The sequence below is a fragment of the Mesorhizobium norvegicum genome (assembly GCF_004919685.1).
In the GTDB taxonomy this organism is placed as follows: domain Bacteria; phylum Pseudomonadota; class Alphaproteobacteria; order Rhizobiales; family Rhizobiaceae; genus Mesorhizobium; species Mesorhizobium norvegicum.
Genome location: NZ_SMYZ01000036.1, coordinates 57672 through 113088, shown reverse-complemented (window position 1 = coordinate 113088; position 55417 = coordinate 57672). Strand labels below are relative to the sequence as shown.

Genomic DNA, 55417 nt, shown 5'->3' with positions numbered 1-55417 from the left:
CTGCGCATCACCGTGCCGCCGGGCCTGCGCCGGGGCGAGGTGGAAAAATTCCTCGACCGCCATCAGGACTGGCTGGAACAGCGGCTGGCCAAGGTGCCCGCCCGACCGCAGGTGCGGCCCGGCATCAAGATTCCGGTGCGCGGCGTGGCGCACCGCATCGTCCATGAGCCTTCGAAACGCGGCACCGTCACCGTGTCGCGCGACGAGCGCGGTCCGCTGCTGATCGTGCATGGCGATCGCATCCACCTGCCGCGTCGCATCGCCGATTTCCTCAAGCGCGAGGCCAAGCGCGAGATCGAGAAGCTGGTGGTCAAGCACACCGAGGCGCTGGGCAAGCGCGCCAAGGCGATCCGCTTCAAGGACACCTCAAGCCGCTGGGGCTCCTGCACTTCCGACGGCAATCTGTCGTTTTCCTGGCGCATTATGATGGCGCCGGCGCCGGTCATCAATTATCTCGTCGCGCATGAGGTGGCGCATCTCAAGGAGATGAACCACGGCCCGAAATTCTGGAAGCTGTGCGAGCAGCTTTGCCCCGACACCGAGCGCTGCAAGGCATGGCTGAAGCGCAATGGCGGCGCGCTGCAGGCGATCGCGTTCGAGTAGAGGCAGCCGGGCGGCACGTCGAGCGCAGTAGGCTACTCGCGCGACCCTTGGAGATTGGCGAAGCCATCTCCAACGTCGTCATCCTAGGGTTTGCGCTCCGCTTCGCATCGCTCCGCCCTAGGATGACGAAATTCAATCGTCATTCGCCGCGTTGAGATCCTCCGGACGCAGCCCCTCATCGCCATGATGCGGCCACGGCAAAAAATTGCCGTCAAACGCATCGCTGCCAAAATAATCCAGTGCGCGGTGCGCCTCGGCGCCATTGAAGGCGGCCTTGTCCATCAGGTGCGCAATGACCTCGCGCGCCTGCGTGATCTTCTGCCTGAGTTCGGCAACGGTTCTGTCGGCCATGATCGTGCTCCCGCCTTGCATCCTGTCCATCCATAGGTAGCGCCTTTGGCGTTGCCGGCAAACAGCATGCTTTTTCTCGACTCTTTTCGCTTTTCATGCCAATTCCCGCGCCATGGCACTCGACATCAAGATCTGCGGCTTGAAGACCGACGGGGCAATGGCCGCGGCGCTGGCCGGCGGCGCCAGCCATGTCGGGTTTATTTTCTTCGCCAAAAGCCCACGCTATGTCGACCCTGCCGAGGCTGGCCGTCTGCGCGAGGCTGCGCGCGGCAAGGCTTTGGCGGTTGCCGTCACCGTCGATGCCAGCGACGCCTTCCTGGATGAAATCGTTGCCAAAATGCAGCCTGACATGCTGCAGCTGCACGGCGCGGAAACGCCCGAGCGCGTGGCCGAGGTCAAAGCCCGCTATGGCCTGCCGGTGATGAAGGCGCTGCCGCTCAGCGAGACTGCCGATCTCGAGCGGATAAAGCCGTTCATCGGCATATCAGACCGGTTCCTGTTCGACGCCAAGCCGCCGAAAGGCTCGGAACTGCCGGGTGGCAATGGTGTTGCCTTCGACTGGCGCATTCTTGTCGGCCTTGACGGCGGCGTCGATTACATGCTTTCCGGTGGGCTCAACGCCGCCAATATCGGCGATGCCCTTCGGCTTGCCAACCCGCCCGGAATAGACATTTCCTCAGGCGTGGAAAGCGCGCCGGGCGTCAAGGATCCGGCGCTGATCGAACAGTTTTTCCGGGCCGTCCGGGCAGCACGCGACGACCGCGCCGCCTAAAGCCCTAAACGACAAGCCAGGAGATCGGCGATGAACAAGCCGGCGACGCCCAATTCCTTCCGCACCGGACCCGACGAACAGGGTATGTTCGGCATTTTCGGCGGTCGTTTCGTTGCCGAAACGCTGATGCCGCTGATCCTCGACCTGGAGCGGAACTGGAACGAGGTCAAGAACGATGCGGATTTCAGGGCTGAACTGACTGACCTGTCGACCCACTATGCCGGGCGGCCCTCGAAACTCTATTTCGCCGAAGGGCTGACCAAGCATCTTCGTGAGGTTTCCTCGGCGAAGGGCCTCGGGGGCGGCGCAAAGGTCTATTTCAAGCGCGAGGACCTGAACCACACCGGGTCGCACAAGATCAACAACTGCCTCGGCCAGATCCTGCTGGCCAAGCGCATGGGCAAGAAGCGCATCATCGCCGAAACCGGTGCTGGCCAGCACGGCGTGGCCTCGGCCACGGTCGCGGCCCGCTTCGGCTTTCCCTGCGTTGTCTATATGGGCGCCACCGACGTTGCCCGGCAAAGCCCAAATGTCTTCCGCATGAAGCTGCTCGGCGCCGAAGTGCGGCCGGTGACCGCCGGCCACGGTACGCTGAAGGACGCCATGAACGAGGCGTTGCGCGACTGGGTGACCAATGTCGAGGACACGTATTACCTGATCGGCACCGCCGCCGGCCCGCATCCCTATCCGGAGCTGGTGCGCGACTTCCAGTCGGTGATCGGCATCGAGGCGCGGGCGCAGATCCTCGAACAGGAAGGCCGGCTGCCGGACACCATCATCGCCGCTGTCGGCGGCGGTTCGAATGCCATCGGCCTGTTCCATCCCTTCCTGGACGACAAGGAGGTGCGCATCATCGGCATCGAAGCCGGCGGGCGCGGCCTCGACGGCATCGAGCATTGCGCCTCGATGAATGCCGGAAAACCCGGCGTGCTGCACGGCAACCGCACCTACCTCCTGCAGAATGCCGACGGCCAGATCATGGACGGCCATTCGATCTCGGCCGGCCTCGATTATCCCGGCGTTGGCCCGGAGCATTCCTGGCTGCGCGATTCAGGCCGCGTCGAATATGTACCCATTCTCGACGACGAGGCGCTGGAAGCCTTCAAGCTGACGACGCGCGTCGAAGGCATCATTCCGGCGCTGGAATCGGCGCATGCCATCGCGCATGCGGTGAAGATCGTGCCCGCCATGGACAAGGACCAGATCGTCATCGTCAATCTGTCCGGCCGTGGCGACAAGGACGTGCACACGGTGGCCTCGATGCTGGGCATGGAGATCTGATCATGACCACCCGCATCGACCGCCGCATGGCAAAGCTGAAGACCGAGGGCCGCCCGGCGCTCGTCACCTATTTCATGGGCGGCGACCCGGACTACGACACCTCGCTGTCGATCATGAAGGCACTGCCGGGCGCAGGCGCCGACATCATCGAGCTCGGCATGCCGTTTTCCGATCCAATGGCCGACGGCCCAGCGATCCAGGCGGCGGGCCTCAGGGCGCTGAAAGGCGGCCAGACGCTGGTCAAGACGCTGAAGATGGCGTCGGAGTTCCGGACCGGTGACAATGAAACGCCGATCGTGCTGATGGGCTACTACAATCCGATCTACATCTATGGCGTCGACCGCTTCCTCAAGGACGCGATCGCCAGCGGCATAGACGGGCTGATCGTCGTCGACCTGCCGCCGGAGATGGACGAGGAACTCTGCATTCCGGCGCTGAAAGCCGGCATCAACTTCATCCGGCTGGCGACGCCGACCACCGACGACAAGCGCCTGCCCAAGGTGCTGCAGAACACGTCGGGCTTCGTCTACTACGTCTCGATGACCGGCATCACCGGCTCGGCGCTGGCCGACACCGGCAAGGTGGCGGCGGCGGTCAAGCGCATCAAGGGCCATACCGACCTGCCGGTCTGCGTAGGCTTCGGTGTCAAGACCGCCGAGCAGGCTCGCGTCATCGGCGCCAATGCCGATGGCGTCGTCGTCGGCACCGCGATCGTCAATGCGGTGGCCAATGTGCTGGGGCCGAAGGGCGAGAAGACCGCCGACCCGGCCGAAGCCGTCGCCACGCTGGTCAGCGGCCTTGCGCAAGGTGTGCGCTCGGCCCGCCTTGCTGCTGCCGAATAGTTCTCCTACCTCAGCTTTTGCGCATGTCGTTATCCCAAAACCGGTTTCCACTTTTGGGCGACATGCACTAGATCGGTTCACCGTTTCAAGGAACGCCGAACCGCTCTATCTTTCAGTTTACCGCAATTCCGGACGGAAAACCGCTTCACACTTTTCCTGGAATTGCTCTAACTCTTCGTCAGGACAGGAGCCGAAGCGATGAACTGGATCACCAATTACGTTCGCCCGAAGATCAATTCGATGCTCGGCCGGCGCACCGACATGCCCGAGAATCTCTGGATCAAGGATCCGGAGACCGGCGAGATGGTGTTCCACAAGGATCTGGAATCCAACCAGTTCGTCATTCCCTCATCAGGCCATCACATGAAGATCTCGGCCAAGGAGCGGCTGAGGTTCTTCTTCGACGACGGCAAATACGAGACCCTGGACAACCCCAAGGTCATGCAGGATCCGCTGAAATTTCGCGATGAGAAGCGCTATGTCGACCGGCTGAAGGACGCCAAGGCCAAGACCGGCCTGGAAGACGCGATCATCAATGCGCTGGGAACCGTCGAGGGCCTGCCAGTTGTGGTCACGGTGCAGGATTTTGCCTTCATGGGCGGCTCGCTCGGCATGGCCGCTGGCGACGCCATCGTGCATGGCTTTGAGGCTGCGCTGCAGCGCAAACGGCCGCTGATCCTGTTTGCCGCTTCCGGCGGCGCCCGCATGCAGGAAGGCATTTTGTCCCTCATGCAATTGCCGCGTACCACGGTCGGTGTCGACCGGCTGAAGGAAGCCAGCCTTCCCTACATCGTCGTTTTGACCAACCCGACCACCGGCGGCGTCACCGCCTCCTACGCCATGCTGGGCGACGTGCACATAGCCGAGCCCGGTGCGCTGATCGGCTTTGCCGGACCGCGCGTCATCGAGCAGACCATCCGCGAGAAATTGCCGGACGGCTTCCAGCGCTCCGAATATCTGATGGAGCACGGCATGGTCGACATGGTGGTGTCGCGGCTGGAGCTGCGCGAAACCATCGCGCGCCTGCTCAAGATGCTGCTCAAGCTGCCGGAAGAACAAAAGCCGCTGGAGCCGGAAATCCTGCCGCCGGCAACAATTCCGGCCGAGGCACGTCCACAGGCCTGACGCGACAAGAAGCGCCGCGAACAGCGATTGCGCCATGTCCCTGGCGCGCTGTAGCTTTTTGAATTGGCATGGCCCTTTGTGAAGCCGATTCTGGTTTTCGGGGTCATGCGCCAGGATTGCGCCATGACAACGCTTGCCGCCGACCGCGAAATCGAAGCCCTGATGGCGCTTCACCCGAAAGGCTTCGACCTTTCGCTCGACCGCATTTCGCGGCTCCTGGAGCGGCTTGATAATCCGCAGGACCGGCTGCCGCCGGTCATCCACATCGCCGGCACCAATGGTAAGGGTTCGTGCGCGGCCTTTTCACGCGCGCTGCTCGAGGCGGCGGACTACCGCGTCCATGTCCACACCTCGCCGCATCTGGTCAACTGGCACGAGCGCTACCGACTGGCCGCCGATGGCGGCGGCAGGCTGGTCGAGGACAGGGTTTTCGCCGACGCCATCGCGCGCGTCGCCAGGGCCAATGAAGGCGAGACAATCACCGTCTTCGAAATCCTCACCGCCGTCACATTCCTCTTGTTTTCCGAACACCAGGCCGACGCCGCCATCATCGAGGTCGGGCTCGGCGGCCGGCTCGACGCCACAAATGTCATCAAGGAGCCGGCGGTGTCGGTAATCATGCCGGTCTCGCTCGACCACGAAGCCTATCTCGGCGATCGTGTCGAGCTGATCGCTGTCGAAAAAGCCGGCATCATGAAGCGCGGTTGCCCGGTGGTGATTGGTGCGCAGGAAAGCGAGACGGCACTGCAAGCGCTCATCGAAACCGCCGAGCGGCTGGAGTGTCCGACCTTCGTCTATGGGCAGGATTACCTCGCCTATGAGGAAAACGGCCGCATGGTCTACCAGGACGAAGACGGTTTGATGGACCTGCCGCCGCCCCGGTTGCCAGGGCGCCACCAGTTCGCCAACGCGGCCGCAGCGATCGCCGCGGTCAAGGCAGCCGGTTTCGAGATCAGCCATCGCGCCGCCGAAAAGGCGATGATCAATGTCGCCTGGCCCGGCCGCATGCAGAAGCTGGCGCAGGGCCGGTTGGCGGAGCTGGCGCCGAAGGGCGCCGACATCTGGCTCGACGGCGGCCACAATCCGGGTGCCGGTGTGGTGATTGCCGAAGCGCTGGCCGAGCAGGAAGAAAAGAACCCGCGTCCGCTCTTCCTTATCTCCGGCATGATCAACACCAAGGACCAGAGCGGCTATTTCCGTGCCTTCAAGGGCCTCGCCCGGCATGTCTACACGGTGCCGGTGAGCATGAGCGATGCCGGCGTGCCGAATGACGAACTGGCGATCCGCGCGACGGAGGCCGGGCTGACGGCCGAGCCGGTGAGTTCCGTCGCCAATGCGCTAATGCTGCTGCGCGACACCTGGGACGGACCGCCGCCGCGCATCCTGATCGGCGGGTCGCTTTATTTCGTCGGCGCCGTCCTGGCTGAGAACGGCACGCCGCCCACGTGAGGCACCGATTACGCCTAGCGTGGCTAGCGGCGGCTGCAGCCGGAATGTATCCTACCTTGGCTTTCGACCTGCTTCAAAAATCCCACGGTGAGATCAGGTCAAGGCTGGTGGTGTCAAAGTCGCTGAGATTGCGCGTTGCCAGCCGGCCTCCATTCACGCGCGCTATCGCCGCAATCATACCATCGGGAGCTGACATGCCGCGACCTTGGCGCGTCGCGGCCCCCATGATCTCGCCGTAAGCCAAGGCAGCCTCTTCCGTCAGTCCAAAAATCCGGCCGGCAAATCGATGGCGCCATCGGGAAAGTCCCTGTTCCAGCCGATCGGCACGCTCGTCAGGTCGTATTTTTTGAATGCCGAAGGCGATTTCAGCAATCGTCACTGTGGGAAGGGCCAGTTCAGCGTCATTGCGGACAAGCCACGCCCGGACAGCTGGGTCCGGCGCCTTCTTCAGAGTCTCCGAAATCACGTTGGTATCGACGAAAATCAAAGCTCAAGTCCCGAATGAACTCGGCGGCCTTCGCGAATAATTTTCTCCAGATCGATGTCTGCGCCGTTGCTTGCAGTCAGGCTGGCATAGAAAGTGGAAGCGGGTTCACGGCCCGCTTCACGAATCTCGTATGATTCAAGCGCACGTTCCACCACATCGGCTATCGAACGATTTTCACGACGCGCAAGTCTATGAGCCAGGTCGCGTGCTTTCGCGCTACGGACTGAGAGCTGTGGTTCGGCCATTTCAAACTCCCTTTTGGAAGGGATATAGGCCGATCCACCTTTGCCATCAAGATGGCAGTTGATGGCGTGCCATCACAGTGATGGATTCCCAGCGCGCCGATCAGCGGTCAAAGGCGTGTTACTTCAGCTCGATCTCGATAAAAGCGTATTCGCCTTCATTGGCGTTGATGACATCGTGCTCGACGCCCTCCTTGCGGAAATAGGGCGCGCCCTTCTTCATCTCGGCAAAGGATTCGCCGTCCTTGGTCAGCAGCTTCACCTTGCCGTCCATCAGCGGCACGACGACATAGTCGTGGCCGTGGCGGTGCCAGCCGGTGTTCTCACCCGGCGCGAAGCGGTACTCGGTGACGATGACGCGCTCATTGTCGATGAAGACGGTGGCCTTGGCGGATCCGGTCATGGTGTTCTCCTGTCTCCCTCAAGCAGATGACATGGAGTGGCCGGACGCGAGGGCCAGAGCGTGGCAGCGCATGACCCAGAAAATCGGAATCGATTTTCTGAAAGGATCATGCGCCAATCAAACTGCTACAGCGTCCTTTGCGCGTCCAAAGAACGGCGGCGCTGCAGGTGACGCCAACAAAAAAGCCCGGCGCGAGGCCGGGCTTGATGGTCAGGAATTCAGATGGATCAGGCGAGGTTGCCATTGATCCAGTGCGACAGCGCGGTCTTCGGCGCGGCACCCACCTTCATGTCAGCCATTTCGCCGCCCTTGAAGATCATAAGCGTCGGGATCGAGCGCACGCCGAACTGGGCGGCAAGCTCCGGATTCTCGTCGATGTTGAGCTTGGCGATCTTGACCTTGGCGCCAAGTTCGGTGGCGATGTCTTCGAGCGCCGGCGCGATCATCTTGCAGGGGCCGCACCATTCCGCCCAGAAATCGACGACGACCGGTACACTGGCGTCAAGCACGTCGGTCTGGAAGTTGCTCTTGTCGACCTTGACGGTTGCCATATGGGAAAAATCCTTTCGAAAGTTTTTGTCCCACCAAATGTGGTGGTGATCGCGCCCTTCTTCAAGCAGGTGTTGTGTCACGCTCCCGTGAGTCGAGCAAGGGCGTCATCCATGGCACTGGCCGGCAGCTCGATCAGCCGCGGCGCCTCGGTGAACAGCAAGGCCGCCTTGACCGTGCGGCCGGGATAGAGCGGTTGCAGCAAGGCGCGATAGAGCGCGAGCTGGAGCAGGTAGGCCGGCGGCACCTCGGCCAGGGTGGCGGGCGCCGGCCGGTTGGTCTTGTAGTCGACGATCGAGACCGTGTCCGATGTCACCGCCAACCGGTCGATCTTGCCGGAAATCGAGCGTTTTTTGCCCTTTACCTCCAGGCTGCCCATGATCGCGACCTCGGCACGTGACGATGGCGCAAACAACTGACCGAAGCCGGGGTCCGCAAGGATTGATGTGACCGACGTCAGTGCCTTCTCACGCTCCGATGGAGGCCAGTCCGCACCCGTCCGTGCGAGATAGCGTTCCGCCGCACCCTGGCGTTCGGGCTCCGCAATGCCGGGCAACATCTGCAGCAGTTTGTGCAGGGCAAGCCCACGCAGCACCGCAAAGCCCGGCTCGGCATCGGCGTCCAGCACCGGTGACGCTTTGTCGACCACAGCTTCCTTGCCCTCGTCGATCAGCGCCGAGGCACCGGATGGCGACAGCGGGCGCGGTAAATCCTCGAAAGGCGGCAGGGGGCGGAATAAGGTCGCCGGCAATGGCCCGAAAGCATCGGCTTGCCGTACCTGCTCAGCGGAGCTTGGCGCGACCGGCGGCAGCTTCGTGACATGGAAGCGATGCACCGGTTCGCCACCGGCGGGATGCGGACGCTGCTCGCTTTCAGGAGCGCCGATCAGCGCACGGCTGACGATCGAGTGCCAGGTGCCGGCGTTCGGCGCCCGCTTGCCGTGATAGCCGCAGACAATCAGCCGGTCCTCGGCACGGGTCATGCCGACATAGAGCAGCCGGCGGTATTCGTCGTCGGCGAGTTCTCGGGCCCGCGCTGCCGCTGCTTTGGAAAAGCCGTTGGCAACATCGCTGGCCGAGCGCCAGAGATAGCCCTTGCCGTCCCAATTTGCACCGGAGCCATCGAAGGGCATCAGGCGCGGCAGATGCTGGTCGCTGAACGGGGCGGAACCGCCATCGACCAGGAACACGACCGGCGCTTCCAGGCCCTTGGCGGCGTGCACGGTCATGACCCGAACCTCGTCGCGGGTCTGGTCCATCTCGCGCTTGATCTCGGGACCGGCGTTTTCCAGCGTCGATAGGAAGGCTTCCAGCCCCGGCAGGCCGGTCCGCTCCTCGGCAAGGCAGAAACTGAGGAACTCGTCGAGAATGTCACCGGCTTCAGGCCCGAGCCGCGCGATCATCTTGCGGCGCACGCCGTCGCGCGCCAGCAGCCCGGCATAGAATTCAAACACCGGCTTGAACGCGGCCTCATCAGTCCAGGTGTCAAGCCGAGCAACGACCGCCGCCAGTCGCTCGCTGTCGCCGGCGTGGGTGCGCAGCGACGCGATCAACGACAGTCCAGTCGGCCTCTCCGCGGCGAGCGTGAAAAGTGTCTCTTCAGGCAGATCGAAGATCGGGCTGCGCAGCACGGCGGCGAGCGACAGATCGTCCTGCGGCTGGATGAGGAGATGGCCGAGCGCAATCAGGTCCTTGACGGCGATGTGTCCGGGCAGGCTCAGCCGGTCGGCGCCGGCGACCGGAATGTCGCGGCGTTTGAGCGCCCGGGTCAGCGCGTGGACAAAGCGATCGCGCTTGCGCACAAGCACCAGCACGTCACCCGGCCGCAACCGCTTGCCGCGGCCTTCGATGATCTCGCCAGTGCCAATCCAGCCGGCAATGGTGGCGGCGACATTCTCGGCAACGCGTACCGCCGGCGCATGCGCATGGTCGATGGCTTGCGTCCAGTCGTCGGGCTCATCGACGACATCAGCGCCGACCGACGGCCACACCTCGACATAGCCCGGTGCGTCGGTGCGGATCGCCTGGTGGCGCAGCGGATCGGGATCATGGCTGATGCCGCGCCGCACGCTTGCGTCGGCGAAGACGCGGTCGACCGCGGTCAGAACGTCGTCGGTCGAGCGGAACGACCAGGTCAGCTTGAGATCGGCGAAGGACGCCTCGGCGTTGCGAACCCTGCCTGCAAACAACAGCCGGCTGTCGGCGAAGGAGTCCGGGGCAGCACCCTGGAACGAGTAGATCGACTGCTTCTCGTCACCGACGGCGAAGACCGTGCGATGGACCCTGTCGCGAGCGCCAAAGCCGGCAAAGAACTCTTCCGCCAGCCGCTTCACCACTTCCCATTGATCCGGGCTGGTGTCCTGCGCCTCGTCGAGCAGGATATGGTCGATGCCCTGGTCGAGCTTGTATTGCACCCAGGGGCCGGCGTCGGGCCGCGCCAGCAGGTTGACCGTGCGGGTGATCAGGTCATTGAAGTCGAGAAAGCCGCGACTGCGCTTCAGCACCTCGTAACGGGCGATCAGCCAGTCGGCGATGATCAGTGCGGCGCGCGTGCCTTCCAGCATCCGGAACAGGGCCAGCCGGTCGACTGTTTCGATGATGGCTTTGGTCGCCGAGAGATAACGCTCCGCCAGATCCGGCAGCAGGTCGACCAGAGCTTTCTTGAAGGCTTTTGCCGGGTCGTAGGCGTCGCCGTCGGTCTTGAGGAAGGCTCGCGCCAGCAGTTGCAGGCGGCGAATGGGATCGCCCTCGGCGAAAGCCTGGCGCGCATAGGGCAGGATGTTGTTCAGCACCGATCTGGCGTCGGCGGCTTCAGCGGCCTGGGCAAAGCCGGCAAAATAGTCGGGCAGGAAGCCCGGCAACGGCCACACCGAAGCCGCGATGCCTTCGGCGGTCTGGCCGGGGCGAAAATCGAACTCATCGAACAGGGCCTGGAAGCGCGTGCGGTCGCATCCAACCGCGTCGATGAAATTACGCAAGCCGTCGCGCTTGCGCACGATCTCGCCCAGCAAGGCGTCGAGCCCGGCTTCGCCGCCACGGTCGAGAATGGTGGCAAAGGCCTCGGCCAGATCCGCGTCGCCGGCGGCAGTGCCGGAGATCATGTCGCGGCGCGCGGCGGCAAACAGCGACGCCTCCATCTGGCCGTCGAGCATCTCGAAATGAGCCGGGATGTTGGCTTCCAGCGGGAACTGGTGCAGCACCGATTCGCAGAAGGCATGGATAGTCTGGATCTTCAGCCCACCGGGTGTTTCCAGCGCCTCGGCAAACAGGCGCCGCGCCCGGCGCATGGTCTCGAGATCGGGCCGCCGGCCTTCCAGCGCCTCGACCTTCGACGCCAGATCCGTGTCACCCAATGTCGTCCATTCCGACAGCGTTGAAAAAACCCGGTTCGACATGTTGGCGGCGGCGGCGCGCGTGTAGGTCAGGCACAGGATCTTCGACGGATCGGTGCCGCGCAGCAGCAGCCGGATGACACGCTGGGCCAGCACATGGGTCTTGCCGGAGCCGGCGTTCGCCGACACCCAGGCGGAATTCTGAGGGTCGGCGGCGCGGGCCTGGCTGGTCGCGGTGTCGCTGGGGATGGGATAGGCCTTCTTCATGCCTCCCCTCCCTCGTCACCGGCATCGCCGCCGGCCGACCATTCGAGCACGCGGGCAAGGTGGTCGTAGTCGCCATCGGTCTCGCCTTCGCGAAACGGCAGCGCGCGCGACAGATAGCTGGTCGCCGGGTCGGCATAGTGAATCAACAGCTTCTCCAGCCGCGCCCAGGCCTCTTCGGCAAGATCGGTGGCGGTGCGCGGCTGGCGGTTGTGTTCGAGGATCGATTCCTCGAACACCTCGCCATTCGGCTTCAACCGCACGAAAGCCAGCTGCGACGGTTCGCGCGCGCCCAAATCCTTGAAGGCGCCGCGCCTGAGCAGCGCACCCTCCAGCGCCAGCTGCGGCGCAAGCAGCGTGTGCGCCTGCGCCTTGGACGGCGAGGAACCGGTCTTGTAGTCCAGTATGTCAGCCATGCCGCCGGCCAGCAGGTCGACGCGGTCGGCATAGCCGGACAGCGTCACACCGGATTGGCCAACAACGGTCTTGCCGGCGCGCTCCTCGGCATGCCGCCGGATCACCGCGTCGGCGCGCGTGCGCTCCCACTCGATGATGTTGGCGGCGAGTTTTTCGAAGCGCGGCCACCACACCGCCTCGACATCGGCCGGAAGTGAAGCTTCGGCAAAACAGGCGCTGCCAGCGGCGATGAGGCCGGCGAGCGCGTCGGGCGCGCGCGGATCGGCGACGCGCGCCGAGAACAGGTGCAGGATGGCATGGAACAGCGTGCCGCGCTCGGCGGCTCCGGGATCGCGAATGACCGGATCGAGCGGCATCAGGCCGAGAATCCGTCTGGCATAGACGGCGTAGGGATCCCGGCGCAGCGTCTCGATCTCGGTGACCGAGAAATGGCCTGGACGGACGGACAGTGGCGGTTTCGGTTGCGGTCGCGGCGCGAAATCCTGTCTCGGGCCGGTATCGAGCGCGCGTGCCCAGGCGAGCAGCTCGTCGCCACGCCGGCGCAGCGCCGCCGCCTGGTCATTACCTATGAAAGTGAGTAGGCGCTGCAGCCAGCGTGACGGCACGGCGGGGGCGTCGCCGGCGCGTGCCGAGCGGGCCAGCACCACCTTCCTGGCGCCCATCGCCATCTGGAAATCATGCGCGGCAAGGCCGATACGCCGCTCGGGCGGTTCGAGGTCGATGCCGGTCTTCATCAGCCGCGACATGAAGCGGTCGCTCTCCGGCTTGCGCGGCCATACGCCCTCATTGAGCCCGCCGATGACCAGCGTATCGACCGTCTGCAACCGGGCTTCCAGCGCGCCCCAGATGGCGATGTTCCTGTCGGTGCCTTGCGCCGGCTTGACCGTTTCGGCCGCGATCAGCGCCGCCATCACGTCGGGCCACTCGTTGCCCGCGAACGACAAGGGTGCCGAAGCCGCGACCAGCCCGCGCAGCAGTTCGGCAAGCTTTTCACCGGCGTCACCGGCATAGAGCTCGCCAAGGCCGCCATCGGCGGTGCGGCCGAGATTTTCGAGTGCGACGACACTGGCCCTGACCAAAGCGGCAAGGTCGGCGTCCGCCTGGCCACGGAAAGCCGCGAGCGGCGCCAGCGCCAGCTTGAGACGTTCGAGCAAATTCCGCGCGCTTTCGATTGAACGCACGGTCAGCCGGGAAAACCAGAAGGGCGGGCGGTTGCCGCTGCCGAGGCCGGTGAGGCGGGCCTCGAACAGTTCCGGTAGCGAAACGATGTCCGGGCGGCCTGTGCCGCCACGCAGCGCCACCAGTTCGACCAGTTCCGCCGCGTGGCGCACATCAGCCCGTTCGAGGCCAAGCCCGAGCAGCGGATGCTTGAGCAGCGACAGCAGGCCAACCGGATCGCCTGGCCGGAAGACCGCTTCGAGCGCCAGCCTGAGCAGGCTGGCCGCCGGGGTGTTGGCGAGCGGCGTGCCACCGGAATCGTCGGCGACGACGCCGAAGCGCTGGAGCTCGATCGAGACGCGCCGCGCCAGTGCGCGGTCGCCGGTGACGAGAGCCGCCCTTTGGCCGGGTTGTTCGACCGCGCGCTTGAGCGCGACGGCGATGGCGACGGCTTCATCGCGTTCGCTGGCAGCTTCGAGCAAGGTCACCTCGGCGAAGGCGCCGGCAATGTCGGATGCCGAGAAATCGGCACGTGTCTCAGCCCAGAGTTCGGTGGTCTCGGCCGGCCGCAGCGCTTCGCCGACAAGGGCGGCGCGAAGCGCAAGTTGCGGTTCGCCCGCGCTGATCTCCTCGACATCGCCGCGCAGCACGCCGATCTTGGCGATCAACCTGGCGAGGCCATATTGCGGATGGCCGAGCACGGCCGGACGTGCCCCGGGCGCGGCGATTGCCTGGAACGACGCTTCGTCCAGCGTCCGGTCGAGACCGGGCAGCACGATGGCGCCGCCGGGCAGGCGCGCGATCGCGGCAAGCAGTTCTGCCGTGGCGGGGATCGAGCCGGTCGAGCCCGCGGCGATGACCGGCCCGGCGGGCGGATTGCGCTGCAGCCGCGCCGCCTCGGCGCGGATCAGCGCGCTGCGATGCGCGGCCGGATTGGAGCGGTCGCTCTCTTCAAGGAATTTCGGCCAGGCGTCGGTGACGATGCCGAGGAATTCGAGCGTCACCTGCCACCAACCGGCAAGGTTGCCGGTCACCAGATCGGTGAGCTTGGCCCAGTCGGTGCCTTCCGTCTCGATCTCATCCATCAGCCGGGCGAGATCGCGCGCCAGCCAGATCGCGTCGGCGGTGGAGGCCGGGATGACGATCTCCTCGGCAAAAAGGGCGGCGACATGTGCCGGCAACCGGCGTTTCCAGGCGCGCACCAGCGGCGTCAGCAGCAACAGGCGTTCGGTTGCCGCGATCGGCTGTGCGAGATCGATGGCTGCCGATGCCTCGGTCTCGAATGCGGCCTCATCCTCGTCGAACTCGCCGAGTGGCCGGATGACCGGCAGGATCGCCGATCCGCCGCCGCCGCGCGCCGCCAGGCTGTCGACGAACACACCGCGCAAGGCACGCGCGGCACGACGCGTCGGCACATAGATGGTGACATCGGCCAGAGCGAGCGGGTCACCGTCGAAGCGAAAGCCTGGAACGAGACGGCCGGCAAGCAGCGCCTCGGCAAGCGTCGGCAGAAACGGCGCTCCGGGCGGAATTGAGAAAACGCGGCTTGAGCCGCTCATTGCGACTCGGCTAGCGCGCCGGCGACCGCCGCTTCCGCGAGCGCAATGGCATCAGGCGTACCGACGGTGATCCAGTGGCCATGCATCGGCATACCAAACAGGCGCCCTTCGGCAATGGTCGAATCGAAATAGGCGTTGAGCGAGTGCGGCCCGGCCGGTGCGCCCTTGAACAGGCGCGGATGGACGATCGCCGCACCGGCATAGATCAGCCCCGCCGGATCCCCCTTTGAGCGCCGCAAGCCGCCATCCGGCGCCACCAGGAAATCGGTGCTGCCGCAGTGTCCGGTCGCCTGATGGAGATCCGCCAGCATCAGCAGAATATCCATTTTCGCCGCGTCCCATGCAAGGGCGAGGCGCTGGAGATTGAGGGGACCGTCGTCGATCCAGAAGGTGTCGGCGTTGAGGATGTAGAAGGGTTGCTCGCCCAATTCCGGCAACGCCTTGACGATGCCGCCGGCGGAATCGAGCAGTTGTTCGCTCTCATCGGAAATGACGATCCGTGGCGCGCGGCGGGCGGCGACATGGGCGACGATCTGTTCGGGAAAATAATGGACGTTGACCACGGCCTTGGCGACACCGGCGGCGGCCAGGCTGTCGAGGCTCCAGTCGAGCAACGTCTTGCCGGCGACGCTGACCAGCGGCTTGGGAATGGTGTCGGTGACCGGCCGCATGCGTTTGCCGAGCCCGGCGGCAAGTACGATGGCGGTGTCCGGTCTTGCTGTCACAGCGCTCGCTCCTCCAGCAAACCGTTGGCATTGTAGAAATCCCGCAGGCTGGCCAGCGCCGGATGAGACAAGGCCCGGCGCAGATAATCGCGAATGCGCGGCAGGTGTTTTAGATAATAGGGCTTGCCGTCGCGCTTTTCGAGACGGACGAAGATGCCGAGTATCTTGGAGTTCCGCTGCGCCGCCATGATCGCGTAGGATTCCAGGAAGCTTGCTTCGTCGAAAACACCGGCTGCGTGGCGCGCGGCGACATAGGCATCCAGCGTCTCCCTCTCGATCTCGGGCGACATCGTCACGCGAGCGTCCATGGCGAGCGAGGCGACGTCATAGGCGGACGGGCCGATCAGCGCATCCTGGAAATCGACGATGCCCAGCCGATCGTGGCCGGCGCGATCACCGCGCCAGATGATGTTCGGCGAATGGAAATCGCGCAGCATGAGCGTGACTTCGCGTCCGTGCAGCCGGTCGAGCAGCGCGTTCCATTCCTTGTGGTAGCCGGCGCGCAAGCTGTCGCTTGCCGGGCTGCCCGATATCGCCGGCACGTACCAGTCGACCAGCAGGTCGGCTTCGATCATCATGGCGTCGCGGTCGAAAGGCGGCACGTCGTGGAAGCCGCCCAACCCTGTTTCCAGGCGCTGCGGCCAGGCCCTGACATGCATCATGGCCAGCAGCTCGGCCGCCGCCGCGTAGCGCTCGGCCACCGGCTCGCCATCCCCGCCAAGAAATCCCTGGGAACCAAGGTGTTCAAGAAGCAAAAAACCCTGCTCCTGGTCCTCGGCATGGATTTCCGGAACGCTGACGCCGCCGGCCCTCAAGGCGCGGTCGATGGCGACGAAGGCGGAGACCGACTGGGCGGTGTGCGCGATCTCGGCATAGGGCCTGCCGTCGCGAACCGGCGGGCCGAGCACCAGCCGCGGCGAGTTCATCAGCACTTGCGGCTTCCGGTCCGGCAGCGAAACGATCTCATAGGAGCGGGCCGAAGCATCGCCGATGAAGTGGCGGCGCTGCGCTTCCCCCCAGCCGGCGTTCACGAGAAAGTCGCGCATGGCCAGCGACCGTGCCGCCCGATCGAAGGCAGCACCTTGCCCTGACAATCTCGCCAACCGGCCGTCGCCATGCTGGACGAGTTCGATCAGGACCGTGGTTTTCGGCAGATAGGCCTCCGCCCGTTCCGGCCATTCGACCAAAGCGGCGCCTTGCGCCAGGGCTTCGTCGAAACCAAGCTCGTCGAGTTCGGCCGCCGAGGACAGGCGGTAGAGATCGAAATGATGGACCGGAATGCGGGTGTCGTAGCTCTGCACCAGTGTGAAGGTCGGGCTCGGCACATCGAGGCCGGCATCGTCGGCCAAAGCCCTGATCAAGGCCCGTGCCAGCGTCGACTTGCCGGCGCCGAGATCGCCCTTGAGGGCCAGCACATCACCCGGGCGCAGCGACAGCGCCAGATCTTCGCCCAGCCGTGCTGTCTGTGTCTCGTCGGCGAGTAAACGCTCCAGCACCAATCCCGTCATCGAGCGCGCTACTCGGCCGCGGCACGGATGCCCGGCATGTCGGGAAAGGTGCAGATGACGGTCGTGCCCTTGTCCTTGCCGGTTTCGATGCGAACGCTGCCGCCATGCAGTTCGACAAAGCTCTTGACGATCGACAGGCCGAGGCCGGCGCCACGCCGGCGGCCGCCATTGGCGCGCGGCTCGAAACGGCGGAACACCGAATCGAGCAGGTCCGGCGGCATGCCGGGACCGTCGTCATGAACCGAGAATTCCACCCCGTCCGCCAGATGGCGGCAAGTGAGCCGGATGGTGCTGGCTTCCGGTGCGTAGTTGGCGGCGTTGCTGAGCAGATTGTAGAGGATCTGGCGGACGCGGATCTCATCGCCGTGAAACGTCTTCGGTGCAGCAGCGGCGTCGACCTCGAGCCTGATCGAATGCTCTTCCAGCCGGTCGGCCACCAGTTCGGCCGCGGCCGCGATGGTGCGATCGACCTGCACCTCGGAAATGTCGAGCTGCATGATGCCGGCGTCCACCGTCGCCAGGTCGAGGATGTCGTTGACGATGGTGAGCAGGACCGAGGAGGACGAGCTAACATGCTCGACATATTCACGCTGCTTCTGCGTCAACGGACCGGTCGTGGGCTGCGACAGCAATTCGGTGAAGCCGATGATGTTGGTCAGCGGCGAGCGCAATTCGTAGGAGACGTGCTGGACGAATTCGTTCTTGAGCTGGTCGGATTTTTGCAGCGCCTCGTTCTTGTCCTTCAGCGCCCGTTCGACATTGACGCTGTCGGTGACGTCGACGAAGGTCATCATCACCTGCCCGTTGGGTAACGGGATGATGGCGTAGCTCAGCACATTGCCATTGTTGAGCTCGGTCTGGCCGTGGCGGTCGCGGCGCTCGTCGTCGAAGCCGGTAATGGCGGCAACGAAGCCTGGCCAGGGACTATCCACCGCCTGCCGGTCGCAAAGGTCGCGGATCGTGGACACATGGACGTTGGGCTTGGCCGCCTCGCCGCTCAAACCCCAAAGTGTGGCAAAGGCGGGATTCGACAGCCTGAGCCTGCCGTCGGGGCCGAACACCGCCACGCCTTCGGCAAGATTGTCGAGCGTCTCGCCCTGGACCCGCACCGCTGTCTGGTAGCGGCTCTCGAGGTCCATCTTCTCGGTCAGGTTCTCGAACACCCAGGTGACGCCGCCCTTGGGCTGCGGGTTGGCGACGACGCGGATGGTCTTGCCGTCCGGCAGATGCCACCAATGCTCCTGCGACTCGACAGCGCGATAGGCGCCGAGCAGGCCTTCCTTCCAGCGTCGCCATTCAGGTTGCTCGGCGATCTTGCCCTCGCTGCGCAGCCGGTCGAGCAGCAAGGCATTGTCGGGAGCGCTGTGCAGGAAGCCTGCATCGAGACCCCATAGTTTCTGGAAGGCCTGGTTGAAGAACCGCAGCTTCTCGTCGGTGTCGAAAATGGCGACCGCCGTGTTGAGCTGGTCGAGCGTGTCGGCGTGGCTCCTGACTGTCCGTTCGTATTCGCCGCGAACCGCCTCGATGGCGCTGGTGTCGCAAGCAAGGCCGGCCGAGCCATCGCTGCCCGCGAAATCGGTGACCGCAAACACACGGCGGTCACCTTCGATCACGGTGGAAAGCGACTGCTCGAAGACCGGATGCGTCTTGTGCTGGGCGGCAATCGCATCGCGTGCCTGGCCGCCGAGGAACTCTTTTGCCTCCCGAACCGCGGCTTCGGCATTTTCGGCTTCGACCCCATGGGCATAGGCCCGGTTGACCCACTTCAGCCGGCCATCCTCGCTGCGAAGCCATGCCGGCATGTTCAGCGCGTCGAGCAGGCCGATCATCGTGTCATGGTCGGCGGCCAGCCGCTGGTTCTCGATCTTCAGCCTGGCCTGGCTGCGCTGCGTCTCCGAGAGCGAGACGAAACGCACCAGCACATGTGCCGCGCTCTTGCGGCCATGCACTTCGAGCGGCGCGCCGGCCTGCGATTCGATGACGAGATCGAAGGGTTTGGCCTTTTCGCGCAATCCGGCAACGGCATGTTCAAGCGCCGCCGCCGAACGCGGCATCAGCCAGCGGCCGAAAGCGAGGAAAGCCGCCCGGTCCTCCGGAGCGCCGCTTTCGACGGGCAACGTGCCGATGAGTTCGGGCTTCTTGTTTTCCGCGGCCCAGACGACCACGCGCTGGTCCCGCAGATTGAGCAGCGCCTCGGAGCGGCGGAGCGCCGCGTTGATGTCGGCGAGGCGGCTCCTGAGTTCGACATTCTCGGTCGAGGTGCGGGCTCTTTCGCGGATGAGAACGATGGCCGACAGAAGTGCGGCACCCGTCACGCCGACAAACACGGCAAGCTGCATGACCTCGACGGCGCTCACCGACAATCCGGCGACAGCGGCAGCAGCGGTTTCGGCCTGCGCGGCAGCACCAGCCAAGGGGCCGGCCAGCGCGGAGGTGGCAAGGAAGATTGACGCGCGGGCGCGCCATGACAGGCCTCCGCTTTGCAAAGCGGAGCCGGTGATCCCCGAATCGTCATGGCCGCCGGAAACGGCCCGTCCCGCTCTGTGCGGGTGTTGCCCCGGCATGTCTTGGTCCTCTCCGCCGCCTGAATGCAAGACCGCCCTGATGCGCGCCTCTCTTGAACCCTCTCGGGCTGGAAGCATCGCCGAATCACCTGACAATAACCCCTCGCCGAATCGCCGTGAAGGCGATTGCGCGCAAAAATAGAGCCGGGCGAAAAGTCAATCGCCCGGCCTCAATATCTGGTAGTAATTTTAGCTTTGGTTAATAGCGGTAGTGTTCCGGCTTGAACGGGCCCTGCGGCGTGACGCCGATATAGGCGGCCTGCTCACCGGACAATTCGGTCAGGCGGGCGCCGAGCTTGTCGAGATGCAGGCGCGCGACCTTTTCGTCGAGATGCTTGGGCAGGACATAGACCTGGTTCTCGTACTGGCCGGGCTTGGTGTACAGCTCGATCTGGGCCAGAACCTGGTTGGTGAAGGATGCCGACATGACGAAGCTCGGGTGGCCGGTGGCATTGCCGAGATTGAGCAGCCGGCCTTCCGACAAAAGGATCATCCGCTTGCCGTCCGGGAAGGTGATCATGTCGACCTGCGGCTTGACGTTGGTCCATTTCAGGTTGCGCAGCGACGCCACCTGGATCTCGTTGTCGAAGTGGCCGATGTTGCCGACGATGACCATGTCCTTCATCGAACGCATATGGTCGAGGGTGACGACATCCTTGTTGCCGGTGGTGGTGATGACGATGTCGGCGGTGGGTGCCGCATCTTCCAGCGTCACGACTTCAAAACCGTCCATCGCCGCCTGCAGGGCGCAGATCGGATCGACCTCGGTGACCTTGACGCGGGCGCCGGCGCCCTTGAGCGAGGCCGACGAGCCCTTGCCGACGTCGCCATAGCCGCAGACGACCGCGACCTTGCCGGCCATCATCGTGTCGGTGCCACGGCGGATGCCATCGACCAGCGATTCCTTGCAGCCATATTTGTTGTCGAACTTCGACTTGGTGACCGAGTCGTTGACGTTGATGGCGGGGAAGGGCAGCAGGCCCTTCTTCTGCAACTGGTAGAGCCGGTTGACGCCGGTGGTCGTCTCTTCGGTGACGCCGCGGATCGCCGCCTTCTGCTTGGTGAAGAAGCCTGGCGAAGCCTTCAGGCGCTTCTTGACCTGGGCGTAGAAGTATTCCTCTTCCTCGCTCTGCGGGTTGGACAGCACGTCCTCGCCGGCCTCGGCGCGGGCGCCGATCAGGATGTACATGGTGGCGTCGCCACCATCATCGAGGATCATGTTGGAGAGGCCGCCGTCGGCCCACTGGAAGATCTTGTCGGTGTAGTCCCAGTACTCCTCGAGCGACTCGCCCTTGACGGCAAACACCGGGATGCCGGCTTCGGCGATGGCCGCGGCCGCGTGATCCTGGGTCGAGAAGATGTTGCAGGAGGCCCAGCGGATATCGGCGCCGAGTGCCTTCAGCGTCTCGATCAACACCGCCGTCTGGATGGTCATGTGCAGCGAGCCGGTGATGCGCGCACCCTTGAGCGGCTTCTTGGCACCGAATTCCTCGCGGCAGGCCATCAGGCCCGGCATTTCGGTTTCGGCGATATCGAGTTCCTTGCGGCCCCAGCCGGCAAGCGAGATGTCGGCGACCACATAGTCCTTGCTACCCGTCATGGCAGTGCTCCGATGCGAATGTTGTGCTGCGAATTGGTTGCGGATGCGCCCGCGCCGATCGGCGCGTCGAAGGGCGCGAATAGGCGGCCTGACTAGCAGATCGGCGTGAAGACGACAATGGGATATAAAGAAATCTTTATCCCTGCATGTCTCTCGGACATGCATTGGCTGCGTACCGGATCAGCTTTCCTCGCCAAAGCGGGACGCCACCAACTGTTCCAGCGCGTCGATGACCTGCCGGGCCTCCGGCCCGCTGGCGGTGACGCGGATCGAGTAGCCGGGGCTTGCCGCCAGCATCATCAGGCCCATGATCGACGTGCCGCCGACCTTGACGCCGTCCTTCTCGACATGCACCGAGGCATCGAAGCCACTGGCCAGCTGGACGAACTTCGCCGAGGCGCGCGCGTGCAGGCCGCGCTGGTTGATGATGGGAAAGTCCCTGGTGATCGGATCTTTGGCGATATGATCTTTTTCCGGGGACAGCGCGTTCATTTGCTGCTCAAGAGCTGGCTGGCGACGTTGATGTATTTGCGGCCGGCGGCCTGGGCCTCGTCGAGTGCGGCGGCCATATTGTCGCCCTTGCGGATCGAGGAGAGCTTGATCAGCATCGGCAGGTTCATGCCGGCGATCACCTCGGTGCGGCCGGATTCCATCACCGAGATGGCAAGATTGGACGGCGTGCCGCCGAACATGTCGGTCAGCACGATAACGCCCGCCCCGGTATCGACACGGGCAACCGCGTCGACGATGTCGCGGCGACGCTGCTCCATATCGTCGTCGGCGCCGATCGCCACGGTTTCGAAATTGTCTTGTGGCCCGACGACATGTTCCACGGCATGTCGAAACTCGGCGGCCAGTTGACCGTGCGTTACAAGCACGAGTCCGATCATTCTTTGGTGGCTCCCGTCATCGCCGCTTCACAGGCGCATTTTATGCTCGCCAGCCATTCCAGGCGGCGGGAGCGCTATCTTGTCGACGCGCGGCCCGTTGACAAGCCCAAAATTGCGCAGGCCCATGCCATTTTGACGCATTGCAGCAAAAAAAGCCGGGGCGGATCATAGAAAAGGCGCGATCGACAGCCGCGCCATCACGGCGGGCAAGGCCGTGGCGGCGTTACGCTCGGCAAGGTCGATACGCGGCACTGGGCAGCCTGCGACCGGCTCGCTGATATCCTCCTGGAAACGGGCCATCTCTGCCTTTGGCACCAGCCTCACATGCAGGTCGATCACTCCGCCCGGCTCGAACGGCAGCGGGCGTGGCATGAACCCAGGCACTTCGGCGAGACCGGCGATGGTCGCCGGCACGCGACAGACCAGTCGCCCGGCGCGGGCCGCGGCAAGCAGCCTGTCGTCACCGATCAGCCGTGAGAACAGCCCGCGCGCGCGGCAATGGTCCAAGAGTGTCAGCGCCAGCGTCGTCTTGCCGGCGCCGGACGGCCCGGTGATAAGGACGCCGCGTTCGCCGATCAGGATCGCGGTTCCGTGAATGTTTTCAGGCTGCGCAACTGGATCATGCACGATCTTGCCCGATCATGTTTTTGGATGGAGCATGATCTCTGGACGAACGGAACCGTTCGTCCGAGAAAACCGGTTCCCACTTTTCGGGATCATGCCTGTTGGATGAAGCATGATCTTGTCCGAAAACCGGTTCCCACTTTTCGGGATCATGCCTGTTGGATGAAGCATGATCTTGTCCGAAAACCGGTTCCCACTTTTCGGGATCATGCTTCGGCCGGCAGCGTCACGACAAAGCGCGCGCCCTTGATCTCGCCGGGTTTGGTGCCGGGGATGTTCTCGGCGGTCAGGGTGCCGCCATGGGCCTCGACGATCTGCCTGGATATCGACAGGCCAAGGCCCGAATTCTGGCCGAACGCCTCGCCGGCCGGCCGGTCGGTGTAGAAGCGTTCGAAGATGCGGTCGATGTTGTCGGCGCGGATGCCGGGACCATTGTCGTCGATGGTGACGATGTTGAACTTGCCGGCGCGCGCCAGCGACAGGGTGATGTGGCCATGGTCCTCGGGAACGAAGGAACGGGCGTTCTCGATCAAATTGGTGATGACCTGGCCGATGCGCAGATCATGGCCGACGACGACGTAGCCTTTGACGCCCTGCGGCAGTTTGGCGACCTTGAACTCGATCTCGACCGCCTTCTTGTTGCGCGTGGCTTCACGCGAAACGGCGACCAGATCGGTGATGAATTTCTTCAAATCGACGGTCCCGGCATCTTCACGCGCGAGCTCCGCATCAAGGCGCGAGGCGTCGGAAATATCGGTGATAAGCCGGTCCAGCCGCCTGACATCGTGCTGGATGATGTCCATCAGCCGGCCGCGCGAATCGTCGTTCTTGGCCAGCGGCAAGGTCTCCACCGCGCTGCGCAGCGATGTCAGCGGGTTCTTCAATTCATGCGACACGTCAGCCGCAAAGCTTTCGATCGCCTCGATGCGGGCGTAGAGCGCGTTGGTCATGTCGCGTATGGCGATCGACAGATTACCGATCTCGTCCTGACGGTCGGAAAAGTCGGGGATTTCCTCGCGGCTCTTGACGCCGCGCCGCACGCGCACCGCCGCCGCCGACAGCCGGCGCAGCGGATTGGCGATGGTGGAGGCGAGCAGCATCGACAGGATGGCGGTGACCAGGGCCGCGATGCCGAAGACACGCAGGATCGCCTTGCGCTCGGCGGCGACGATCTTGTCGATGTCGCCGCCTTCGGTCGACAGCATCAGCACGCCGAGAACGGCGCGGAAGCGTTGGATCGGCACCGCCACGGAAACGATCTGCTCGCCCTGTTCCGAGATGCGCACGATGGTCGACGGGCTGCCGGTGAGCGCCTTGACCACTTCAGGGAAAGTGGCGCCATTGCCGCCCGGCTGCTCGTGATAGACCGGCAGTTCGGTGTTGCGGAAAAAGTCGAAGACGAATTTCTGGATGCGCTCGACCAGATCGGGTTCTTCCTCGTCGACCGGCGGCAGGTCGTAGCGCAGGATCTGGCCGCGCGAATAGAGATGGCGTGAATCGAGCAGCAGATTGGCGTCGCGGTCATAGATGCGGGCGCGGGTCCGGGTTGGCGAGATCAGCCTTCTCAGCACCGGCGCGACGCGCTCCGGATTGATCGGGAAGTCGAGATTGTCGAGCTGGTCGGAGCCCGGTCCCAGGCTTTCGCCGGCCTGCAGCTCAAGCAGCTTTTCCGGGTCGATGCTGATCGAATCCGTCTCGACCGTCGCCGATGCGGCGATGGCGCCGGCGATGATCTCGCCCTGGGTCATCAGGCTCTCGACGCGGGCGTCGATCAGCCCGTCGCGGAAGGTGTTGAGATAGAGGATGCCGGTTACCAGGACGGCAAGGCCGGCAAGGTTGAGGAAGAGGATACGCCGCGTCAGGCTGGAAAAGATATGATGGCCGAGGAAGCGGCGCATCGGCACCGTGATCTTCGACACGAAGGACGGCATGATCCGCGACGGCCGCCTCGAGGCGCCCGCCGGTCTTGTTCGCTGTGCCTCGACTGCCATCGAATAGCAGCTCCCGCCTAGTCTTTAGTTAGATGCATGTCGTTGCCCCAAAACCGGGACCACTTTTGGGCGACATGCATCAGCTCACGCCTCGCGGAACCGGTATCCGACTCCGTAAAGGGTTTCGATCATCTCGAAGTCGTCGTCGACGGCCTTGAACTTCTTGCGCAGCCGCTTGATATGGCTGTCGATGGTCCGGTCGTCGACATAGACCTGTTCATCATAGGCCGAATCCATCAGCGCATCACGGCTTTTTACGACACCGGGACGCTGCGCCAGCGAATGCAGGATCAGGAACTCGGTGACGGTCAGCGTCACCGGCTCGCCCTTCCAGGTGCAGGTATGGCGCTCCTGGTCCATGACGAGCTGGCCGCGCTCGAGCGAGCGGGCCTGCTGGCTGGGTGTCTTGGCCGCAGCCTCGCGGGCACTGGCACGGCGCAGCACGGCGCGCACCCGCTCGACCAGCAGACGCTGCGAGAACGGTTTGCGGATGAAATCGTCGGCGCCCATCTTGAGGCCGAACAATTCGTCGATCTCGTCATCCTTGGAAGTCAGGAAGATCACCGGAAGGTCGGACTTCTGGCGCATCCGGCGCAGCAGTTCCATGCCGTCCATGCGCGGCATCTTGATGTCGAGGATGGCAAGGTTCGGCGGGCGTGCCGCCAGTCCTTCCAGCGCTGACGCACCATCCGTGTAGGTCTCGACGCGATACCCCTCGGATTCGAGGGCGATCGACACCGATGTCAGAATGTTGCGGTCGTCATCGACAAGCGCGATTGTTGCCATTTCAAGCGGCTCCCTCATGAGCTGTCCCTTCTTTCGTAGAGAAGGGGCTTTTGCAGGACAAATTAGGTACAAAATGTGGCATAGGCCTTGTCCGCTGTCACGCGCGGCATGCCGGCGGCCACAATCCTACCTCGATATGGATTGGACGAACGAACATCGCCAATCCTTTGGGCAACCGCGAAACTTTTTGCACATATAAACGATTTAAACAACTTTCAAAATATTTAAATCGATTAATGATTTGATATCATTTGGCTTTTCTGGTTCTGACCATCTCAGCCTGCGGTGCGGGCATGCCGGAAAGGTGCCGGCAAAGATGCGGCAAATCCAAGAAGGGACACCCATGTCGGAAGTCGGCAAACGCAATTCTGCCTGTGCGATCGATCATATCGGCCTGAAAACCACCGGCGTGGTGCGTTATAATTTCGGTGCGGCTGCTCTTTATGAGGAATCGATCCGGCGCGGCGAAGCCCGGTTGACCGCCCATGGCGCGCTGGTCGCCGAGACCGGCCAGCACACCGGCCGCTCGCCCAAGGACAAGTTCGTCGTCCGCGATGGCGCCACAGAACCGCATGTCTGGTGGGACAACAACAAGGCGATCTCGCCGGCCCAGTTCGACACGCTGCTTGCCGATTTCCAAGCGCATGCCGCGGACAAGGATCTTTACGTCCAGGATCTGGTCGGCGGCGCCGATGCGGAGCTGAAGCTGCCCACCAGGGTGATCACCGAATTTGCCTGGCACTCGCTGTTCATCCGCAATCTGCTCATCCGTCCGGATGCCGCCGAGCTCGAGCATTTCGTGCCTGACATGACGATCATCGACCTGCCGTCCTTCCGCGCCGATCCCGTCCGCCACGGCAGCCGCACCGAAACGGTGATCGCCGTGGATCTTTCGCGCAAGATCGTGCTGATCGGCGGCACCTCCTATGCCGGCGAGATGAAGAAGTCGGTGTTCACCATGCTCAACTATCTGTTGCCGGCGAAAGGCGTGATGCCGATGCATTGCTCGGCCAATGAGGGTGCGGCCGGCGACGCCGCCATCTTCTTCGGCCTGTCGGGCACCGGCAAGACGACGCTCTCGGCCGATCCCTCACGCACGCTGATCGGCGACGACGAGCATGGCTGGGGGCCGCACGGCATCTTCAATTTCGAAGGCGGCTGCTACGCCAAGACGATCAAGCTGTCGGCGGAAGCCGAGCCGGAAATCTTTGCCACCACGCAGCGCTTCGGCACCGTGCTGGAAAATGTCGTGCTCGACGCTGATGGCGTGCCGGATTTCAACGACGGAAGGCTGACCGAGAACACACGCTGCGCCTACCCGTTGGACTTCATCCCCAACGCCAGCAAGACCGGGCGCGCCAATCATCCGAAGAACATCATCATGCTGACCGCCGATGCGTTCGGGGTGATGCCGCCGATCGCGCGGCTGACCCCGGCGCAGGCGATGTATCATTTCCTCTCCGGCTACACCGCCAAGGTGGCCGGAACCGAAAAGGGCGTAACCGAGCCCGAAGCGACGTTTTCGACCTGTTTCGGCGCGCCGTTCATGCCGCGCCATCCATCGGAATACGGCAATCTGCTGCGCGAACTGATTGCCCGCCATGACGCCGATTGCTGGCTGGTCAACACCGGCTGGACCGGCGGCGCCTACGGCACCGGCAAGCGCATGCCGATCAAGGCGACGCGGGCCTTGCTTGCCGCCGCACTCGACGGCTCGCTGAAGACGGCCGAGTTCCGCACCGATGCCCATTTCGGTTTCGAGGTGCCGGTGGCGGTTCGAGGCGTCGACAGCGCTATTCTCGACCCGCGCTCGACCTGGGCCGACAAGGCCGGCTATGACCGGCAGGCGGCAAAACTGGTCGGCATGTTCGCCGTCAACTTCGAGAAATTCGAAAGCCATGTCGACGCCGTGGTGCTGGGGGCGGCGCCGCGCATGCAGGAAGCGGCGGAGTAATCGCGCCATCGGACTCAGCTGTCGTTGAAAGGCCCGGTTTCGATCGGGCCTTTTCTTTTTTGATCTGCCGCGCCATGACTGCGGCATGGCGAGCGACGACAACATCATCATATCAGGCGATGCGGTGATCTACCCGGGCGACCTGCACGAGGACTTCATCCGCTCGTCCGGTCCCGGCGGCCAGAACGTCAACAAGGTAGCGACAGCGGTGCAGCTGCGCTTCGATGCGGCCAACGCAACGGGCCTGTCGGAGCGCGTGCGCGAGCGGACGATCAAGCTTGCCGGCCAGCGTGCCACCAAGGACGGTGTCATCGTCATCGAGGCAGGTCGCTTCCGCACCCAGGAACAGAACCGGGCGGACGCTCGGGCACGGCTTACGGCACTGGTCGCCAAGGCCGCCGAACCGCCGCCGCCGCCGCGCAAGAAGACGCGGCCATCGAAAGGCGCGGTGGAGCGGCGGCTGAAGAGCAAGGCCGGACGCGGCACGATCAAGAAACTGCGCGGCCGAGTGGAGAACGATTAAGCACCACACCAATCGCGCGCACAAAACGACTTCCCATTTTGAACCGCAGATGCAAGGTTCCACCATTGCCATAGCAAGGGAGACCAAAGATGGGCATGTTCGATTTCGTCAAGAGCGTCGGCAAGAAACTGGGCATCGGCGGCGACGAAGAAGCCGCACCCACGGCCGACACACTCAAGAAGGAACTCGATTCGCACAAGCTCGGCACCGATGGCGTCGAGGTCGTCGTCAAGGGCGACACGGCGGTGCTGAAGGGTGTGGTCAAGGATCAGTCGATCTTCGAAAAGGCGGTCATCGCCGTCGGCAACACGCTCGGCGTCTCCAAGGTGCAGGCGGACGAGCTGCAGGTCGCCCCAGAGGCAGGCACGGCCGCTGCCCCGGCCAAGGAGCCAACTTTCTACACCGTCCAGAAGGGTGACAATCTCTGGAAGATCGCCGAGAAGAGCTACGGCAAGGGCAAGGGCGCGAAGAACACGGTCATCTTCGAGGCCAACAAGCCGATGCTGACCCATCCCGACAAGATCTATCCGGGCCAGGTGCTGCGCATTCCAGATCTCGCCTGATCGGGGCGACTGCCAATTTGCCAAGAGCAATTCCAGGAAAAGTGTGAAACGGTTTTCCCGGGAAAAGCGCATAGCGCTTTCCCTTGGGAATTGTGTTAAACAAAGAGGTAGAACGGCGGCTTTCGGGTCGCCGTTTTCATTTGGCGATGGCATGCTTGGCCTTTGACGAACGGATCAAGCGACCAACCTCATGCTCGTCCTGCCCAAAGGCGTCCGCCACATGCCGGCCTACCTGTCCCGCACCGTGCAGGAAGCGCTGGTCGAGGCGGTGAGAAGCATCGTGCAGCAAGCGCCGCTGTTCGTGCCGGCCATGCCGCGCACCGGTAAGGAGATGAGCGTGCGCATGACCAATTGCGGCCCGCTCGGCTGGGTCACCGACAAGGAGCATGGCTATCGCTACCAGCCGACGCATCCGGTGACCGGAGCGCCATGGCCGCCAATCCCGGAGGCGCTGCTCGAGCTGTGGCGGCAGGTATCGGGCTATGCGCACCCACCGGAAGCATGCCTGGTCAATTTCTACACGCCGGACGCAAAAATTGGCCTGCATCAGGACCGCGACGAGGCCGACTTTTCGGCGCCGGTGGTTTCCGTGTCATTGGGCGACGATTGCCTGTTCAGGGTCGGCCAGACGACGCGTGAGGGCGGCACAAAGTCGTTCCGGCTGAAAAGCGGCGACGTCGTGGTGCTCGGCGGCGAGGGTCGCCTCAGCTTCCACGGCGTCGATCGAATCTACCCCTCGACCTCGGCGCTGCTGAAGAATGGCGGGCGGATCAATCTGACGCTGCGACGGGTGACGAAGCCGGCCGTCACAGCTTCCTGAGCGCCACTTCCTCGATCAGGTGGTCGGCGCCCTTGCGCAGGATCAAGTCGGCGCGGGCCCGCGTCGGCAGGATGTTCTCGCGCAGATTCTTCAGGTTGATGTTGGTCCACAGGCCTTCGGCGATGGCGCGGGCCGAATCCTCCGAAAGCTGCGAGTAGCGGTGAAAGAAGGAGTCCGGATTGCGGAAGGCGGTCTCGCGCAACCGCATGAAGCGGGAAATGTACCACTCGTGGATCAGCTTCTCGTCGGCATCGATATAGATGGCGAAGTCGAAGAAGTCCGACAGGAAGGGCACGATCTTGCCGTCCTGCGGCAGCTTGCCGGGCTGCAGGACATTGATGCCTTCGAAGATCAGGATGTCAGGCCGGTCGATGGTGACGAACTCGCCGGGAATGACGTCGTAGGTGAGGTGCGAATAGACCGGCGCGCGGACATTGGGCAGCGCCGACTTGATGCCCGAGAGGAAGCGCAGCAGCGCGCCGACATCATAGCTGTCGGGAAAGCCCTTGCGTTCCATCAGGTTTTCGCGGCGCAGCACCTCGTTGGGCAGCAGGAAGCCGTCGGTGGTGATGAGATCGACCTTGGGGCTCGACGGCCAACGCGCCAACAGCTCCTTCAGCACGCGCGCCGTGGTCGATTTGCCGACCGCGACGGAACCGGCAATGCCGATGATGAAAGGCGTCTTGACGATGTCCACCGCATTGAAGAAGGCCTGGCGCTGCCGAAACAGCAGTTGGCTCGCCTCGACATGCGCGGACAGAAGCCGCGACAGCGACAGATAGATGCGCTTGACCTCTTCGAGGTCGACCGGGTCGTTGAGCGAACGCAGGCGGCGGAATTCATCCGCGCTCAGCGTCAGCGGCGTGTCGGCGCGGAATTGCGACCATTGCTCGGCGGAGAAGAAACGAAAGGGGGAATATTTCTCGGTTGGCGCGAGCTGATCCATCGAGATACCTGCCCTCCTCGCGGTCAGCCCTTGGGCCGTGACGCCTTCTCGGCGATGCCCGAACGCCCGGTGCGGCCTTCGAGTTCCCTAAGCACATCGCTCAACGGAACCCCGGAGAGGCCGAGAACGACGAGCCAATGATATATAAGATCGGCACTTTCCGAAACGAGGGCCTGTTTGTCGCCCTTGACGGCGGCAATCACGGTCTCGACCGCCTCTTCGCCGAGCTTCTGCGCCGCCTTGTCGATGCCGCGCGCGAACAGTTTTGCCGTCCAGGAATCCGGATCACCGGAATGGGCGCGTTCCCTGATGGTTTCTTCAAGATCTGACAGCGAAAACTCGGTCATGGCCGCCGTTTAAGACCGATTACCGAGGGAGTCCAGCCGCATCGGCAGCCCTGCGGCAGCCATATGCGCCTTGGCCTGCGCTATCGTGTAGGTACCGAAATGAAAGATGGACGCCGCCAGCACCGCGCCGGCATGGCCATCGCGAATGCCTTCGACCATGTGGTCGAGCGTGCCGACGCCGCCGGAAGCGATCACCGGCGCGCGCACCGCATCTGCAATCGCGCGGGTCAGCGCGATGTCGTAGCCGGCCTTGGTGCCGTCACGATCCATCGACGTCAGCAGGATCTCGCCGGCGCCGCGATCGACCATTTGGCGCGCGAATTCGACCGCGTCGATGCCGGTCTTCTCACGCCCGCCATGGGTGAAGATCTCCCAGCGATCGGCCTCACTGGTGCCCGACACTTTCTTGGCGTCGATGGCGACGACGATGCACTGGTTGCCGAACTTGTCGGCGGCTTCCGCGACGAAATCCGGATTCTTCACCGCCGCCGTGTTGATCGACACCTTGTCGGCACCGGCCAGCAGCAGCTTCCTGATATCGGCGACCTGGCGCACGCCGCCGCCGACGGTCAGCGGCATGAAGCATTGTTCGGCGGTGCGGGCGATGACGTCGAAGATGGTCTCGCGATTGTCGGACGAAGCGGTGATGTCGAGGAAGCAGAGCTCGTCGGCACCGGCCGCATCATAGGCCTTGGCCGCCTCGACCGGATCGCCGGCGTCGATGAGATCGACGAAGTTGACGCCCTTGACGACGCGACCGTTCTTGACGTCGAGGCAGGGGATGACACGGGCTTTCAGCATCACCTTCCCTCTATCGTGGCGATGAGATCGTTGAGCAACTGGCCGACCAGCGGCGGAACATCGGACTGCCCGTCGAAAGCCGGATCATAGGCGGAGACGGTGATGCCGACGACCGGCACCGCAAGCGCCATGGCGCAGGCCGCGTCGCGCAACTGTTCCGGGCTCGGCCCACCTGATGTGACGTAGCGGTTGGCCTGCAAGTCCTGGGGATCGTGCACGTCTAGATCGAGATGCATGTGCACGCGCTTGGCGCCGGCGACCTTCAGTCTTTCAGTCGCCTGGGCTACCCCGGAGCATTCCGTCCGGACGATCGGCAATGTCTCGAGAAGCTGTTTTTCAGCCGCATCGAGATCGCGGGCGTTGACGAGCACGCAGCGCGACGGATCGATCGGCTTGAAGCCGGGAATGGCTGATGCCATCGGACGCCAACACAGGCCGAGCACTGTCGCCAGCGCCATGCCGTCGAGAAAGCCGTAGATGGATGTCTCGGGCGTGTTGAGGTCGCCATGCTGGTCGGCCCAGATGATCGCATCGGCGGCTTCGCCGGCGACAGCACCTGCACTGGTCAGGCAATTTCCGGCAAGGACGATTGGAAACCGACCGGCGTCACGAGCAAGGCGAACCTCGGCCGCAACCGCGTTGCAGACGGCAAAGCCGGTGGCGATCTCGCGCTCCTGGATGTCTCCGACCCTGCCGATGTCTTCCACCGTAACGTCATGGCCGGCCATGGTCAGCGCGTCGACGAGACCGCCCGATATCAGCGCATCCGGACCCTGGCCCATGCCGCCATGGTAGTGACCACTGTCATAGGACGCCAGGATGATGGAGATTTTCACGGTCGCGTCTCCGCCGCCGGCCGGCCTTGCAGGATCGCCAGAGCCTCCGCCGGATCGATGCGGCCATCATAGAGCGCGCGGCCCGAAATCGCGCCTTCGAGCTTTTGCGCATCGGGCATGGTCATGCGCACGATGTCGGCGATCGAGGCGAGGCCGCCGGAGGCGATGACGGGAATAGACACTGCGTCGGCAAGGTCGATGGTGGCGTCCCAGTTGATGCCGGTCAGCACGCCGTCGCGGTCGATGTCGGTGTAGATGATGGCGGCAACGCCGGCGCCCTCGAACTTCTTCGCCACCTCGATGACGCCGAGGCTCGACGCCTCGGCCCAGCCCTCGACGGCCACCTTGCCGCCCTTGGCGTCGATGCCGACGGCCACCTTGCCCGGGAATGCCTTGCAGGCCTGCTTGACCAGATCGGGATCGCGCACCGCCACCGTGCCGAGGATGACGCGGGCCAGCCCGCGATCGAGCCAGTCCTCGATCTGCGCCAGCGTGCGGATGCCGCCGCCGAGCTGCACCGGATTCTTCGTCGCCTTGAGGATCGCGCCGACCGCCGCACTGTTGACGCTCTGGCCCTGGAAGGCGCCGTTGAGGTCGACGACATGCAGCCATTCGAAGCCCTGTTGCTCGAAGGCTTTGGCCTGGGCCGCCGGGTCGTCATTGTAGATAGTGGCGGTCGCCATGTCGCCGTGCTTGAGGCGCACGCACTGGCCGTCCTTGAGGTCGATGGCGGGGAAAAGGATCATCCGTTCAGGCACCTTCAACGATGACGAAATGGCCTGATGAGGCGGCAAGCCGGAATTTCGAGGCATGCTGATATTCCGGCGAATGATAGCATTCGACCGCCTTGTCGTAGGATTCGAACTCCACCAGCACATGACGGTTGCCGGTTGGTCCTTCCGGGCTCTCATGGCGCCCGGCGCGCACGGGGAATTTCGCACCGTATTTGGCAAAGGCGACGGCATTCGCCTCGATGTACTGCTTGTAAACCTCGGGATCGCGGACATCGATCATCACCATCCAGTAGCCCTTCTTGCTCATGATTTATCCCTTTGCTTAAGCATGATCTCTTCCGAAAACCGGGGGCCACTTTTCGGGATCATGCTCTAGGGCCTCCAGCGCAGGAAATTGGTGATCAGCGCCAGGCCCAGTGCCTGGCTCTTCTCCGGATGGAACTGCGTACCGACGAGATTGTCGCGGGCGACGGTCGCCGTCACCGGGCCGCCATAGTCGGCGACCGCCAGGACCTCGTCCGCCTTGCGCGCATCGAGATGATAGGAATGCACGAAATAGGCGTGCAGCCCGCCCGCGCCAGTCGGAATGCCGGCAAACAGCGGATGCTGGCGCTTGAGTTCTATCGTGTTCCAGCCGATCTGCGGGATTTTCAGCGCCGGATCAGCCGGCGTGATCTCCTTGACGTCACCCGATATCCAGCCGAAGCCGTTGGTGATTGTCTTTTCCAGGCCGCGCTCGGACATCAGCTGCATGCCGACGCAGATGCCGAGGAACGGCCGGCCCTTGTCGATAGCCACCTCCTCGACCGCTTCCCACATGCCTTCGACGGCATGCAGGCCGGCCGCGCAGTCGGCATAGGCGCCGACGCCGGGCAGGACGATGCGGTCGGCCGTTCGGACCCGTTCGGCATCAGCTGTCAGGTCGATCTCAGCCGATATGCCGGCTTCACGCGCGGCGCGCTCGAAAGCCTTGGTGGCCGAGCGCAGATTGCCCGAGCCGTAGTCGATGATCGCAACCCGCATGTCAGCTTCTTCCCGGGATGTGGGTCAGCCCCAGCGCGATGCCCGGCTGCGAAGGGCGCGCAAGGGTAGCATCGGGAACCATGCGCGGCACCGGCGCAGCCTCCTCGGCAAGCGTTTCCGCCTCCAGCGCATAGCGTATATCGGCATCGTCAAGCCTGCCGGCTTGTACCACGCCCCATTCGTGCCAGCCGCGCCGGCGAAGTGCCGATATGCGCAGGCCCTGCCCTTCCAGCCCGACATAGAGCGAAACCAGCAGCGACAGCAGCGAGCCGGCCAGCCCAAGGCCAAGCTTCTGGCCCAGCATCGAAAGCAGGCCCATGACGACGAAGGCAAGTGCTGCTTCGATCCACAGCCGATGCCAGGCGAACCAGAGTGGCGGCACCAGAAAACCAAGCCACGCGAAGCCATCGCGGACAAAGGCCGTCGTATCGACCTTCTCGCTGCGGCCGGGCGGTTCCATCACGACATAGCTGGCCATGGCCTTACCCCTTCAACGATCCCTTGGTGGAGGGAACCGCGTCCGGCTGGCGCGGATCGCGTTCGAGAGCCGCGCGCAGCGCACGCGCCACCGCCTTGAAGCAGGTCTCGGCGATGTGGTGGTTGTTGGCGCCATAATGGTTGGTGACATGCAGCGTGATGCCGGCATTCTGCGCCAGCGCCTGGAAGAACTCGCGCACCAGTTCGGTATCGAACGTGCCGATCTTCGGCGACGAGAAGGAGACATTCCAGACCAGGAACGGACGGCCGGATACGTCGATCGCCGCGCGCGTCAGCGTCTCGTCCATGGCAAGGTCGATCGAGGCATAGCGCATGATGCCGCGCCGCTCGCCGAGCGCCTTGGCCAGCGCCTGGCCGAGCGCGATGCCGGTGTCCTCGACCGTGTGATGGTCGTCGATATGCAGGTCGCCCTTCGCCTTGACCGTCATGTCGATCAGGGAGTGGCGCGACAGCTGGTCCAGCATATGGTCGAAGAAGCCGACCCCCGTGGCGATATCCGACTTGCCGGAGCCGTCGACATGGACCGACACGGAGATGTCGGTTTCCTTGGTCTTGCGGCTTGCTTCGGCGGAACGGGGCGGCATCACTCTATCCTTGTCCCAGAGGTTCACATCGTGACCGGCTCAGAGGCTTCAAGCGCTCGCAGGCTTGAAAACGAAAGCCTTCTAGCAGCATGGTCCGGCGATTGCCAGTTGCCATCCCGGACGGTATCGAGCCGTTTGCAATCATCGGTCCCATGCATACATATGGCCGATCAAAGTTACTCGTACCGCGCCAATCGCCTTTTTGGGATAGCGCTGCTCGGAGCCAGGAAATGTCCAATGAACTGACCATGCACGCCACGACCATCGTGACGGTGCGCAAGGGCAACAAGGTGGTGATCGCCGGCGACGGCCAGGTCAGCCTCGGCCAGACCATCATGAAGGGCAACGCTAAAAAGGTGCGCCGCATCGGCAAGGGCGGCAATGTGATTGCCGGTTTCGCCGGCGCCACTGCCGACGCCTTCACGCTGCTGGAGCGGCTCGAAGCCAAGCTCGAACAATATCCCGACCAGCTGACGCGCGCCTGCGTCGAGCTCGCCAAGGACTGGCGCACCGACCGCTATCTGCGCCGGCTGGAAGCGATGATGCTGGTGGCCGACAAGTCGGTGTCGCTGGCGCTGACCGGCACCGGCGATGTGCTCGAACCCGAATTTGGCGTCATGGCCATCGGTTCCGGCGGCAATTACGCCCTGGCCGCGGCCCGCGCGCTGATGGACAGCGACAAGGATGCCGAGGAGATCGCCCGCAAGGCGATGCAGATCGCCTCCGACATCTGCGTCTACACCAACAACAATTTTGTCGTCGAAACGCTCGATGTCGGCTGAGCAGGCCGACCATGATCCCGAAAAGTGGAAACCGGTTTTCGGGAAAGATCATGGTTGAACAAGAATATAGATACGATTTTCGGCCGGTGACCGAGAAAGACCTGCCGATGATCGCCGGCTGGCTCGCCGAGCCGCATGTTGCCGAGTGGTGGGACGATCCCGAGACGGAAATCGCCGGGATTCGCGACCACATCGATAGCATTTCCGTCGAGCCGCTGATCGTCGAACTCGACGGCAGGCCGATCGCCTATCTGCAGAGCTACGACCCGCATCTGGAAGACGACCATCCCTATGCCGACCAGCCGTTCGGCACGCTGGGCATCGACCTGTCGATCGGCCGGCCGGAGCTGATCGGGCTCGGCCATGGTTCGGCGATCGTGCGGCAGTTCGTCGAACAACTGTTCGAGGAAGGCGTGCCGCGCGTCATCATCGACCCTAACCCCGCCAATATCAGGGCCATCCGCGCCTATGAAAAGGCCGGCTTTGTTGCCTTTGACACCAGAACAACGGAATACGGGCCAGCCCTGATGATGGCGCGCGACGCGACGCAGGAGCCCAATTGATCAGCGCCGAAACACTCGACAAGGCAGTCGCGAAAGGTTTGATCTCGCAGACCCTGCGCGATCAGTTGGAGGCCATGGAACGCGCGGTCGCTGTCGCCCCCGAGGCCAGGCGCACCGATGACGAGGGTGACGAGGAAAACCTGCGGCTGGTCGGCGGCGGCAACGATCTGTTCGTCACCGTGGGAACCGTTCTGCTCAGCGCCGGCTTCTTCTTTGTCCTCACCACCTTGCTTCCAGGCCAGACATTCTGGATCGCTGGCATCCTCGCGGTTTTCGCCTGGGGGCTCGCCGAAATTGTCACGCGTCAGCACCGGATGAAATTATCGTCGTCCGTGCTTGCCCTGATTTTCATGGCCGCCATTCTGGCCGCTCTGGCGCTACAAGTGGAGGCCAGCTTCGGCATACGCAAGCCGGAGACTATCTGGCAGCTATTGGCGTTGCGCCAGACGGCGTCCCGGGCCGGATATCTGTTCCTGGGCGGAGGAATAATTGCGGCGGCGATCTATTTCTGGCGCTTTCGCGTCCCCATCATTGCCGGGGCTATCGCCATCGCCTTGACACTGCTTGCCTTCCTGCAAACGGCGATAATCCTGTATGACAGTGTGACAACGGGGGCGATCGCGCCACCGCGCCTTGAGGATGTTCCCGAATTGCTCCGCGCGGCACTTTACATGCCGCTGATCTGCGGCCTGATCGTGTTCGCAACGGGTGTAGCTTTTGACATTTACGATAGGGATCGACGCAAGATCTGGTCCGATTGCGCTTTCTGGCTGCATGTCGTCTCGGCGCCCATGCTGGTGCATCCGCTCTTTATCATGGCAACCGGCCAGAACGTCGTATTCGGACATATCGCGCCGGATGCCAATGCAACCATCATGCTGACGATCCTGATCCTTGGCTTCCTCTATGTCGCGCTTGCCATAGACCGCCGTTCGCTTCTGGTTCCTACATTGGCTTACTTCGGCTCGCTGGGCATCTATTATCTGGTGAATTCCGCCTCCGATTCGACGGGTATCCCGCCTTTTGCCTTGATCCTGGTCGTTGTTGGCGCGCTGATTATTCTGTTCGGGGCTGGCTGGCAGCGTATCCGGCGGATTGTCGTCAAACCCACCTTGCCGGCGACCGTGATCCGCCGGCTACCGCCGCTGAAGGCGTGATGGGCTTTGTGATGGTCGAGACGGCGACGCGGAAGAGAGGCAATAGGGCATGAACGCATCGGGCGACGACAAACAGGTCTCGGCCTACGAAAACAGCTGGCGGATGGGGCTGCTGATCGTGCTTGGGCTGATCATTGCCCAGGCCGTCACGCTCTATCTGATGGGCCGGACACCGATCTGCACCTGCGGCTACGTCAAGCTCTGGCATGGCGTCGTGCAGAGTTCGGAGAATTCCCAGCACATTTCGGACTGGTACACCTTCTCGCACATCATCCACGGCTTCCTGTTCTACGCGCTGGCCAGGTTCCTATTCCCGCGCTCGCCGATCGGCTTGAGGCTGGCATTCGCCGTTCTCATCGAGGGCGGCTGGGAGCTGCTCGAGAACAGCCCGTTCATCATCGACCGCTATCGCGCCGGCACGATCTCGCTCGATTATTACGGCGACAGCATCATCAATTCGGTATCCGACACACTGGCCATGGTGCTGGGATTTGTGATGGCGCGAAGGCTACCTATATGGGTGATCGTCAGCCTCGCCATCATCTTCGAACTGGGTACCGGCTATCTCATCCGGGACAATCTGACACTCAACGTGATCATGCTGCTGCATCCGTTCGAGGCCATCAAGCAGTGGCAAAGTGGAATTTAGTGATATGAGCACCTTCTCTCCCCGCGAAATCGTTTCGGAACTCGACCGCTTCATCATCGGCCAGAAGGACGCCAAGCGCGCCGTGGCCATTGCCTTGCGCAACCGCTGGCGCCGCCAGCAGCTGGAAGGCCAGATGCGCGAAGAGGTGATGCCGAAGAACATCCTGATGATCGGGCCGACCGGCGTCGGCAAGACCGAGATCTCGCGCCGCCTGGCGCGGCTGGCCGGTGCGCCCTTCGTCAAGGTCGAGGCGACCAAATTCACCGAAGTCGGCTATGTCGGCCGTGACGTCGAGCAGATCATCCGCGACCTGGTCGAGATCGCCATCGGCCTGGTGCGCGAGAAGATGCGCGAGGACGTCAAGGCGCGCGCCCACATCAACGCCGAGGAACGCGTGCTGGAAGCGCTGGTCGGCAAGACGGCGAGCCCGGCCACGCGCGATAGCTTCCGCAAGAAGCTGCGCGACGGCGAACTCGACGACAAGGAGATCGAGGTCGAGGTTGCCGATACCGGCACTGGCGGCATGCCCGGTTTCGAGATCCCCGGCATGCCGGGCGCCAATATCGGCGTACTCAACATCAACGACATGCTGTCGAAGGCGATGGGCGGCAAGAAGACCAAGACGCGCAAGACGACGGTGAAGGAATCCTACGACCTGCTGGTCAACGACGAATCCGACAAGCTGCTCGACCAGGACGAGGTGGTGCGCCGGGCACTCGATGCGACGGAAAATGACGGCATCGTCTTCCTCGACGAGATCGACAAGATCGCGTCGCGCGAAGGCGGCATGGGCGCCGGCGTTTCTCGCGAAGGTGTGCAGCGCGACCTGCTGCCGCTGATCGAAGGCACCACGGTGGCGACCAAATACGGACCGCTGAAGACAGACCACATCCTGTTCATCGCCTCGGGTGCGTTCCACGTCTCGAAGCCGTCAGACCTGTTGCCGGAACTGCAGGGCCGCCTGCCGATCCGCGTCGAGCTGCGGGCGCTGGAGAAGGACGATTTCGTCCGCATCCTGACCGAGACCGAAGCGAGCCTGATCAAGCAGTATATCGCGCTGATGAAGACCGAAGGCGTCGACCTGACCTTCACCGACGACGCCATCGATTCGCTGGCCGGCATCGCCGTCGACCTCAACGCCAGCGTCGAGAACATCGGCGCAAGGCGGCTGCAGACGGTGATGGAGCGGGTGCTGGACGAAATCTCCTATGACGCGCCGGACCGCAACGGCACTAGCGTCACCATCGACGCCGCCTATGTGGAAAAACATGTCGGCGATCTGTCCCGAAACACAGATTTGTCGCGATTCATCCTTTAAACGACGGCGCCGGGCCATTCCGGCGCCGGTCCAGGCACATTTTCCGGCGAACAAAATCATGTGTGGCCAGATGGTACCATCTGGCCACCTTTCGTAGTGCCGGGTGAAGGGGTGCTCTCGACTCGACCAAGAGCTTTACCTAGTTTGCGCGGCAATTCTCGATCTCTTGGTTGACGCAATCCCGGACGGAAAACCGTTTCACACTTTTCCTGGAATTGCTTGGGCGGCGGCGCATGAAAAAACTGATCCTGATCATTCTCGGCTTGACGATGGCGGCGACGCTGTACGCCACTGAGGCGTCGACATTGGTGCCGGCGGGAAACCGCAATGCCGAGCAGCCCGACATTCCCGGCGCCTCCAGCCGGCGCACGCAGGCGACCAACACCACCTTCCAGGCGAAGTACCGCAAGGTCTACGCCCTGCTGCAGAACGACGCCGAATTGCGCGGCAAGATCAGGAAGGCCGCGGCCGCCTACGGCATCGATCCGATGCATATTGTCGGCGCCATCGTCGGCGAGCATACCTACAATGTCGATGCCTACGACCGGCTGCAAACCTACTATGTCAAGGCGATCTCCTACCTCTCCAGCAAGCTCTCCTTCGCTTTTGACGGCGAGGACATCACCGATTTCGTGCAGCGGCCGGAATTCAAGAAATGCGCCGGGATGTCCGACAGCTATGATCTGTGGGAATGCCGCGAGCAGGTGTGGAACCATTCGTTTCGCGGCAAGAGCGTCGGCGGGACAAGCTTTCCCGACGACCGTTTCGGCGCCACCTTCTTCCAGCCCTACTATGCCGGCCAGACCTTCGGCCTCGGCCAGCTCAATCCTTTGACCGCATTGCAGATGAGCGATCTCGTGCACAAGGTGTCGGGCCTGCCGAAGCTCGATGTCGGCGATCCCAATTCGGTCTACAAGACCATCATGGATCCCGATCTGACGCTGCCTTACGTCGCCGCGACGATCAGGAAATCGATCGACGCCTACAAGAGCATTGCCGGCTTCGACATTTCGGGCAATCCGGGGCTGACCGCCACGCTCTACAATGTCGGCAATCCGGAGCAGCGCGCCTATGCGCTGAAGGCCGAGAACGACAGGCGCCGGGCCGCCGGCGAGCCGGAGAAGCTGCCGGAGGAGAATTATTACGGCTGGCTGGTGAATGATAAATTGTCGGAGTTGAAGGCGCTGTTTTAGCGCGCTGCATTCAGCTGCGGGCTAGAACTTTCGGCGTTTGCGCCGCCCCTCATTGCCCTGCCGGGCATTTCTCCCCGTAGAACGGGGAGAAAGAGGCTGTGCCGGCGCTTTCTTCAATCTCGAACGTTGCAGAGACAGCGTCCTTCTCCCCGTTCACGGGGAGAAGATGCCGGCAGGCAGATGAGGGGCAGCGCAGACCTCAATAGTTGGCGCAAAACCTTACGCCGCCAGGAGCGACTTCAGCTTGACGGCCTGCGAACCGAGCGCCTCCGGCGCCGGCTTCGCCCGCTTGCCGATCAGCATTTCGGCCAACCTGATGTCGCGGGCGACCGCATTGCCGGGGCCGATGCCGCTGGCCGCGACCAGCCTGCCGTCTTCGGCCAAATGGAAGAGGATGAAAGCGCCGCCTTCGAGGTCGCGGCGCACGGTGCTGCGGCCTTCGTCGGACAGCCCGGCGATCTGCAGGGACAGACCGTATTGATCCGACCAGAACCACGGCACCGCCGCATGCGCCTCGCCGGCGCCGAGCATGTTCCTGGCCGCCAGCGCGCCCTGCTCCTGGGCGTTGCGCCAGGCTTCCAGCCGCACGCGGCGGCCGCCATAGACGGTGAGCGGAAACGAGCAGCAATCGCCGGCGGCAAAGATGTCGGGATCGCTGCTGCGTAGCTCGGCATCGACAGCGATGCCGTTGTCGATGGTCAGGCCCGCTTCGGCCGCAAGTCCGGTCACCGGCATGGCGCCGATGCCGATGACGGCAAGATCGGCTGATATCTCCTGTCCGTCGGCAAGTGTGATCCGCACCTCGTTGCCATCGTCGGCGATGGACGCGATGCCGTCGCCGCACAGGATGTCGACGCCCTCGGCGACGTGCGCATCATGGATGATCCGGGCGATCTCGGCCGGCACACCACGCATCAGAATGCGTGACTGCGCCTCGATGACGGTGACCGCGGCACCGAGCTTGCGGGCTGCGGCAGCGAGTTCGAGACCGATGAAGCCGCCGCCGATGATGGCGATACGGTTGCCGGCGGTGAGATGCGCGCGAATGGCGAGCGCGTCCGTGAAGGTTCTGAGATAGACGCAGCGCCGACCCAGCCCCGGCATCGGCAGCTTGCGCGGCGTCGAGCCGGTGGCCAGCAGGAGCTTGTCGTAGGGCAGGACCGAACCGTCAGACAGGCGCACCGCGTGCGCCGTACGGTCGATCGCGACAGCCTGAACGGAATGGATATGCCGGATCGATTTCTCGGCCAGAATTGCGTCGCTGGCGATCGCCTTGATTTCAGGCGCTTCGCTGACCATCGCGTCCTTGGACAGCGGCGGGCGCTCGTAGGGTAGATGCGGCTCATCGCCGACCAGCGTCACCGGCCCGTCGTAACCCAGTTCGCGCAGAGCCAACGCTGCACGCCCACCGCATTCGCCGGCGCCGATGATGACCATTCCCCGCGCCATGTCAGTCATCCGATCCGGATCAGGACTTTGCCGGCATCGACCTTGACCGGATAGGTTTTCAGATTGACACAGACCGGCGCGCCGCGGGCGTCACCCGTCTTATAGTTGAAGCGGCCATTGTGCTTGGGGCATTCGATGATGTCGTCCATCACCAGCCCGTCGGCCAGATGCACCTTTTCGTGCGTGCAGAGGCCGTCGGTGGCGAAGAACTCATCGTCGGGGCTGCGATAGATGGCGAAGGTGCGGCCGCCATGGTCGAAGCGCATCACATCCTCCTCGTCGATGTCGCCGGTGGCACAGGCCTCGACCCAGTCGCTCATTGATTCCTCCTTCAAAAATCGGGCCTCCCTGGAAATCCGGACGACCGAGCAATCATTCCGCTGCGGCGGCGACGGCGTTGTCGTGGAATTCCTCGCGATAAGGCCTGGCGGTCGGCGGCAGCTCCCGCTTGAGGAAATAGTCCTCGTTGCGCAGCTGGCGCAGGAAGGCCGGAATCATCTCGCGGTAGCCGGCCAGGATCGACGGTGTCGGCGCCGGCAGATCGTGCTTGATCAGTTCGTGCAGCTTCGGCAGCGCATGATACGGCACCATCGGGAACATGTGATGCTCGACATGGTAGTTCATGTTCCAGTAGATGAAGCGGCTGATCGGGTTCATGTAGACGGTGCGGCTGTTGAGCCGATGGTCGGTGACATTGTCGGCCAGGCCGCCATGCTGCAGCAACCCGACCATGACGTGATGCCAGGCGCCATAGAGCCTGGGCAGGCCGACCAGCATCAGCGGCAGGAACGAACCGGAATACAGCGCCAGCGCGATGGTGGCGGCGTAGATCGCCGTCCAGATGCGGGCGATGCGGATCGCCTTTGGCTGCTCCTGTTCGGGAATGAAGGTCTTTTCCGCCGCGCTTATGTTGCCGGCGGCGTTGCGCAGCATGTCGCTCATCGCATGCCAGGCGTCGAGCACGCCGACGAAGCCGAGGATGGCGCGCAGCAGATCCGGCGGCCGCATGACCGAGATTTCCGGGTCGCGGCCAACGATGATGGTGTCGGTGTGATGGCGCGTGTGGCTCCAGCGCCAGGTCACCGGATTGCGCATGATCATGAAGCAGGCGATCTGATAGACCGCATCATTCATCCACTGCGTCCGGAAGGCGGTGCCGTGACCGCATTCGTGCCAGCGTGAATCCGTCGACGAGCCGTAGAGCACGCCATAGACGAAGAAGAACGGCACGCACCACCAGCTACCCCAGAACCAGGCGCCGCCGGCGCCGCTGACGATCAGCGCGGCGAACCAGATGATGGTATCGCGGATCGCCGGCCCGTCGGAGCGCTGCATCAGCTCCTTCATCTGCTTGCGCGGAATCTCGGTGTGATACCATTCGGCCGCCGACAGGCCGGTCTCGACGGCGAGCTTGGCGTCGCGGCCGATCAGGCTGTAGTCACGCCGGGATGGTGTTGCGGTCATGATTGCCTCCCACGGCAAACGGCGCTCGCCATAGCGAATGCCAGCCACTCATTGGCTTCGAGACTGAAAATAGCGCTAGCCCATGATAGACTCAACATCACAAAGATAGTTTCTATCATTTCCTATCAGAATGATGTAGGAAGCCTCAGGCAATCCGATGAGGCAAGCATGGCGAAACGGCCGACCATATCAGACCTGGCGCGCATCTCCGGTGTCAGTGTCGCCACGGTGGACCGCGTGCTCAACAGCCGCCTGCCGGTGCGCGAGGAAACGGCACGCCGCGTCTATGAGGCGGCGACCGAGATCGGCTATCACGCCGCAGGCCTGATCAAGCAGCGGATGCGCCATGAATTGCCCGAGTATCGGCTCGGCTTCCTGCTGCTCAAGGGCAATTATGTTTTCTACAGCGAGTTCGCCCGCGAGCTTGAACTTGCCGTGTCGCGATCGCCGCGCTTCCGTGGCGTCGCCACAATCGACTTTGCGGACTCGCTGGCCCCCGATGAAATCGTCGAGCGCGCGCGCAGGCTGGCGACCAAATGCAGGGCCGTCGCTTTGGTCGGGCCTGATCACCCGACGCTGACGGTTGCCGTCGAGGAGATGAAGGCCAAAGGGCTGCCGGTGTTTTCCCTGCTGTCCGACTTCGCCGCCGGCATCCGCGAAGGCTATGTCGGCCTCGACAACCGCAAGGTCGGCCGCAGTGCGGCCTGGATGATCTCGAAGGCGGCGAAACGGCCGGGCAAGGTTGCGCTTTTCGTCGGCAGCCATCGCTTCCACGGCCACGAGCTGCGCGAGATCGGCTTTCGCTCCTTCTTTCGCGAGCAGGCGCCGGAATTCACCTTGCTCGAGACATTGGTCAATCTGGAAGCCAACCAGATTACCCAGGACACGCTGCTCGATCTCCTTGGCCGCCACCCTGATCTGGTTGGCTGCTATGTCGCCGGCGGCGGCATGGAAGGCGCTGTCGCAGCGCTCAGGCAGGCAAAGCCGGCCGAGATGCCCGCGGTCATCTGCAACGAGATCAACGCGACATCGCGTTCTGCCCTGGCGGATGGCATCCTGACGATGGTGATCTCGACGCCGTTGGCGGCACTGTGCCGCGAACTGGTCGACCTGATGGCGCACGCCATCGAGACGGGTGCGGCGAACGCGCCTGGCCAGACCTTCCTGCCGTTCGACATCTATCTGCCTGAGAATATCTAGGGAGAGCGACTCTCGATGTTGGCCGAAACATCCCCGACTTCGTCATCCACGGGCGGAGCAAGGAGCGTAGCGACGCAGCGCAGACCCGAGGATCCATGCCGCGACTTCGGAGCGATGCAACGGTGCAGGAGCAGCTCCGCCTGGGCACCACGACCACATTCAGAACCGCCGTGCTCGTGCCGACCGTCGCGGCATGGATCCTAGGGTCTTCGCGACGGAGCTTCGCTCCTGCTTCGCCCTAGGATGACGAAGTCGGGATGCTTTCGCAAATCGCGGATGGTGGCGACTGAGAGCCGGTCAGCGCGTTGGCCTCGACCACTTATAGGCTCAGCCTGGCCTCGGCTTCGACCACCCATCATCCGAAAATCGCGCATCGGGTTTTGGAATCTCCCTTGACGCCTTACGGCAAAATGGAATAAATATTTCACCAACTGTGTATTTTGGTTCTTTCGTTCCGGCACATCTGTTTCATACAGAGGGTCTGGCGTTCCACAAACGGCAAGGCGTCACCCGGAACAGAAACGATATCAGGGAGAGATTCCCCGGGGAGATCGGGGATTCCGGATAGATCGGTGCAACCGGACACCAAGAGTGGAGGAGAGAGACAATGAAGAAACTGATTTTGGGCGTCGCTTTCGCGGCGCTGATGAGTTCATCCGCTTTTGCCGCCAAGGTTGGCGTGTCGATGGCCAAATTCGACGACAACTTCCTGACCGTCCTGCGCAACGGCATGATCGAGCAGGCCAAGGGCATGAGCGGCGTCGAGCTGCAGGTCGAGGACGCGCAGAACGACGTCGCCAAGCAGCTTGACCAGATCAAGAACTTCGCCGCTTCGGGCGTCGATGCGATCATCGTCAACCCGGTCGACACCTCGGCCACGCAAGCGATGTCGGATGCCGCGGCGGCCGCCAAGATCCCGCTGGTTTACGTCAACCGCGAGCCGGTCAACGTCGACACGCTGCCTGACAACCAGGCCTTCGTCGCCTCGAACGAGGCCGATTCCGGCACGCTCGAGACCAAGGAAGTCTGCCGCCTGTTCACGGAAGCCGGCAAGAAGGAAGCCAATGTCTATGTGATCATGGGCGAGCTTTCCAACCAGGCCGCCGTGCAGCGCACCAAGGATATCGAAGAGGTGATCGCCACGCCGGATTGCAGCTTCATCAAGATCATCGACAAGCAGACGTCGAACTGGAACCGCGACGAGGCGCAGAACCTGATGACCAACTGGCTTTCGACCGGCAAGAAGTTCGATGGCGTGATCGCCAACAATGACGAAAGCGCCATCGGCGCCATCCAGGCGATGAAGGCCGCCAACATCGACATGAAGTCGGTTGTCGTCGGCGGCGTCGACGCCACCCAGGACGCGCTTGCCGCCATGCAGGCGGGCGACCTCGACGCAACCGTGTTCCAGGACGCGGCCGGCCAGGGCGCGGGCGCACTGGATGCGGCGCTCAAGCTGGCCAAGGGCGAGAAGGTCGAGCACAAGGTCTACGTCCCCTTCCAGCTGGTGACGCCGGCGAACATCGACAAGTTCCTGAAGAAGAACTGAGCAGCGGACATACGGAGCGGCGCTCACAGCGCTGCTCCTCTTTCCCTCAGCGCCGGCAAGGCAGCGAGGGGCGACCGCGGCTGACGGAGGACAGAATACGTGGCACAGACATCTCATGGCGTCGGCGGAGTCGGCTATGATGCGAAGAAGCGCGCATGGCCTGCCGAACTCAACGTTTTCCTGGCGCTTGTCATCCTCGTCGTCGTCTTCGAACTGATCGGCCGCATCTTTCTCGGCGACAGTTTCCTGTTCAACACCCGCAGCGACGTCAGCGCGATCTTCAACGAAGCCCGCCTGCAGATCATCATCCTGCAGGTCTCGATCGTCGGCATCATCGCCATCGGCGTGACGCAGGTGATCATCACCGGCGGCATCGACCTGTCCTCGGGTTCGATCGTCGGCGCGACCGCGATGATCGCCATGAGTTTTGCCCAGGTAGCCACCGTCAACGGCAATCCTAACCCCAAGGCGATGTTCCTTGCCCAGGGCTGGACCGACCTGCCTGTCATCGTGCCGGTGCTGGTCGCGATCGGCTGCGGCCTGTTTGCCGGCCTCGTCAACGGCGCCTTGATCGCCTACACGCGCATTCCGCCGTTCATCGCCACGCTCGGCATGATGGTCACCGCGCGCGGCATCGCCAAATGGTGGTCCAAGGGCCAGCCGATCTCGTTTCCCACCGAGGGTTTCGCGGCCATCGGCAAAGGCTTGATGCCCGTCATCATCTTCCTGTCGCTGGCGGTGCTGTTCCAGCTGATCATGACCTACACAAGGTATGGCAAGCATTGTTATGCGATCGGCTCCAACGAGGACGCCGCGCGCATGTCCGGCATCAAGATCGCCAACCACAAGATCCTCGTCTACGTCATCGCCGGTGTGCTTGCAGCACTCGCCGCCGTGGTGCTGAGCTCCAAGAACCTGACCGCGCAGTCCGGCATGGGCGTGATGTACGAACTCGACGCCATCGCCATGGCGGTCATCGGCGGCGTCTCCTTGTCGGGCGGCCGCGGCTCGATCATCGGCACCGTGATCGGCTCGCTGATCTTCGGCGTCATCATCTCCGGCTTCACCTTCCTGCGCCTCGACGCCTACTATCAGGAGATGGTCAAGGGCGTGATCATCGTCGGTGCGGTGGTTCTCGACCAGTGGCGCCAACGCCTGCGGGCAATGAGGGCTTGACCATGTCAAACATCGTCCTGAAGACCGAAAACCTGACCAAACGCTATGGCGGCGTGCATGCGCTGGAAGGCGCGAACTTCGAACTGCGCAAGGGCGAGCATGTCGCCATCATGGGCGACAACGGTGCCGGCAAATCGACCTTCGTGCGCCAGATCACCGCCGTCGAGCAGCGCACCAGCGGCCAGATCTGGTTCGATGGCAAGGAAGTGAATTTTGCCGGGCCGATCGAGGCCCGCACGGCCGGCATCGAAACCGTGTTCCAGAACCTGGCGCTGGCCGACGATCTCGACGTGCCGTCGAACCTGTTCCTCGGCCGCGAAAAGGTGCTGTTCAACCTCGGGCCGTTCTCGATCCTGGACCGCAAGTATATGCGCAAGGCGACCGAGGCGGCGCTGATCCGCACGGCGGTGAAGATCCCCAACCTGTCCAACACCATCCGCCACATGTCCGGCGGCCAGCGCCAGTGCGTGGCGATCGCCCGGACCGCGACCTTCGCCTCCAAGCTGATCATCATGGACGAGCCGACGGCCGCCCTTGGCGTGCAGGAGACCGCACAGGTCGAAAACATCATCCGCACGCTGAAGGACAATGGCGAGCCGCTGATCCTGATCAGCCACAACATGCGCCAGGTGTTCGACCTTTGCGACCGCATCGTCGTGTTCCGGCGTGGCCGCATCGTCGCCAATTTGCGCAAGCAGGACACCGACGGCAACGATATCGTCTCCTACATCACCGGCGCCAAGACCGGCGAGGCGGAACTCGCGGCTTGAGGCCGGGCGCGGAGGCGGTGGTCACCGCCTCCCTGTCGATCTTGTCTTGACCGTAAATCACCCGCGCCCATCACCGGCGCCCCGCTTCGAACCACCCTCAAAGGACATTCCATGACTCTCCGCTTCGCCCTCCTCGGTGCCGGCCGCATCGGCAAGGTCCACGCCCGCGCCGTCGGCTCCAACCCGCAGGCCAAACTGGTTGCCGTCGCCGACGCGTTCGAGAAGGCAGCGAAGGAACTGGCATCAGCCTATGGCGCTGAAGTGCGCACCATCGACGCCATCGAAAAATCAGCGGATATCGACGCCGTCGTCATCTGCACGCCGACCGACACCCATGCCGATTTGATCGAGCGCTTCGCCAAGGCCGGCAAGGCGATCTTCTGCGAGAAGCCGATCGACCTCAACGTCAAGCGCGTCGAGAAATGCCTGGCCGTGGTCGAGAAGACCAAGGCGACGCTGATGGTCGGCTTCAACCGCCGCTTCGATCCGCATTTCGCCGCCGTACGCAAGGCGATCGACGACGGCGCCATCGGCACCGTCGAAATGGTCACCATCACCTCGCGCGATCCGGGCGCGCCGCCGATCGACTACATCAAGCGTTCGGGCGGCATTTTTCGCGACATGACCATCCATGATTTCGACATGGCGCGCTTCCTGCTCGGCGAGGAGCCGGTGGCGGTAAGCGCCCATGCCTCGGTTCTGGTCGACAAGAAGATCGGTGCTGCCGGCGATTTCGACAGCGTCAGCGTCATCCTGGAAACCGCTTCCGGCAAGCAGGCCGTCATCTCCAACTCACGGCGCGCCACCTATGGCTACGACCAGCGCATCGAGGTGCATGGCTCGAAGGGCATGATTGCTGCCGAGAACCAGCGGCCGGTGTCGATCGAGTTGGCCAATGAGAAGGGCTATACGCGCCCGCCGCTGCACGACTTCTTCATGACCCGCTATCTCGACGCCTATGCCAATGAGATCGCTGCCTTCATCGCTGCGGCAACGTCGGGCAAGAAGGCGGCACCGAGCGGGGCCGATGGCCTCGTGGCGCTGAAGCTGGCGGATGCGGCGCTGAAGTCGGCAACGACCGGCAAGACCGTCCGTCTCGACAAGTAAGAACCCACAGGAGCAGGGCGATGAGCGGAACAGCCGATCGCAATTCCAAAACGCGCGCCATCGTCACCGGCGGCGCGCAAGGCATCGGCTTTGCTGTTGCCGAGGCGCTGGCCGACGAGGGCTGCCGGGCGCTGGCGCTCATCGGCCGCTCGCAGGAAAAAGGCGACAAGGCTGTCGCCCATTTCAAGAAATCGGGCGTCGACGCGATCTTCATCAGCGCCGACGTCTCTGATGTCGCCGACTGCAAGCGTGCGGTCGCAACCGCGATCTCGCATTTCGGCACCATCAACGCCCTGGTCAATGCCGCCGCGACGTCGGCGCGCGGTTCACTTGTCGAAACCTCCGAGGAGCTGTTCGACACGATCTTCGACACCAATGTGCGCGGCCCGTTTTTCCTGATGCAGGGCGTGGTGGCGCATCTGCTGGAGAAGAAGGCGCCGGGCTCGATCGTCAATGTGCTGTCGATGTCGGCGCATTGCGGCCAGTCGTTCCTGACGCCCTATTCGACCAGCAAGGGGGCGCTGATGACGCTGACCAAGAATGTCGCCAATACCTATCGCTACAACCGCATCCGCTGCAACGCGGTGCTGCCCGGCTGGATGGACACAGAGGGTGAGGACATCGTGCAGAAGAAATGGCACGATGCGCCGGACGACTGGCTGCAAAAGGCGGAAGCGGCCCAGCCGATGGGCCAGCTGGTGAAGCCGGACCAGCTTGCCCGGCTGATCAGCTACATGGTCAGTCCGCAGTCGGGCGTCATGACCGGATCGCTTGTCGACTATGACCAGAGCATTGCGGGGTCTTCGCCGGAGTAGCAGCAGGCAAGTCTAGCGGAAACGCCCATCACTTCGTCATCCACGGGCGGAGCAAGGAGCGTAGCGACGCGGCGCAGACCCGAGGATCCATGCCGCGACTTCTAAGTGTTGCAGCGGTGCAGAATTCTGCTCCGCTGCACTCTACGGTTAAGGTCGCGGCATGGATCCCAGGGTCTCCGCGACGGAGCTTCGCTCCTGCTTCGCCCAGGGATGACGAAGTCGAGAAGGCTTCGACCCATCCCGCGATTGGCTACCGTCGGTCAGCCCCTCCCTGTTGCCGCCGCAACGCCATTCCCTATAGTCAAGATAGTCAGACTGGTCATGGAGGTCGCAATGCTGTCTGCGCCCAAAGAGAATACCAACTGGACGGTCGCTGGGGCAAAAGCTCAGTTTTCGGAGGTTATCGAACGCGCGCAGTCCTCACCGCAGACGATCACCAGAAACGGCAAACCAATCGTGGTTGTTGTCTCGGCCGAAGAGTGGCTTCGGAAGGCCGCGCGAAAGGGTACGCTTGCGGAGTTCCTGCTCAACTCGCCGCTACGAGGCACCGATCTCCTTGCATCAAAGGCGTGACAAACGCCTCCGCATCGACTATATGAGCCTCATGATCAACCTGACCGCCACGTATTGGTACTTTAGGAGCTCGCTGGCGGCGGGAGGATTGCGCTCGATCTGAAGATTGCAGCAACAAGATCCGAACAGCCGCCGTACCTGGCGGCTTTTTTGTTTTCAGCCGGCAGGTTTCCCAAACAGGAGCAGAAAGCCGTGTTGACCACCACAGATGATCTTCGGGTCAAGGAAATCCGAGAATTGAGTACGCCGGACCAGGTGATGCGGGAGATCCCGCGCACGCTGACGGCGACGCGCACCGTGACCGCGTCGCGCAACGCGATCCACGCCATTTTGAACGGTACCGACGATCGGCTGCTGGTCATTGTTGGCCCGTGTTCGATCCACGATCCGGTCGCCGCCGTGGACTATGCCAGCCGTCTGGCGGCGCTGCGCGAGAGCCTGTCGGACCGGCTCGAGATCGTGATGCGGGTTTATTTCGAAAAGCCGCGCACGACGGTCGGCTGGAAGGGCCTGATCAACGATCCCGACCTCGACGGCAGCTTCAACATCGACAAGGGACTGAGGATGGCGCGCAACGTGCTCTCCGCCGTCAACAATCTCGGCCTGCCGGCGGCGACCGAATTCCTCGACATGACCACGCCGCAATATATCGCCGACCTCGTCGCCTGGGGCGCCATCGGCGCGCGCACGACCGAGAGCCAGATCCACCGCGAGCTTGCTTCCGGCCTGTCCTGCCCGGTCGGCTTCAAGAACGGCACCGACGGCAATCTGCGGATCGCCGCCGAGGCGGTGAAATCCGCCGCCCAGCCGCATCATTTCATGGCGGTGACCAAGGGCGGACGCAGCGGCATCGCGACGACGACCGGCAATGAGGACTGCCACGTCATCCTGCGCGGCGGAGTTGCGCCCAATTATGACGCGACGAGCGTCGAGGCTGCCAGCACGGAACTTGCCCGCATCGGCGTCGCGCCCCGTTTGATGATCGATGTCAGCCACGCCAACTCAGCCAAGAAGCCCGAGAACCAGCCCAAGGTGGCGGCCGATGTCGCCGGCCAGGTCGCGGCGGGCGACGAGCGCATCATCGGCGTCATGATCGAGAGCAACCTCGTCGCCGGCCGGCAGGACGTGGTAGCAGGCAAGCCGCTCGTCTATGGCCAGAGCATCACCGATGGCTGCATCGACTGGGCGACCACCGAGACGGTGCTGCACGGCCTTGCCGGCGCCGTCGAGTGGCGCCGCTCGGTGCGCCGCGCCATGATCGAGAGCCGCCAGGGAGCCGCCTGATACGGATGGCGGCATGGAAAGGGCGGCGCTTGCAAGGATCACGCCGCCCTTAGCCCTTCCCACGCGGTGAGTACGGAAACCGCAACCAGAAGCAGCCCCGCCGCCCGACCGGCAAAGGCGGTCGCCCGGGGATTGGCAACCAGCAGATTTCGGCTGCGACCGGCTGATATGGCAAGCCCGCCATAGACGGCAAACTGCATGGCGATCGTCATCAATCCCATGATGGAAGCCTGCATCCAGATCGGACCGTAGTCCGGCTTCAGAAATTGCGGATAGACCGCGAAGACGAAGAGATAGGCCTTTGGATTGATCAGGCAGGTCACAAAACCCTGGCGAAACGCCTTCCATGCGGAGCGGCTGCCGGCAGGCCCATCATGGCCGACCTTGATCGAACTGCGCATCAGCGTCAGACCGATAAAGGCCATGTAGGCGGCGCCGGCGATCAGCAGCGGATTGTAGAGCATCGGCACGAAATGCATCAGCAGGCCGACGCCGAGCGCGCCGTTCAGCGTATGCACCACGCCGCCCAGCATGATGCCGCCGGTCGCGGCAAGTCCCCTGTTGCCGCCACCGGTCAGCGCATTGGCAAGCACGAAAAGCATATCCATGCCGGGCACGATGATGATACCGAAGAGGAGGAGACAGAAAAGCCAGAGATTTTCCGCATAACCCATGTCAGTTGCCTGTCGCTTCGCCCGGCCTGGCCGCAGCGGAATGTGTTGATTCTCAACTCGATAGGCGCTCCTATAGGTCAGCCCAACTGACGATGGTGTGTCAGTTGCGATCGGAACCCCGAGTGAAAAATGCGCAAGGCGTCGCGCCTGTTCGAGATCATCCAGATCGTGCGGCTGGCGCGGCAGCCGGTGACGGCGGCAACGATTGCCGAGCGGCTGGAAGTGACGGTGCGCTCGATTTATCGCGATATCGCCGCACTGCAGGCGATGCGCGTGCCGATCGAGGGCGGGCGCGGCATCGGCTACATCCTGCGCCCCGGCTTCGACCTGCCGCCGCTGATGTTTTCGATCGAGGAGATGGAGGCGATCGTCCTGTCGCTGGCGCTGCTGGAGCGCACGGGCGACAGCGAGCTCAAGCAGGCGGCCAAGCGCGTCAGCGCCAAGATCGCCGGCGCGGTGCCGCCGCCCTTGCGCCAGGCATTCGACGCCAATGCGTTGCATGCATGGGGTTTTGCCGCGCCTTCGACCGGCGCGATCGATCTGGCGCTGGTGCGCCGCGCCATCCGTGACGAGGAGAAGCTCGACCTCTCCTATCGCGACGAAATGGGTCGCGCCTCCGAGCGGCTCGTCCGGCCGATCGCCCTGATCTATTACGCCGAAACCGCCAACATCGTCGCCTGGTGCGAGTTGCGCCAGGCCATCCGCAATTTCCGCAGCGACCGGATCGAGGATTGCCAGGCGACGGGACTACGGTTCAAGGGTGAAGGCGATCGGTTGCGGCAGGTCTGGGTCAACGGCTGGGAGACGAACGCCGCTGCCGGTGGTTGAGACGGCCCCGCGAAGGGGCCGCCGGTTTGCAACGGGCCACGGTCATGTCGCCTGGATGTCTTCGGCGGCAAGGCGTTGTCCGCGCAGCAGCGCCAACCCGATTTCGGCCATTGCAAACAAGAGGATCGCAACCAGGAACCCACTGGTCCCGACATTGACGATCAGCCATCCGCCAAGCATCGGGAAGCCAAAGACGCCCAGGAAGTAGGCAACGACGAACCATGTCAGCGCGGCATTGCGGTGTTCGGCGGGAGCATCGTTCACCGCTTGTGTCTGTATGACCGAATAGACCAGGCCGTAGCCAACACCCAGCAGGATCGCGCTGGCGATCTGGACCACCACGCCATAGGCGAGACCAAAGGCGACAATGACGCCGGCGATCATGACCGCCAGCAGGATAACCGCAACATGATCGCCCCTGGCACGGCCAATCACCGGCGCAAGCAAAAACCGCGACGCGACAACGGTGATTGCATAGACGGCAAAGAAGGTGCTGGCTTGAAGTCCGGTGCCGCGGACCAGCGACGTCTGAAAGGTCAGCAACCCGCTGAACACACAGGCGCCAAGTCCGACCATCAGTATGGGGTAGATCGCGCGTGTGCGCAGCAACGCCGGCAGGGCCCGCACCCAGGCGTTGCCCGCTGCCTTGATCGCTGCCGCGACCGGCCGTACCGCGATGGTTTCGAACACGGCCAAGAGCAATGCGGCCAGCAGGCAAATCAAAGTGACGGCGCCAAATGCCTGCCCCGTCGTGAGCCCGACCTCGCTGATCAGCGCGCTCGCCACGATCGGGCTCAGCCCAATCCCGCCCATCTGGAACGCACCATAACGCGTAAACCAGAAACCGCGATCCTGATCGGCCACGCGCATCGAAAGCGCCATCGGCGCGGCCAGGAAGAAAATGCCCCAGCCAAGGCCGATGAAGAAGCCGGCGACGCCGATCAGCGGCGTCAGCGTCGATAGCGACGCCAGGCCGAGATAGCCACAGGCAACCAGCATCGCGCCAAGTCCCGCCATACGGCCGGCGCCGAGGCGCCAGGCAAACCAGCCGACGAGGGGAACGCCGACAAGCGTGCCCAGCATGGCGCCACCAAGCGTCGTGCCGGTTTCAATCTCGCTGCCGCCGAGCGCTCGAAAATGCTCGGTGAGCAGGAAGGTGGCGCCATAACCCATCGATGTGAGCAAGGTGGCAACGAAGAGCAAATAGGCGTGCAATGTGCGCATGGGAGCCCGCACCTTTCCTGTCAAAAGCGTCCTGCATTTCTACGGAAAATGTGGTACACTCATCCTTTAGATTCCGATTGTTTTACAGGTCCTCTTGGAGCTGATTCAGGAGACCACTTGAGGGGAGCGCCATGGCCGAAAAGGCATCGCGCCGGCACGAAGGCGCCACACATCTGGTCGACATCGCCATCGACCGCGCATCGCAGGCGTCGATTGGCCGGCAGCTCTATTTCGCCCTGCGCGACGCGATTGTCTCCGGCAGGATGCCTGCGGGCGCACGCCTGCCCTCGACACGGGCGGCAGCCGGGTTTTGGGGCGTATCACGCGGTGTCGTGGTAGAAGCCTATGACACGCTGTTGAGCGAGAGCTATGTCGTCGGCCAGCACGGATCCGGCACCTTTGTTTCAGTTGACGTGCCGGGACGGTCGGAGCGCGCGCGCCGAACCACCCCCGCACGTGCAGCCGCAAAAAGCGACATCTCGTCAGCGGCGC

Annotated in this window: 58 protein-coding genes (2 of these 58 only partly in view); 28 read left to right on the top strand and 30 right to left on the bottom strand. The window is 63.4% G+C overall.

The window, feature by feature from the left end; all coding sequences use genetic code 11:
- A protein-coding gene (locus tag FCU66_RS14420; RefSeq protein WP_136616470.1) for a M48 family metallopeptidase crosses the window boundary here: on the top strand, window positions 1-603 show its 3' portion. The gene continues 156 nt to the left of window position 1, outside the view; the window shows 603 of its 759 coding nt (coding positions 157-759); its start codon lies off the left edge, out of view; the stop codon is at window positions 601-603.
- Between the two features lie 132 nt (window positions 604-735).
- Here FCU66_RS14420 and FCU66_RS14415 read toward each other — a convergent pair whose 3' ends face one another.
- Entirely contained in the window at window positions 736-954 is a 219-nt protein-coding gene (locus tag FCU66_RS14415) for a hypothetical protein (RefSeq protein WP_136616471.1), read from the bottom strand.
- Window positions 955-1066: 112 nt separating this feature from the next.
- Here FCU66_RS14415 and FCU66_RS14410 point away from each other — a divergent pair, with 112 nt between their 5' ends.
- The 5 genes from FCU66_RS14410 to FCU66_RS14390 all read left to right on the top strand — a co-directional run bounded on the left by FCU66_RS14410 (window position 1067) and on the right by FCU66_RS14390 (window position 6423).
- Window positions 1067-1726: a phosphoribosylanthranilate isomerase gene (locus tag FCU66_RS14410; protein ID WP_136616472.1), complete on the top strand. Its 660-nt coding sequence runs from the start codon at window positions 1067-1069 to the stop codon at window positions 1724-1726.
- Window positions 1727-1756: 30 nt separating this feature from the next.
- Entirely contained in the window at window positions 1757-3007 is a 1251-nt protein-coding gene (gene trpB / locus FCU66_RS14405; protein ID WP_136616473.1) for a tryptophan synthase subunit beta, read from the top strand.
- A 2-nt stretch (window positions 3008-3009) separates the two neighbouring features.
- Window positions 3010-3849 carry a tryptophan synthase subunit alpha gene (gene trpA, locus FCU66_RS14400; RefSeq protein ID WP_136616474.1) on the top strand — a complete coding sequence of 280 codons (840 nt, stop codon included), beginning with the start codon at window positions 3010-3012 and terminating at the stop codon, window positions 3847-3849.
- Window positions 3850-4047: 198 nt separating this feature from the next.
- On the top strand, window positions 4048-4974 hold the full coding sequence (accD, locus tag FCU66_RS14395; RefSeq protein WP_136616475.1) for an acetyl-CoA carboxylase, carboxyltransferase subunit beta: 927 nt from the start codon (window positions 4048-4050) through the stop codon (window positions 4972-4974).
- A 123-nt stretch (window positions 4975-5097) separates the two neighbouring features.
- Window positions 5098-6423 (top strand): bifunctional folylpolyglutamate synthase/dihydrofolate synthase, encoded by a 1326-nt coding sequence (locus FCU66_RS14390; protein ID WP_136616476.1) that lies wholly within the window; start codon window positions 5098-5100, stop codon window positions 6421-6423.
- Between the two features lie 73 nt (window positions 6424-6496).
- On the opposite strand, the gene FCU66_RS14385 is transcribed toward FCU66_RS14390, so the two are convergent.
- The 3 genes from FCU66_RS14385 to FCU66_RS14375 form a co-directional block, all read right to left on the bottom strand.
- Entirely contained in the window at window positions 6497-6910 is a 414-nt protein-coding gene (locus FCU66_RS14385; protein WP_136616477.1) for a type II toxin-antitoxin system VapC family toxin, read from the bottom strand.
- Complete coding sequence (locus tag FCU66_RS14380; RefSeq protein ID WP_136616478.1) at window positions 6907-7155, bottom strand: type II toxin-antitoxin system VapB family antitoxin; 249 nt, start codon at window positions 7153-7155, stop codon at window positions 6907-6909. The genes FCU66_RS14385 and FCU66_RS14380 overlap by 4 nt, the downstream gene beginning before the upstream one ends.
- 118 nt (window positions 7156-7273) lie before the next feature.
- Entirely contained in the window at window positions 7274-7555 is a 282-nt protein-coding gene (locus tag FCU66_RS14375; RefSeq protein WP_013528325.1) for a cupin domain-containing protein, read from the bottom strand.
- A gap of 70 nt (window positions 7556-7625) precedes the next feature.
- On the opposite strand from FCU66_RS14375, the gene FCU66_RS41125 reads away from it, so the two are divergent.
- Window positions 7626-7802 carry a hypothetical protein gene (locus FCU66_RS41125; protein ID WP_168991747.1) on the top strand — a complete coding sequence of 59 codons (177 nt, stop codon included), beginning with the start codon at window positions 7626-7628 and terminating at the stop codon, window positions 7800-7802.
- Here the strand turns inward: FCU66_RS41125 and trxA are convergent.
- The 9 genes from trxA to FCU66_RS14330 form a co-directional block, all read right to left on the bottom strand.
- Complete coding sequence (trxA, locus tag FCU66_RS14370) at window positions 7783-8106, bottom strand: thioredoxin (RefSeq protein WP_056589334.1); 324 nt, start codon at window positions 8104-8106, stop codon at window positions 7783-7785. The two genes, FCU66_RS41125 and trxA, sit on opposite strands and share 20 nt — an antisense overlap.
- 77 nt (window positions 8107-8183) lie before the next feature.
- Window positions 8184-11702, bottom strand: a complete 3519-nt coding sequence (gene addA / locus FCU66_RS14365) for a double-strand break repair helicase AddA (RefSeq protein WP_136616479.1) — start codon at window positions 11700-11702, stop codon at window positions 8184-8186.
- The gene (addB, locus tag FCU66_RS14360; RefSeq protein WP_136616480.1) at window positions 11699-14833 is read right to left on the bottom strand and encodes a double-strand break repair protein AddB; all 3135 of its coding nucleotides are present in this window, start codon (window positions 14831-14833) and stop codon (window positions 11699-11701) included. The genes addA and addB overlap by 4 nt, the downstream gene beginning before the upstream one ends.
- Window positions 14830-15558, bottom strand: coding sequence for a nucleotidyltransferase family protein (locus FCU66_RS14355; protein WP_136616481.1), 729 nt, complete (start codon window positions 15556-15558; stop codon window positions 14830-14832). The genes addB and FCU66_RS14355 overlap by 4 nt, the downstream gene beginning before the upstream one ends.
- Window positions 15555-17066, bottom strand: coding sequence for a tRNA (adenosine(37)-N6)-threonylcarbamoyltransferase complex ATPase subunit type 1 TsaE (gene tsaE / locus FCU66_RS14350; protein ID WP_136616482.1), 1512 nt, complete (start codon window positions 17064-17066; stop codon window positions 15555-15557). The genes FCU66_RS14355 and tsaE overlap by 4 nt, the downstream gene beginning before the upstream one ends.
- A gap of 8 nt (window positions 17067-17074) precedes the next feature.
- On the bottom strand, window positions 17075-19630 hold the full coding sequence (locus FCU66_RS14345; RefSeq protein ID WP_136616483.1) for a sensor histidine kinase: 2556 nt from the start codon (window positions 19628-19630) through the stop codon (window positions 17075-17077).
- A gap of 199 nt (window positions 19631-19829) precedes the next feature.
- The gene (gene ahcY, locus FCU66_RS14340; protein ID WP_109666963.1) at window positions 19830-21230 is read right to left on the bottom strand and encodes an adenosylhomocysteinase; all 1401 of its coding nucleotides are present in this window, start codon (window positions 21228-21230) and stop codon (window positions 19830-19832) included.
- 180 nt (window positions 21231-21410) lie between these two features.
- Window positions 21411-21722: an HPr family phosphocarrier protein gene (locus FCU66_RS14335; RefSeq protein ID WP_056589312.1), complete on the bottom strand. Its 312-nt coding sequence runs from the start codon at window positions 21720-21722 to the stop codon at window positions 21411-21413.
- Entirely contained in the window at window positions 21719-22120 is a 402-nt protein-coding gene (locus FCU66_RS14330; protein WP_023761135.1) for a PTS sugar transporter subunit IIA, read from the bottom strand. Before FCU66_RS14330 ends, FCU66_RS14335 begins: the two co-directional genes overlap by 4 nt.
- Between FCU66_RS14330 and FCU66_RS41120 the strand changes: the two genes are divergently transcribed.
- Window positions 22055-22291 carry a hypothetical protein gene (locus tag FCU66_RS41120; protein WP_168992252.1) on the top strand — a complete coding sequence of 79 codons (237 nt, stop codon included), beginning with the start codon at window positions 22055-22057 and terminating at the stop codon, window positions 22289-22291. The genes FCU66_RS14330 and FCU66_RS41120 overlap by 66 nt on opposite strands.
- On the opposite strand, the gene FCU66_RS14320 is transcribed toward FCU66_RS41120, so the two are convergent.
- From FCU66_RS14320 to FCU66_RS14305, 3 genes are all read right to left on the bottom strand, one after another.
- Window positions 22286-22747, bottom strand: coding sequence for an HPr kinase/phosphorylase (locus FCU66_RS14320; RefSeq protein ID WP_136616485.1), 462 nt, complete (start codon window positions 22745-22747; stop codon window positions 22286-22288). The two genes, FCU66_RS41120 and FCU66_RS14320, sit on opposite strands and share 6 nt — an antisense overlap.
- A 203-nt stretch (window positions 22748-22950) precedes the next feature.
- Window positions 22951-24735, bottom strand: a complete 1785-nt coding sequence (locus FCU66_RS14315; protein ID WP_127265054.1) for a sensor histidine kinase — start codon at window positions 24733-24735, stop codon at window positions 22951-22953.
- 84 nt (window positions 24736-24819) lie between these two features.
- Entirely contained in the window at window positions 24820-25521 is a 702-nt protein-coding gene (locus FCU66_RS14305) for a response regulator transcription factor (protein WP_013528337.1), read from the bottom strand.
- Between the two features lie 343 nt (window positions 25522-25864).
- On the opposite strand from FCU66_RS14305, the gene FCU66_RS14300 reads away from it, so the two are divergent.
- From FCU66_RS14300 to FCU66_RS14285, 4 genes are all read left to right on the top strand, one after another.
- Window positions 25865-27475, top strand: coding sequence for a phosphoenolpyruvate carboxykinase (locus FCU66_RS14300; protein ID WP_136616486.1), 1611 nt, complete (start codon window positions 25865-25867; stop codon window positions 27473-27475).
- 85 nt (window positions 27476-27560) lie between these two features.
- The gene (arfB, locus tag FCU66_RS14295) at window positions 27561-27998 is read left to right on the top strand and encodes an alternative ribosome rescue aminoacyl-tRNA hydrolase ArfB (protein ID WP_109666974.1); all 438 of its coding nucleotides are present in this window, start codon (window positions 27561-27563) and stop codon (window positions 27996-27998) included.
- A gap of 89 nt (window positions 27999-28087) precedes the next feature.
- Window positions 28088-28561, top strand: coding sequence for a peptidoglycan-binding protein LysM (gene lysM / locus FCU66_RS14290; RefSeq protein ID WP_136616487.1), 474 nt, complete (start codon window positions 28088-28090; stop codon window positions 28559-28561).
- Window positions 28562-28751: 190 nt separating this feature from the next.
- The gene (locus tag FCU66_RS14285) at window positions 28752-29381 is read left to right on the top strand and encodes an alpha-ketoglutarate-dependent dioxygenase AlkB family protein (protein WP_136616488.1); all 630 of its coding nucleotides are present in this window, start codon (window positions 28752-28754) and stop codon (window positions 29379-29381) included.
- Here the strand turns inward: FCU66_RS14285 and coaA are convergent.
- The 9 genes from coaA to hisB form a co-directional block, all read right to left on the bottom strand.
- Window positions 29368-30327 carry a type I pantothenate kinase gene (gene coaA, locus FCU66_RS14280; protein WP_136616489.1) on the bottom strand — a complete coding sequence of 320 codons (960 nt, stop codon included), beginning with the start codon at window positions 30325-30327 and terminating at the stop codon, window positions 29368-29370. The two genes, FCU66_RS14285 and coaA, sit on opposite strands and share 14 nt — an antisense overlap.
- A 23-nt stretch (window positions 30328-30350) precedes the next feature.
- Window positions 30351-30674, bottom strand: a complete 324-nt coding sequence (locus tag FCU66_RS14275) for a phosphoribosyl-ATP diphosphatase (protein ID WP_136616490.1) — start codon at window positions 30672-30674, stop codon at window positions 30351-30353.
- Between the two features lie 9 nt (window positions 30675-30683).
- Complete coding sequence (gene hisF, locus FCU66_RS14270; RefSeq protein WP_168991748.1) at window positions 30684-31478, bottom strand: imidazole glycerol phosphate synthase subunit HisF; 795 nt, start codon at window positions 31476-31478, stop codon at window positions 30684-30686.
- On the bottom strand, window positions 31475-32311 hold the full coding sequence (locus tag FCU66_RS14265) for an arginase family protein (RefSeq protein ID WP_136616492.1): 837 nt from the start codon (window positions 32309-32311) through the stop codon (window positions 31475-31477). The genes hisF and FCU66_RS14265 overlap by 4 nt, the downstream gene beginning before the upstream one ends.
- Window positions 32308-33057 carry a 1-(5-phosphoribosyl)-5-[(5-phosphoribosylamino)methylideneamino]imidazole-4-carboxamide isomerase gene (gene hisA / locus FCU66_RS14260; RefSeq protein WP_136616493.1) on the bottom strand — a complete coding sequence of 250 codons (750 nt, stop codon included), beginning with the start codon at window positions 33055-33057 and terminating at the stop codon, window positions 32308-32310. Before hisA ends, FCU66_RS14265 begins: the two co-directional genes overlap by 4 nt.
- Before the next feature lie 4 nt (window positions 33058-33061).
- Window positions 33062-33352 carry a DUF1330 domain-containing protein gene (locus tag FCU66_RS14255; protein ID WP_136616494.1) on the bottom strand — a complete coding sequence of 97 codons (291 nt, stop codon included), beginning with the start codon at window positions 33350-33352 and terminating at the stop codon, window positions 33062-33064.
- Window positions 33353-33417: 65 nt separating this feature from the next.
- Complete coding sequence (hisH, locus tag FCU66_RS14250; protein WP_136616495.1) at window positions 33418-34068, bottom strand: imidazole glycerol phosphate synthase subunit HisH; 651 nt, start codon at window positions 34066-34068, stop codon at window positions 33418-33420.
- Window position 34069: 1 nt separating this feature from the next.
- Window positions 34070-34546, bottom strand: coding sequence for a DUF2628 domain-containing protein (locus FCU66_RS14245; RefSeq protein WP_136616496.1), 477 nt, complete (start codon window positions 34544-34546; stop codon window positions 34070-34072).
- Between the two features lie 4 nt (window positions 34547-34550).
- A complete protein-coding gene (hisB, locus tag FCU66_RS14240; RefSeq protein WP_136616497.1) occupies window positions 34551-35150 on the bottom strand; it encodes an imidazoleglycerol-phosphate dehydratase HisB in 600 nt (199 codons plus the stop codon).
- Between the two features lie 230 nt (window positions 35151-35380).
- Here hisB and hslV point away from each other — a divergent pair, with 230 nt between their 5' ends.
- The 6 genes from hslV to FCU66_RS14210 all read left to right on the top strand — a co-directional run bounded on the left by hslV (window position 35381) and on the right by FCU66_RS14210 (window position 40812).
- On the top strand, window positions 35381-35932 hold the full coding sequence (gene hslV, locus FCU66_RS14235; RefSeq protein ID WP_127289530.1) for an ATP-dependent protease subunit HslV: 552 nt from the start codon (window positions 35381-35383) through the stop codon (window positions 35930-35932).
- A 50-nt stretch (window positions 35933-35982) separates the two neighbouring features.
- Window positions 35983-36495, top strand: coding sequence for a GNAT family N-acetyltransferase (locus tag FCU66_RS14230; protein WP_136616498.1), 513 nt, complete (start codon window positions 35983-35985; stop codon window positions 36493-36495).
- On the top strand, window positions 36492-37652 hold the full coding sequence (locus FCU66_RS14225; protein ID WP_168991749.1) for a hypothetical protein: 1161 nt from the start codon (window positions 36492-36494) through the stop codon (window positions 37650-37652). The genes FCU66_RS14230 and FCU66_RS14225 overlap by 4 nt, the downstream gene beginning before the upstream one ends.
- A gap of 49 nt (window positions 37653-37701) precedes the next feature.
- Window positions 37702-38301: a DUF2585 domain-containing protein gene (locus FCU66_RS14220; protein WP_136616499.1), complete on the top strand. Its 600-nt coding sequence runs from the start codon at window positions 37702-37704 to the stop codon at window positions 38299-38301.
- Between the two features lie 4 nt (window positions 38302-38305).
- Window positions 38306-39619: an ATP-dependent protease ATPase subunit HslU gene (hslU, locus tag FCU66_RS14215; protein WP_136616500.1), complete on the top strand. Its 1314-nt coding sequence runs from the start codon at window positions 38306-38308 to the stop codon at window positions 39617-39619.
- Window positions 39620-39852: 233 nt separating this feature from the next.
- On the top strand, window positions 39853-40812 hold the full coding sequence (locus FCU66_RS14210; protein ID WP_136616501.1) for a DUF1402 family protein: 960 nt from the start codon (window positions 39853-39855) through the stop codon (window positions 40810-40812).
- A 219-nt stretch (window positions 40813-41031) separates the two neighbouring features.
- On the opposite strand, the gene FCU66_RS14205 is transcribed toward FCU66_RS14210, so the two are convergent.
- The 3 genes from FCU66_RS14205 to FCU66_RS14195 are packed head-to-tail and all read right to left on the bottom strand — an operon-like array spanning window position 41032 to window position 43725.
- A complete protein-coding gene (locus tag FCU66_RS14205; RefSeq protein ID WP_168991750.1) occupies window positions 41032-42270 on the bottom strand; it encodes an NAD(P)/FAD-dependent oxidoreductase in 1239 nt (412 codons plus the stop codon).
- On the bottom strand, window positions 42267-42581 hold the full coding sequence (locus tag FCU66_RS14200) for a MocE family 2Fe-2S type ferredoxin (protein ID WP_027039985.1): 315 nt from the start codon (window positions 42579-42581) through the stop codon (window positions 42267-42269). Before FCU66_RS14200 ends, FCU66_RS14205 begins: the two co-directional genes overlap by 4 nt.
- A 52-nt stretch (window positions 42582-42633) precedes the next feature.
- Window positions 42634-43725, bottom strand: coding sequence for a fatty acid desaturase family protein (locus FCU66_RS14195; protein WP_136616503.1), 1092 nt, complete (start codon window positions 43723-43725; stop codon window positions 42634-42636).
- Window positions 43726-43893: 168 nt separating this feature from the next.
- Here FCU66_RS14195 and FCU66_RS14190 point away from each other — a divergent pair, with 168 nt between their 5' ends.
- The 8 genes from FCU66_RS14190 to FCU66_RS14155 all read left to right on the top strand — a co-directional run bounded on the left by FCU66_RS14190 (window position 43894) and on the right by FCU66_RS14155 (window position 52199).
- Window positions 43894-44925 carry a LacI family DNA-binding transcriptional regulator gene (locus FCU66_RS14190; protein WP_136616504.1) on the top strand — a complete coding sequence of 344 codons (1032 nt, stop codon included), beginning with the start codon at window positions 43894-43896 and terminating at the stop codon, window positions 44923-44925.
- 607 nt (window positions 44926-45532) lie between these two features.
- The gene (locus FCU66_RS14185) at window positions 45533-46474 is read left to right on the top strand and encodes a sugar ABC transporter substrate-binding protein (protein ID WP_136616505.1); all 942 of its coding nucleotides are present in this window, start codon (window positions 45533-45535) and stop codon (window positions 46472-46474) included.
- 99 nt (window positions 46475-46573) lie between these two features.
- Window positions 46574-47650 carry an ABC transporter permease gene (locus tag FCU66_RS14180; RefSeq protein WP_109667012.1) on the top strand — a complete coding sequence of 359 codons (1077 nt, stop codon included), beginning with the start codon at window positions 46574-46576 and terminating at the stop codon, window positions 47648-47650.
- Window positions 47651-47652: 2 nt separating this feature from the next.
- The gene (locus FCU66_RS14175; RefSeq protein WP_136616506.1) at window positions 47653-48420 is read left to right on the top strand and encodes an ATP-binding cassette domain-containing protein; all 768 of its coding nucleotides are present in this window, start codon (window positions 47653-47655) and stop codon (window positions 48418-48420) included.
- A 111-nt stretch (window positions 48421-48531) separates the two neighbouring features.
- Window positions 48532-49527, top strand: a complete 996-nt coding sequence (iolG, locus tag FCU66_RS14170; protein ID WP_136616507.1) for an inositol 2-dehydrogenase — start codon at window positions 48532-48534, stop codon at window positions 49525-49527.
- Window positions 49528-49547: 20 nt separating this feature from the next.
- A complete protein-coding gene (locus FCU66_RS14165) occupies window positions 49548-50342 on the top strand; it encodes an SDR family oxidoreductase (RefSeq protein ID WP_136616508.1) in 795 nt (264 codons plus the stop codon).
- Between the two features lie 333 nt (window positions 50343-50675).
- Window positions 50676-50915 (top strand): type II toxin-antitoxin system Phd/YefM family antitoxin, encoded by a 240-nt coding sequence (locus FCU66_RS14160; protein ID WP_136616509.1) that lies wholly within the window; start codon window positions 50676-50678, stop codon window positions 50913-50915.
- A gap of 192 nt (window positions 50916-51107) precedes the next feature.
- On the top strand, window positions 51108-52199 hold the full coding sequence (locus FCU66_RS14155; RefSeq protein WP_136616510.1) for a 3-deoxy-7-phosphoheptulonate synthase: 1092 nt from the start codon (window positions 51108-51110) through the stop codon (window positions 52197-52199).
- Window positions 52200-52237: 38 nt separating this feature from the next.
- Here the strand turns inward: FCU66_RS14155 and FCU66_RS14150 are convergent, their stop codons facing one another.
- A complete protein-coding gene (locus FCU66_RS14150) occupies window positions 52238-52873 on the bottom strand; it encodes a LysE family translocator (protein WP_136616511.1) in 636 nt (211 codons plus the stop codon).
- 129 nt (window positions 52874-53002) lie between these two features.
- Between FCU66_RS14150 and FCU66_RS14145 the strand changes: the two genes are divergently transcribed.
- Window positions 53003-53701 (top strand): helix-turn-helix transcriptional regulator, encoded by a 699-nt coding sequence (locus FCU66_RS14145; protein WP_136616512.1) that lies wholly within the window; start codon window positions 53003-53005, stop codon window positions 53699-53701.
- 42 nt (window positions 53702-53743) lie between these two features.
- On the opposite strand, the gene FCU66_RS14140 is transcribed toward FCU66_RS14145, so the two are convergent.
- The gene (locus FCU66_RS14140; RefSeq protein ID WP_136616513.1) at window positions 53744-54925 is read right to left on the bottom strand and encodes an MFS transporter; all 1182 of its coding nucleotides are present in this window, start codon (window positions 54923-54925) and stop codon (window positions 53744-53746) included.
- Between the two features lie 131 nt (window positions 54926-55056).
- Here FCU66_RS14140 and pdxR point away from each other — a divergent pair, with 131 nt between their 5' ends.
- Window positions 55057-55417, top strand: partial view of a MocR-like pyridoxine biosynthesis transcription factor PdxR gene (pdxR, locus tag FCU66_RS14135; protein WP_136616514.1) — the start only. Its footprint extends 1139 nt past the window's final position; only the first 361 of its 1500 coding nucleotides appear in the window; it begins with the start codon at window positions 55057-55059; the stop codon falls past the right edge of the window.

Excerpts from the sequence above, each read along its gene's own strand:
- hisB (WP_136616497.1), bottom strand. The coding sequence starts at position 35,150 with ATGCCGCCCCGTTCCGCCGAAGCAAGCCGCAAGACCAAGGAAACCGAC.
- ahcY (WP_109666963.1), bottom strand. The coding sequence starts at position 21,230 with ATGACGGGTAGCAAGGACTATGTGGTCGCCGACATCTCGCTTGCCGGC.
- FCU66_RS14230 (WP_136616498.1), top strand. The coding sequence starts at position 35,983 with ATGGTTGAACAAGAATATAGATACGATTTTCGGCCGGTGACCGAGAAA.
- addB (WP_136616480.1), bottom strand. The coding sequence starts at position 14,833 with ATGAGCGGCTCAAGCCGCGTTTTCTCAATTCCGCCCGGAGCGCCGTTT.
- FCU66_RS14210 (WP_136616501.1), top strand. The coding sequence starts at position 39,853 with ATGAAAAAACTGATCCTGATCATTCTCGGCTTGACGATGGCGGCGACG.
- FCU66_RS41125 (WP_168991747.1), top strand. The coding sequence starts at position 7,626 with ATGACCCAGAAAATCGGAATCGATTTTCTGAAAGGATCATGCGCCAAT.
- FCU66_RS41120 (WP_168992252.1), top strand. The coding sequence starts at position 22,055 with ATGTTCCACGGCATGTCGAAACTCGGCGGCCAGTTGACCGTGCGTTAC.
- tsaE (WP_136616482.1), bottom strand. The coding sequence starts at position 17,066 with ATGACGGGATTGGTGCTGGAGCGTTTACTCGCCGACGAGACACAGACA.
- lysM (WP_136616487.1), top strand. The coding sequence starts at position 28,088 with ATGGGCATGTTCGATTTCGTCAAGAGCGTCGGCAAGAAACTGGGCATC.
- addA (WP_136616479.1), bottom strand. The coding sequence starts at position 11,702 with ATGAAGAAGGCCTATCCCATCCCCAGCGACACCGCGACCAGCCAGGCC.
- hslU (WP_136616500.1), top strand. The coding sequence starts at position 38,306 with ATGAGCACCTTCTCTCCCCGCGAAATCGTTTCGGAACTCGACCGCTTC.
- FCU66_RS14200 (WP_027039985.1), bottom strand. The coding sequence starts at position 42,581 with ATGAGCGACTGGGTCGAGGCCTGTGCCACCGGCGACATCGACGAGGAG.
- FCU66_RS14285 (WP_136616488.1), top strand. The coding sequence starts at position 28,752 with ATGCTCGTCCTGCCCAAAGGCGTCCGCCACATGCCGGCCTACCTGTCC.
- FCU66_RS14175 (WP_136616506.1), top strand. The coding sequence starts at position 47,653 with ATGTCAAACATCGTCCTGAAGACCGAAAACCTGACCAAACGCTATGGC.
- FCU66_RS14255 (WP_136616494.1), bottom strand. The coding sequence starts at position 33,352 with ATGAGCAAGAAGGGCTACTGGATGGTGATGATCGATGTCCGCGATCCC.
- hisA (WP_136616493.1), bottom strand. The coding sequence starts at position 33,057 with ATGATCCTTTTCCCCGCCATCGACCTCAAGGACGGCCAGTGCGTGCGC.
- FCU66_RS14390 (WP_136616476.1), top strand. The coding sequence starts at position 5,098 with ATGACAACGCTTGCCGCCGACCGCGAAATCGAAGCCCTGATGGCGCTT.
- trxA (WP_056589334.1), bottom strand. The coding sequence starts at position 8,106 with ATGGCAACCGTCAAGGTCGACAAGAGCAACTTCCAGACCGACGTGCTT.
- FCU66_RS14330 (WP_023761135.1), bottom strand. The coding sequence starts at position 22,120 with ATGATCGGACTCGTGCTTGTAACGCACGGTCAACTGGCCGCCGAGTTT.
- FCU66_RS14220 (WP_136616499.1), top strand. The coding sequence starts at position 37,702 with ATGAACGCATCGGGCGACGACAAACAGGTCTCGGCCTACGAAAACAGC.
- FCU66_RS14160 (WP_136616509.1), top strand. The coding sequence starts at position 50,676 with ATGCTGTCTGCGCCCAAAGAGAATACCAACTGGACGGTCGCTGGGGCA.
- coaA (WP_136616489.1), bottom strand. The coding sequence starts at position 30,327 with ATGGATCAGCTCGCGCCAACCGAGAAATATTCCCCCTTTCGTTTCTTC.
- FCU66_RS14335 (WP_056589312.1), bottom strand. The coding sequence starts at position 21,722 with ATGAACGCGCTGTCCCCGGAAAAAGATCATATCGCCAAAGATCCGATC.
- FCU66_RS14140 (WP_136616513.1), bottom strand. The coding sequence starts at position 54,925 with ATGCGCACATTGCACGCCTATTTGCTCTTCGTTGCCACCTTGCTCACA.
- FCU66_RS14375 (WP_013528325.1), bottom strand. The coding sequence starts at position 7,555 with ATGACCGGATCCGCCAAGGCCACCGTCTTCATCGACAATGAGCGCGTC.
- FCU66_RS14305 (WP_013528337.1), bottom strand. The coding sequence starts at position 25,521 with ATGGCAACAATCGCGCTTGTCGATGACGACCGCAACATTCTGACATCG.
- trpA (WP_136616474.1), top strand. The coding sequence starts at position 3,010 with ATGACCACCCGCATCGACCGCCGCATGGCAAAGCTGAAGACCGAGGGC.
- FCU66_RS14410 (WP_136616472.1), top strand. The coding sequence starts at position 1,067 with ATGGCACTCGACATCAAGATCTGCGGCTTGAAGACCGACGGGGCAATG.
- FCU66_RS14150 (WP_136616511.1), bottom strand. The coding sequence starts at position 52,873 with ATGGGTTATGCGGAAAATCTCTGGCTTTTCTGTCTCCTCCTCTTCGGT.
- hisH (WP_136616495.1), bottom strand. The coding sequence starts at position 34,068 with ATGCGGGTTGCGATCATCGACTACGGCTCGGGCAATCTGCGCTCGGCC.
- FCU66_RS14380 (WP_136616478.1), bottom strand. The coding sequence starts at position 7,155 with ATGGCCGAACCACAGCTCTCAGTCCGTAGCGCGAAAGCACGCGACCTG.
- hslV (WP_127289530.1), top strand. The coding sequence starts at position 35,381 with ATGTCCAATGAACTGACCATGCACGCCACGACCATCGTGACGGTGCGC.
- FCU66_RS14185 (WP_136616505.1), top strand. The coding sequence starts at position 45,533 with ATGAAGAAACTGATTTTGGGCGTCGCTTTCGCGGCGCTGATGAGTTCA.
- FCU66_RS14345 (WP_136616483.1), bottom strand. The coding sequence starts at position 19,630 with ATGCCGGGGCAACACCCGCACAGAGCGGGACGGGCCGTTTCCGGCGGC.
- FCU66_RS14195 (WP_136616503.1), bottom strand. The coding sequence starts at position 43,725 with ATGACCGCAACACCATCCCGGCGTGACTACAGCCTGATCGGCCGCGAC.
- FCU66_RS14245 (WP_136616496.1), bottom strand. The coding sequence starts at position 34,546 with ATGGCCAGCTATGTCGTGATGGAACCGCCCGGCCGCAGCGAGAAGGTC.
- FCU66_RS14145 (WP_136616512.1), top strand. The coding sequence starts at position 53,003 with ATGCGCAAGGCGTCGCGCCTGTTCGAGATCATCCAGATCGTGCGGCTG.
- FCU66_RS14205 (WP_168991750.1), bottom strand. The coding sequence starts at position 42,270 with ATGACTGACATGGCGCGGGGAATGGTCATCATCGGCGCCGGCGAATGC.
- FCU66_RS14415 (WP_136616471.1), bottom strand. The coding sequence starts at position 954 with ATGGCCGACAGAACCGTTGCCGAACTCAGGCAGAAGATCACGCAGGCG.
- FCU66_RS14275 (WP_136616490.1), bottom strand. The coding sequence starts at position 30,674 with ATGACCGAGTTTTCGCTGTCAGATCTTGAAGAAACCATCAGGGAACGC.
- trpB (WP_136616473.1), top strand. The coding sequence starts at position 1,757 with ATGAACAAGCCGGCGACGCCCAATTCCTTCCGCACCGGACCCGACGAA.
- FCU66_RS14165 (WP_136616508.1), top strand. The coding sequence starts at position 49,548 with ATGAGCGGAACAGCCGATCGCAATTCCAAAACGCGCGCCATCGTCACC.
- FCU66_RS14300 (WP_136616486.1), top strand. The coding sequence starts at position 25,865 with ATGTCGGAAGTCGGCAAACGCAATTCTGCCTGTGCGATCGATCATATC.
- FCU66_RS14190 (WP_136616504.1), top strand. The coding sequence starts at position 43,894 with ATGGCGAAACGGCCGACCATATCAGACCTGGCGCGCATCTCCGGTGTC.
- arfB (WP_109666974.1), top strand. The coding sequence starts at position 27,561 with ATGGCGAGCGACGACAACATCATCATATCAGGCGATGCGGTGATCTAC.
- FCU66_RS14315 (WP_127265054.1), bottom strand. The coding sequence starts at position 24,735 with ATGGCAGTCGAGGCACAGCGAACAAGACCGGCGGGCGCCTCGAGGCGG.
- accD (WP_136616475.1), top strand. The coding sequence starts at position 4,048 with ATGAACTGGATCACCAATTACGTTCGCCCGAAGATCAATTCGATGCTC.
- iolG (WP_136616507.1), top strand. The coding sequence starts at position 48,532 with ATGACTCTCCGCTTCGCCCTCCTCGGTGCCGGCCGCATCGGCAAGGTC.